At 68.4% G+C, this 56963-nt stretch carries 48 protein-coding genes, 1 tRNA gene and 1 pseudogene (2 of these 50 cut by a window edge); 37 read left to right on the top strand and 13 right to left on the bottom strand.

Going from position 1 to position 56963, the window contains the following annotated elements; all coding sequences use genetic code 11:
* From pal to ABDW31_RS20945, 10 genes are all read left to right on the top strand, one after another.
* Nucleotides 1-362: the 3' portion of a peptidoglycan-associated lipoprotein Pal gene (pal, locus tag ABDW31_RS20900; protein WP_184722462.1), read on the top strand. The gene continues 205 nt to the left of window position 1, outside the view; only the last 362 of its 567 coding nucleotides appear in the window; the start codon falls outside the window, past its left edge; its stop codon occupies nucleotides 360-362.
* Between the two features lie 77 nt (nucleotides 363-439).
* Nucleotides 440-1285: a tol-pal system protein YbgF gene (ybgF, locus tag ABDW31_RS20905; RefSeq protein ID WP_184722459.1), complete on the top strand. Its 846-nt coding sequence runs from the start codon at nucleotides 440-442 to the stop codon at nucleotides 1283-1285.
* Nucleotides 1276-2508, top strand: coding sequence for a tRNA lysidine(34) synthetase TilS (gene tilS, locus ABDW31_RS20910; RefSeq protein ID WP_184722456.1), 1233 nt, complete (start codon nucleotides 1276-1278; stop codon nucleotides 2506-2508). Before ybgF ends, tilS begins: the two co-directional genes overlap by 10 nt.
* Before the next feature lie 81 nt (nucleotides 2509-2589).
* The gene (ftsH, locus tag ABDW31_RS20915) at nucleotides 2590-4470 is read left to right on the top strand and encodes an ATP-dependent zinc metalloprotease FtsH (RefSeq protein ID WP_184722453.1); all 1881 of its coding nucleotides are present in this window, start codon (nucleotides 2590-2592) and stop codon (nucleotides 4468-4470) included.
* Between the two features lie 204 nt (nucleotides 4471-4674).
* Entirely contained in the window at nucleotides 4675-7080 is a 2406-nt protein-coding gene (locus tag ABDW31_RS20920; protein ID WP_184724192.1) for a PAS domain-containing protein, read from the top strand.
* A 10-nt stretch (nucleotides 7081-7090) separates the two neighbouring features.
* The gene (gene folP, locus ABDW31_RS20925; protein WP_184722450.1) at nucleotides 7091-7915 is read left to right on the top strand and encodes a dihydropteroate synthase; all 825 of its coding nucleotides are present in this window, start codon (nucleotides 7091-7093) and stop codon (nucleotides 7913-7915) included.
* An 80-nt stretch (nucleotides 7916-7995) separates the two neighbouring features.
* A complete protein-coding gene (locus ABDW31_RS20930; RefSeq protein ID WP_184722447.1) occupies nucleotides 7996-8352 on the top strand; it encodes a response regulator in 357 nt (118 codons plus the stop codon).
* Between the two features lie 40 nt (nucleotides 8353-8392).
* Complete coding sequence (gene thiD / locus ABDW31_RS20935) at nucleotides 8393-9208, top strand: bifunctional hydroxymethylpyrimidine kinase/phosphomethylpyrimidine kinase (RefSeq protein ID WP_184722444.1); 816 nt, start codon at nucleotides 8393-8395, stop codon at nucleotides 9206-9208.
* Nucleotides 9205-9783, top strand: coding sequence for a nucleotidyltransferase family protein (locus tag ABDW31_RS20940; RefSeq protein WP_184722440.1), 579 nt, complete (start codon nucleotides 9205-9207; stop codon nucleotides 9781-9783). The genes thiD and ABDW31_RS20940 overlap by 4 nt, the downstream gene beginning before the upstream one ends.
* Nucleotides 9784-9860: 77 nt before the next feature.
* The gene (locus tag ABDW31_RS20945; RefSeq protein WP_184722436.1) at nucleotides 9861-10682 is read left to right on the top strand and encodes a PhzF family phenazine biosynthesis protein; all 822 of its coding nucleotides are present in this window, start codon (nucleotides 9861-9863) and stop codon (nucleotides 10680-10682) included.
* 9 nt (nucleotides 10683-10691) lie between these two features.
* Here ABDW31_RS20945 and ABDW31_RS20950 read toward each other — a convergent pair whose 3' ends face one another.
* The 4 genes from ABDW31_RS20950 to ABDW31_RS20965 form a co-directional block, all read right to left on the bottom strand.
* Nucleotides 10692-11036 (bottom strand): hypothetical protein, encoded by a 345-nt coding sequence (locus ABDW31_RS20950; RefSeq protein ID WP_184722433.1) that lies wholly within the window; start codon nucleotides 11034-11036, stop codon nucleotides 10692-10694.
* Nucleotides 11037-11828: 792 nt separating this feature from the next.
* A complete protein-coding gene (locus ABDW31_RS20955; protein WP_184722431.1) occupies nucleotides 11829-13730 on the bottom strand; it encodes an ATP-binding protein in 1902 nt (633 codons plus the stop codon).
* Nucleotides 13731-13839: 109 nt separating this feature from the next.
* The gene (locus ABDW31_RS20960; protein ID WP_184722429.1) at nucleotides 13840-14304 is read right to left on the bottom strand and encodes a hypothetical protein; all 465 of its coding nucleotides are present in this window, start codon (nucleotides 14302-14304) and stop codon (nucleotides 13840-13842) included.
* Between the two features lie 39 nt (nucleotides 14305-14343).
* Nucleotides 14344-14691, bottom strand: a complete 348-nt coding sequence (locus tag ABDW31_RS20965; RefSeq protein ID WP_184722426.1) for a hypothetical protein — start codon at nucleotides 14689-14691, stop codon at nucleotides 14344-14346.
* A gap of 366 nt (nucleotides 14692-15057) precedes the next feature.
* Here ABDW31_RS20965 and ABDW31_RS20970 point away from each other — a divergent pair, with 366 nt between their 5' ends.
* From ABDW31_RS20970 to ABDW31_RS20980, 3 genes are all read left to right on the top strand, one after another.
* Nucleotides 15058-16233, top strand: a complete 1176-nt coding sequence (locus ABDW31_RS20970) for a phosphoserine transaminase (RefSeq protein WP_184722423.1) — start codon at nucleotides 15058-15060, stop codon at nucleotides 16231-16233.
* A 112-nt stretch (nucleotides 16234-16345) separates the two neighbouring features.
* On the top strand, nucleotides 16346-17926 hold the full coding sequence (gene serA, locus ABDW31_RS20975; RefSeq protein WP_184722421.1) for a phosphoglycerate dehydrogenase: 1581 nt from the start codon (nucleotides 16346-16348) through the stop codon (nucleotides 17924-17926).
* A 92-nt stretch (nucleotides 17927-18018) separates the two neighbouring features.
* Nucleotides 18019-18390, top strand: a complete 372-nt coding sequence (locus tag ABDW31_RS20980) for a VanZ family protein (RefSeq protein ID WP_184722419.1) — start codon at nucleotides 18019-18021, stop codon at nucleotides 18388-18390.
* A gap of 10 nt (nucleotides 18391-18400) precedes the next feature.
* Here ABDW31_RS20980 and ABDW31_RS20985 read toward each other — a convergent pair whose 3' ends face one another.
* Entirely contained in the window at nucleotides 18401-19453 is a 1053-nt protein-coding gene (locus ABDW31_RS20985) for a hypothetical protein (protein ID WP_184722418.1), read from the bottom strand.
* Between the two features lie 186 nt (nucleotides 19454-19639).
* On the opposite strand from ABDW31_RS20985, the gene ABDW31_RS20990 reads away from it, so the two are divergent.
* Genes ABDW31_RS20990 through ABDW31_RS21000 form a run of 3 tightly spaced genes read left to right on the top strand, consistent with a single transcriptional unit; the run spans nucleotide 19640 to nucleotide 25123 of the window.
* Nucleotides 19640-20428 (top strand): protein imuA, encoded by a 789-nt coding sequence (locus ABDW31_RS20990; RefSeq protein WP_184722416.1) that lies wholly within the window; start codon nucleotides 19640-19642, stop codon nucleotides 20426-20428.
* Nucleotides 20343-21881, top strand: coding sequence for a DNA polymerase Y family protein (locus tag ABDW31_RS20995; RefSeq protein WP_184722414.1), 1539 nt, complete (start codon nucleotides 20343-20345; stop codon nucleotides 21879-21881). Before ABDW31_RS20990 ends, ABDW31_RS20995 begins: the two co-directional genes overlap by 86 nt.
* Entirely contained in the window at nucleotides 21878-25123 is a 3246-nt protein-coding gene (locus tag ABDW31_RS21000; protein WP_184722412.1) for an error-prone DNA polymerase, read from the top strand. The genes ABDW31_RS20995 and ABDW31_RS21000 overlap by 4 nt, the downstream gene beginning before the upstream one ends.
* Before the next feature lie 6 nt (nucleotides 25124-25129).
* Here the strand turns inward: ABDW31_RS21000 and ABDW31_RS21005 are convergent, their stop codons facing one another.
* Nucleotides 25130-25513, bottom strand: coding sequence for a hypothetical protein (locus ABDW31_RS21005; protein ID WP_184722410.1), 384 nt, complete (start codon nucleotides 25511-25513; stop codon nucleotides 25130-25132).
* A gap of 159 nt (nucleotides 25514-25672) precedes the next feature.
* Here ABDW31_RS21005 and ABDW31_RS21010 point away from each other — a divergent pair, with 159 nt between their 5' ends.
* The gene (locus tag ABDW31_RS21010) at nucleotides 25673-27775 is read left to right on the top strand and encodes an acetylxylan esterase (RefSeq protein WP_184722408.1); all 2103 of its coding nucleotides are present in this window, start codon (nucleotides 25673-25675) and stop codon (nucleotides 27773-27775) included.
* A gap of 464 nt (nucleotides 27776-28239) precedes the next feature.
* Here the strand turns inward: ABDW31_RS21010 and ilvD are convergent, their stop codons facing one another.
* Nucleotides 28240-30093: a dihydroxy-acid dehydratase gene (ilvD, locus tag ABDW31_RS21015; protein WP_184722406.1), complete on the bottom strand. Its 1854-nt coding sequence runs from the start codon at nucleotides 30091-30093 to the stop codon at nucleotides 28240-28242.
* Between the two features lie 98 nt (nucleotides 30094-30191).
* On the opposite strand from ilvD, the gene ABDW31_RS21020 reads away from it, so the two are divergent.
* Nucleotides 30192-31085, top strand: coding sequence for a LysR family transcriptional regulator (locus tag ABDW31_RS21020; protein ID WP_184722404.1), 894 nt, complete (start codon nucleotides 30192-30194; stop codon nucleotides 31083-31085).
* A gap of 132 nt (nucleotides 31086-31217) precedes the next feature.
* On the opposite strand, the gene map is transcribed toward ABDW31_RS21020, so the two are convergent.
* The 4 genes from map to ABDW31_RS21040 form a co-directional block, all read right to left on the bottom strand.
* Nucleotides 31218-31964 (bottom strand): type I methionyl aminopeptidase, encoded by a 747-nt coding sequence (gene map, locus ABDW31_RS21025; RefSeq protein ID WP_184722402.1) that lies wholly within the window; start codon nucleotides 31962-31964, stop codon nucleotides 31218-31220.
* 1 nt (nucleotide 31965) lies between these two features.
* Entirely contained in the window at nucleotides 31966-33852 is a 1887-nt protein-coding gene (locus ABDW31_RS21030) for a nucleoside-diphosphate sugar epimerase/dehydratase (protein ID WP_184724189.1), read from the bottom strand.
* A 135-nt stretch (nucleotides 33853-33987) separates the two neighbouring features.
* On the bottom strand, nucleotides 33988-35199 hold the full coding sequence (gene glp, locus ABDW31_RS21035; RefSeq protein ID WP_184722400.1) for a gephyrin-like molybdotransferase Glp: 1212 nt from the start codon (nucleotides 35197-35199) through the stop codon (nucleotides 33988-33990).
* Between the two features lie 53 nt (nucleotides 35200-35252).
* A complete protein-coding gene (locus ABDW31_RS21040) occupies nucleotides 35253-36086 on the bottom strand; it encodes a ferredoxin--NADP reductase (protein ID WP_184722398.1) in 834 nt (277 codons plus the stop codon).
* Between the two features lie 369 nt (nucleotides 36087-36455).
* Here ABDW31_RS21040 and ABDW31_RS21045 point away from each other — a divergent pair, with 369 nt between their 5' ends.
* The 12 genes and pseudogenes from ABDW31_RS21045 to ABDW31_RS21100 all read left to right on the top strand — a co-directional run bounded on the left by ABDW31_RS21045 (nucleotide 36456) and on the right by ABDW31_RS21100 (nucleotide 45455).
* The gene (locus tag ABDW31_RS21045; protein WP_184722395.1) at nucleotides 36456-36860 is read left to right on the top strand and encodes a hypothetical protein; all 405 of its coding nucleotides are present in this window, start codon (nucleotides 36456-36458) and stop codon (nucleotides 36858-36860) included.
* A gap of 626 nt (nucleotides 36861-37486) precedes the next feature.
* A tRNA-Trp gene (locus ABDW31_RS21050) sits at nucleotides 37487-37562 on the top strand.
* A gap of 63 nt (nucleotides 37563-37625) precedes the next feature.
* Nucleotides 37626-37946, top strand: a complete 321-nt coding sequence (gene secE, locus ABDW31_RS21055) for a preprotein translocase subunit SecE (protein ID WP_184722392.1) — start codon at nucleotides 37626-37628, stop codon at nucleotides 37944-37946.
* Between the two features lie 9 nt (nucleotides 37947-37955).
* A complete protein-coding gene (nusG, locus tag ABDW31_RS21060) occupies nucleotides 37956-38513 on the top strand; it encodes a transcription termination/antitermination protein NusG (protein ID WP_125159090.1) in 558 nt (185 codons plus the stop codon).
* A gap of 277 nt (nucleotides 38514-38790) precedes the next feature.
* Nucleotides 38791-40278, top strand: coding sequence for an integral membrane-like protein (locus ABDW31_RS21065; protein WP_184722389.1), 1488 nt, complete (start codon nucleotides 38791-38793; stop codon nucleotides 40276-40278).
* Nucleotides 40279-40283: 5 nt separating this feature from the next.
* A pseudogene (locus ABDW31_RS21070) lies at nucleotides 40284-40450 on the top strand (hypothetical protein).
* Nucleotides 40451-40540: 90 nt separating this feature from the next.
* Nucleotides 40541-40909: a hypothetical protein gene (locus ABDW31_RS21075; protein WP_184722387.1), complete on the top strand. Its 369-nt coding sequence runs from the start codon at nucleotides 40541-40543 to the stop codon at nucleotides 40907-40909.
* A gap of 69 nt (nucleotides 40910-40978) precedes the next feature.
* Nucleotides 40979-42685 (top strand): hypothetical protein, encoded by a 1707-nt coding sequence (locus ABDW31_RS21080; RefSeq protein ID WP_184722384.1) that lies wholly within the window; start codon nucleotides 40979-40981, stop codon nucleotides 42683-42685.
* A 166-nt stretch (nucleotides 42686-42851) separates the two neighbouring features.
* Nucleotides 42852-43283, top strand: a complete 432-nt coding sequence (rplK, locus tag ABDW31_RS21085) for a 50S ribosomal protein L11 (RefSeq protein ID WP_058346464.1) — start codon at nucleotides 42852-42854, stop codon at nucleotides 43281-43283.
* Nucleotides 43284-43287: 4 nt separating this feature from the next.
* Nucleotides 43288-43974, top strand: a complete 687-nt coding sequence (gene rplA, locus ABDW31_RS21090) for a 50S ribosomal protein L1 (protein ID WP_184722381.1) — start codon at nucleotides 43288-43290, stop codon at nucleotides 43972-43974.
* Between the two features lie 117 nt (nucleotides 43975-44091).
* Complete coding sequence (locus ABDW31_RS21095; RefSeq protein WP_184722378.1) at nucleotides 44092-44262, top strand: type II toxin-antitoxin system VapB family antitoxin; 171 nt, start codon at nucleotides 44092-44094, stop codon at nucleotides 44260-44262.
* The gene (locus ABDW31_RS21100) at nucleotides 44259-45455 is read left to right on the top strand and encodes a TIGR03862 family flavoprotein (protein ID WP_184722375.1); all 1197 of its coding nucleotides are present in this window, start codon (nucleotides 44259-44261) and stop codon (nucleotides 45453-45455) included. Before ABDW31_RS21095 ends, ABDW31_RS21100 begins: the two co-directional genes overlap by 4 nt.
* Here ABDW31_RS21100 and ABDW31_RS21105 read toward each other — a convergent pair.
* On the bottom strand, nucleotides 45452-46801 hold the full coding sequence (locus ABDW31_RS21105) for an alpha/beta fold hydrolase (RefSeq protein ID WP_184722373.1): 1350 nt from the start codon (nucleotides 46799-46801) through the stop codon (nucleotides 45452-45454). The two genes, ABDW31_RS21100 and ABDW31_RS21105, sit on opposite strands and share 4 nt — an antisense overlap.
* A gap of 416 nt (nucleotides 46802-47217) precedes the next feature.
* On the opposite strand from ABDW31_RS21105, the gene rplJ reads away from it, so the two are divergent.
* Both rplJ and rplL read left to right on the top strand, forming a co-directional pair.
* Nucleotides 47218-47736 carry a 50S ribosomal protein L10 gene (rplJ, locus tag ABDW31_RS21110; RefSeq protein ID WP_184722370.1) on the top strand — a complete coding sequence of 173 codons (519 nt, stop codon included), beginning with the start codon at nucleotides 47218-47220 and terminating at the stop codon, nucleotides 47734-47736.
* A gap of 46 nt (nucleotides 47737-47782) precedes the next feature.
* Nucleotides 47783-48166, top strand: coding sequence for a 50S ribosomal protein L7/L12 (rplL, locus tag ABDW31_RS21115; RefSeq protein ID WP_184722367.1), 384 nt, complete (start codon nucleotides 47783-47785; stop codon nucleotides 48164-48166).
* 156 nt (nucleotides 48167-48322) lie between these two features.
* Here the strand turns inward: rplL and ABDW31_RS21120 are convergent, their stop codons facing one another.
* The gene (locus tag ABDW31_RS21120) at nucleotides 48323-49642 is read right to left on the bottom strand and encodes an O-antigen ligase (protein WP_184722364.1); all 1320 of its coding nucleotides are present in this window, start codon (nucleotides 49640-49642) and stop codon (nucleotides 48323-48325) included.
* A gap of 138 nt (nucleotides 49643-49780) precedes the next feature.
* Here ABDW31_RS21120 and ABDW31_RS21125 point away from each other — a divergent pair, with 138 nt between their 5' ends.
* From ABDW31_RS21125 to rpoC, 5 genes are all read left to right on the top strand, one after another.
* Nucleotides 49781-50770 carry an acyltransferase gene (locus tag ABDW31_RS21125; RefSeq protein WP_184722362.1) on the top strand — a complete coding sequence of 330 codons (990 nt, stop codon included), beginning with the start codon at nucleotides 49781-49783 and terminating at the stop codon, nucleotides 50768-50770.
* A gap of 58 nt (nucleotides 50771-50828) precedes the next feature.
* Nucleotides 50829-51851: a YCF48-related protein gene (locus tag ABDW31_RS21130; protein ID WP_184722359.1), complete on the top strand. Its 1023-nt coding sequence runs from the start codon at nucleotides 50829-50831 to the stop codon at nucleotides 51849-51851.
* 181 nt (nucleotides 51852-52032) lie between these two features.
* Nucleotides 52033-52191, top strand: a complete 159-nt coding sequence (locus ABDW31_RS21135) for a hypothetical protein (RefSeq protein ID WP_184722357.1) — start codon at nucleotides 52033-52035, stop codon at nucleotides 52189-52191.
* Nucleotides 52192-52598: 407 nt separating this feature from the next.
* The gene (gene rpoB, locus ABDW31_RS21140) at nucleotides 52599-56669 is read left to right on the top strand and encodes a DNA-directed RNA polymerase subunit beta (protein ID WP_184722354.1); all 4071 of its coding nucleotides are present in this window, start codon (nucleotides 52599-52601) and stop codon (nucleotides 56667-56669) included.
* 100 nt (nucleotides 56670-56769) lie between these two features.
* Nucleotides 56770-56963: the 5' portion of a DNA-directed RNA polymerase subunit beta' gene (rpoC, locus tag ABDW31_RS21145; protein ID WP_184722351.1), read on the top strand. It continues 3997 nt past the right edge of the window; the window shows 194 of its 4191 coding nt (coding positions 1-194); the start codon lies at nucleotides 56770-56772; its stop codon lies beyond the right edge, outside the window.

Below are 56963 nucleotides of genomic sequence, written 5' to 3' on the forward strand. Positions count from 1 at the left end.
CGGTGCAGGACTTCGTCGTCAACGTCGGCGACCGCGTCTATTTCGACACCGACGAATACTCGGTCCGCGCTGACGCCCAGCCGGTCCTGGCCGGTCAGGCCCAGTGGCTGAACCGCTATCCGGGCGTGCGCGTCCGCATCGAAGGCAATGCCGACGAACGCGGCACCCGCGAATACAACCTGGCCCTGGGCGCCCGTCGCGCCAACGCCATCCGCGACTTCCTGATCGGCCAAGGCGTCTCGGCCTCGCGCATCGAGACGATCTCGTTCGGCAAGGAACGTCCGCTGGATCCGGGCACCAACGACGAAGCCTGGGCCAAGAACCGTAACGGCCGCACGGCCATCACGGACGGCGCTCGCTAAGATCGCTTAGAACAGGGCGGCTTCTCTTCCGAGGAGCCGCCCTAGTTTTGTCTGCCTCCTACCGATAGATCACGGTCATGAAGCTCAAAACCGCTCTGCTCGCCGTCCTGTTTGCGTCGACCGCCGCCGTCGCCGTAGCCCAGACCCCGCTGCCGCCCGCCGACCCGCTGGATGACCGTTCGGCCAAGCGCGTCGAGCGCATGGAAAAGGTGGTGCGTGAGTTGCGCTCCATCGTCTTCCAGGGGCGCGACACCGGTAAGCCCGTCGTCGTGCAGCCGGCCGAGACCGACGCCCAGATCATGTCGCTGAACCAGCGCCTGTCCGATCTGGAGCAGACCCTGACCCGTCTGAACGGTCAGAACGAGACGGCCAATTTCGAGCTGACCAAGGCCAATCGCGCCGCCGCCGACCAGAAGGCTCGCGCCGATGCGCTGGAGCAGCGCCTGGTCGCGCTGGAAAACGCCTTCAACGACCTGAAGGCCCAGGCCCCCGCCGCGCCGGCCGCCGGCGGCTTCCCGCCGCCGCCCGCGCCGCCGGCCGACCCGGCCGTGGCCTTCAAGCAGGCCAAGGACCTGCTGCTGGGCGGCGACTATGGCAATGCCGAGCAGGCCTTCTCGGCCTATGTCAACAATTACCCCGACAACGCCCGCACGCCGGAAGCCCGCTACTGGCTGGGCGAGACCCTGTTCGTGCGCGAGGCCTATACCGACGCGGCCAGCGCCTATATCGGCGCGATCCGCGGCTGGCCGCAGACGACCTGGGCGCCCGACGCGACCCTGAAGCTGGCCCGCTCGATGGTGGCCCTGAAGAAGACCGCCGACGCCTGCCGCACCCTGGACGAGCTGTCGCGCCGCTATCCCAAGGCTCCGGCCAACGTGACCTCGCGCGCGGCCTCGACCCGCACCGCGGCCAAGTGCGGCTAGACGCTGTCCGAGCCGCCCTCGACCGGCGGCTCGATCCGGCCAGCCCCGCGCCCCTCGCCGTCGGCTTCTCCGGCGGTGGGGACTCGCTCTTTCTGCTGAAGACGGTCCTGGATTGGGCGCGGCCGCATGGCCGGCCGGTCCTGGCGCTGGTCGTCGATCACGGGCTGCAGGCCGACAGTCCGCGCTGGACCGCCGACGCCGTCGCCCAGGCCCAGAGGCTGGGCGCGCAGGCCCAGGCCCTGACCTGGACGGGCGACAAGCCGACCGCCGGCGTTCCCGCCGCCGCCCGCCGCGCTCGCCATGCTCTTTTGGCGGATGCGGCTCGCGCCGCTGGCGCGAGGGTCCTGGCTCTGGGCCACACCGCCAGCGACCTGGCCGAGGGCGCGGCGATGCGGTCTCAGGGCTCGACCGTCTCCGACCCCCGCCAATGGGCTCCGTCGCCGGTCTGGCCCGAAGGACGGGACGTGTTCCTGCTGCGGCCGCTGCTGACGCTGGGCCGCGAAGAGATCCGCCAGGCGCTGACAGCCGAGGGCGAGACCTGGCTGGACGACCCCGCCAATGACGACCTGCGCTACGCTCGGGCGAGAGCCCGCGCCGCCGGGGCGGATACGGTCGAGGTCCAGGCCGTGACGTCCCGCGCCGCGCCGGCCTTCGCGGTCGACGCTGCCGGCGCAATCCGCCTGACGCGGGAGGTCGCCGCCAGTCCCCTGGCCGCGGCCCTGCTGTGCGCAGCCGGGACCGAGCGGCCGCCGCGCGGCGAGCGGCTGGAGCGCCTGGTGCAGCGGATCCGATCCGGCGAGACCTTCGCCGCCACCCTGTCCGGGGCCCGCGTCGAAGCCGCCGAGGTCGTGCTGGTCTGCCGCGACGCCGGCGAGACCGCCCGCGGCGGCCTGGCGCCCCTGAGCCTAGCGCCGGGCGAAACCGGCGTCTGGGACGGTCGCTGGGAAGTCACCGCCGGGACGCGGCCGCTAGGCGTCGAGGCCTTGAAGGGCAAGGTCCCGACCCTGCCGCCCGGCCAGCGCGCAAACCTGCCCGCCATTGCCGCATCCGCCCGCCCGGCCTTGCCCCTGTTGCACGGCGAGGGAACCGAACCGCGTTGTCCCGCGCTTGACGGCCCGGAGTTTGCAGCCGATGGGGAAGGGCGTGCGCGCCTGCTCGTTCTGGATCGCTTCGAGGCCGCGATCGGCCTTCGCGATCGGGAGCGGGCGACCAACACTTCGTGACGTAATGTCACGTCCGTGGCGCAATTGCTTCCGACGCCCTATCTTGGGTGGTCGAGACCTATCGTTGGGAAGACGAGGCGTATGAACTTCAGGAACCTGGCCATCTGGCTGGTGATCATCGCGGTGCTGGCGGGCGTGTTCGTCGTCAGTCAGAACCAGCGCACCCGCAACACCGGCGAAGTCAGCTATTCGCAGCTGCTCAAGGACGTGGACGCGGGCAAGATCAAGTCCGCCGAGATCGCGGGCCAACAGGTCACCGCGACCACGGCCGACAACAAGAAGCTCACCGTCAACGCGCCGCTGAACTCGGAAGAGCTGGTCAACCGCATGGTGGCCAAGAACGCCGACGTGAAGTTCAAGAGCGGCTCGATCAGCCCTTGGGCCATCCTGATCCAGCTGCTGCCGATCCTGCTGGTCGTGGGCGTCTGGCTGTTCTTCATGCGTCAGATGCAGGGCGGCGCCAAAGGCGCCATGGGCTTCGGAAAGTCCAAGGCCCGCCTGCTGACCGAAAACAAGAACCGCATCACCTTCGAGGACGTCGCCGGCGTCGACGAGGCCAAGGAAGAACTGCAGGAAGTCGTCGACTTCCTGAAGGATCCGGCCAAGTTCCAGCGCCTGGGCGGCAAGATCCCCAAGGGCGCCCTGCTGGTCGGCCCTCCCGGCACCGGTAAGACCCTGATCGCCCGCGCCGTCGCGGGTGAGGCGGGCGTGCCGTTCTTCACCATCTCGGGTTCGGACTTCGTCGAAATGTTCGTCGGCGTCGGCGCCAGCCGCGTGCGCGACATGTTCGAGCAGGCCAAGAAGAACGCGCCCTGCATCATCTTCATCGACGAAATCGACGCCGTCGGTCGCCACCGCGGCGCCGGCCTGGGCGGCGGTAACGATGAGCGCGAGCAGACGCTGAACCAGCTGCTGGTCGAGATGGACGGCTTCGAGGCCAATGAAGGCATCATCCTGATCGCCGCCACCAACCGTCCCGACGTGCTGGACCCCGCGCTGCTGCGTCCGGGCCGCTTCGACCGCCAGGTCGTGGTGCCCAACCCGGATGTCGCCGGCCGCGAGAAGATCATCCGCGTCCACATGAAGAACGTACCGCTGGCCGCCGACGTTGACGTAAAGACCCTGGCGCGCGGCACCCCGGGCTTCTCGGGCGCCGACCTGGCCAACCTGGTCAACGAAGCCGCCCTGCTGGCCGCCCGCAAGAACCGCCGCATGGTTACCATGCACGACTTCGAAGCGGCCAAGGACAAGGTCATGATGGGCGCCGAGCGCCGCTCGATGGCCATGAGCGACGCCGAGAAGAAGCTGACCGCCTATCACGAGGGCGGCCACGCCCTGGTGGCCCTGCGCGTTCCCGTCGCCGATCCGGTCCACAAGGCCACGATCGTGCCGCGCGGCCGCGCCCTGGGCATGGTCATGCAGCTGCCGGAAGGCGACCGCTACTCGATGAGCTACGACATGATGACCTCGCGTTTGGCCATCATGATGGCCGGCCGCGTCGCCGAGGAGCTGATCTTCGGCAAGGAGAAGATCACCTCGGGCGCGTCCAGCGACATCAGCGCCGCCACCAGCCTGGCCCGCAACATGGTCACCCGCTGGGGCTTCTCGGACGAACTGGGCACCGTGGCCTATGGCGACAACCAGGACGAGGTGTTCCTGGGTCACTCGGTCGCCCGCACCCAGAACGTCTCGCCCGAGACCATGATCAAGATCGACAGCGAAGTCCGTCGCCTGGTCAAGGGCGGCGAGGACGAAGCCCGCCGCATCCTGACCACCGAACTGGATCACCTGCACTCGGTCGCCAAGGCCCTGCTGGAATACGAAACCTTGTCGGGCGACGAGATCCTGGGCGTGCTGAAGGGCGAGCTGCCCGTGCGGGACGTGGAAGAAACCAAGGAGACGGTGGTCGCCCCGTCCCTGGTGCCGCTCTCGCCCGGTTCGGGCGCCAGCGTCACGGCGTAAGACTGGAAAAGCCGGCTCGAAAGGGCCGGCTTTTTTCTTGGCCGATCGGCAACCGGGCGTTTGGTCAAACCGTTTCGGGGCCAGGGTTCGCGTAGGCGACACCCTGGGGCTCTGCTATTGGAAACCATGACCGTCGCCGACGAGCCGTTGCGCTCGCCCTCCAATTCGTCCGTGTTGCCCGCCTTCCTGATCGGTGGCGGCGAAATGGGCGCGGCGGTGGCGGCACGCGACTGGACGGGTTCGCCGCTGGGGCCGCTTGAGGCCTGGCCGCCCGGTCTGCGCATGGCCGCTTCGCTGATGCTGAACACGGCCATCCCTTCGCTGCTGATCTGGGGCCAGGGCGAGACGGTGCTCTACAACGCCCCCGGCGGTGTTTTCCTGGGCGCGGCAGGGCCGGCGGCCCTGGGCAAGGCGTTCGGCGACGTCTTCCCGGTGACCGAGGGCGCGTCCATGCTGGCCACCGCCTGGACCGGCGAAAGCATCGTGCGCGAGAGCGTCGCCTTCGTGCGGCCGAACGGCGACCCGGCCTGGTGCAACCTGATGTTTTCGCCCGTCCGTGGCGAGGGTGGCGCGGTCGAGGGGGTGCTGTGCGTCTGCAACGACATCACCGCCCGCGTCCGCCGCGAACAGGCCCATGACGCCGACCAGCAGCGCTATCGCCTGCTGTTCGAGAGCATGGACGAGGGCTTCTGCGTCATCGAGTTCTTCGACGGACCCGAAGGCCCGCTTAGCGACTACATCCACATCATGGCCAACAGCGCCTACGAGCGGCACGCCGGCATTCCCAATGTGGTCGGCCAGAAGCTGCGCGAGATGGTCGGCGAGGAAGCCGACGCCTGGGTTGCCCGCTACGGCGCGGTGCTGCGCACGGGCCAGCCGATCCGCTTCGAACAGGAGCTGGTCGCCACCGGCCGCCACCTGTCGCTGTCGTCGTTCCGCATCGAACCGCCCGAGCTGAAGCAGGTGGCCGTGCTGTTCCAGGACGTCACCGAGCGCAAGCGGGCCGAGGCCGAACTGCGCCTGCTGAACGAGACCCTGGAGGCGCGCGTCGCCCAGGCCCTGGCCGAGCGCCGCCTGCTGGCCGAGGTCGTCGAGGGCGCCACCATCTTCGTGCAGGTGGCCGACACCGACTACAACTGGCTGGCCATTAACGGCGCCTCGGCCGGTGAATTCGAGCGGATCTTCGGCGTACGGCCCCGGGTGGGCGACAACATGCTGGCGCTGCTGGCCAGCAAGCCCGAGCACCAAGCCCAGGTCCGCGGCGTCTGGGAACGGGCCATGCGGGGCGAGGCCTTTGTCGAGGTCGGCGAGTTCGGCGAGGACGGGCGCGAGCGGCGATTCTACGAGATGCGCTTCCACCCGTTGCACGACGCCGACGGCGTGCAGGTTGGGGCCTATCAGTTCGTCTACGACGTCACCGACCGCCTGGCCGAGCAGGCGCGCCTGCGCGAGACCGAAGAAGCCCTGCGCCAGGCCCAGAAGATGGAAGCCGTCGGCCAGCTGACCGGCGGCCTGGCCCACGACTTCAACAACCTGCTGGCCGGCATTTCGGGCTCGTTCGAGATAATCGGCGCGCGCCTGGCCCAGGGGCGCGGCAGCGACGTTGAGCGCTATCTGGCGGCCGGCCAGGGCGCGGCGCGGCGGGCTGCGGCCCTGACCCATCGCCTGCTGGCCTTCTCGCGCCGCCAGACCCTGGCCCCGCGGTCGGTGATCATCAACCGGCTGATGGCCGACTTCGTCGAGTTGGTGCGCCGTACGGTCGGTCCCGGCATCAAGGTCGAGATGGTCGCGGCCGCCAGCCTGTGGCCCACCCTGGTGGACGCCAACCAGCTGGAGAACGCGCTTCTCAACCTATGCATCAACGCCCGCGACGCCATGCCCAACGGCGGCCGCATCACGATCGAGACCGGCAACCGCTGGCTGGACGCGCGCACCGCCCGCGACCACGGGCTGGAGCCGGGCCAGTACGTCTCGGTCTGCGTCAGCGACACTGGCACGGGCATCGACAAGGTGACGCTGGAGCGGGTGTTCGACCCATTCTTCACCACCAAGCCGATCGGCCAGGGCACGGGCCTGGGCCTGTCGATGGTCTACGGCTTCGCCCGCCAGTCGAACGGCCACGTGCGGATCTATTCCGAGGTGGGTGAGGGGACCATGGTCTGCCTCTACCTCCCGCGCGCCCTGGGCGAGGAAGAGGCCGCGCCGGTCGAGCACACCGCGCCCGTCGCGCCGGTCCAGGGCGGCCAGACCGTGCTGGTGGTCGACGACGAGCCGACGGTGCGGATGCTGGTCGTCGACGCCCTGGCCGAGCTGGGTTATGCCTGTCTGGAGGCCCCGGACGGCGCTGCCGGCCTGCGCATCCTGCAGACCAACGACACGATCGACCTGCTGATCACCGATGTCGGCCTGCCCGGCGGGCTGAACGGCCGTCAGGTCGCCGACGGCGCGCGCGCCCTGCGGCCTGAACTGAAGGTGCTGTTCATCACCGGCTACGCCGAGAACGCGGTGCTGAACCACGGCCATATCGAGCACGGCATGGAGGTGCTGACCAAGCCCTTCGCGGTCGGCGACCTGGCCGCGCGGGTCGACCGGATGCTGCGCGAGGCGTAAAACGCCGGGCATGAGCAAGCTCTCCCATCCCCCCTTTGTCCGCCCAAAGGTCATGGGGATCGTCAACGTTACGCCCGACAGCTTCTCCGACGGCGGCAAGCACTTCGACCCCGCCGCCGGGATCGAGCACGCCCGCCGCCTGATCGCCCAGGGCGCCGATATCCTGGACATCGGCGGCGAGAGCACCCGGCCGGGCGCGGCCCCGGTGTCGGAGTTCGACGAGATCCTGCGCGTGGTCCCGGTGATCGAGGCGATCCGCAAGGCCAGCGACATCCCGATCTCGATCGACACCCTCAAGCCCGGGGTAGCAAAGGCCGCCGTCGCCGCCGGGGCAACGATCTGGAACGACGTCGCCGCCCTGCGCCATTCGCCCAATGGCCCGGAGATCGCGGCCGAGCTGGGCTGCGAGGTCGTGCTGATGCACATGCTGGGCGAGCCGGGGACCATGCAGGACGACCCGCGCTATGACGACGTGGTCGCCGAGGTCGAGGCCTTCCTGCTGGCCCGCGCCTTCACCGCCATGGCCGCCGGGGTGGCCAAGGACCGGATCTGGCTGGATCCGGGCATCGGCTTCGGCAAGACCGTCGCCCACAACCTCGCCCTGCTGAAGGCCCTGCCTCGTTTTGTCGCCCTGGGCTATCCGGTCCTGCTGGGGGCGAGCCGCAAGCGCTTCATCGCCGGGATCGACCCCTCCGCGGGAGAGGCCACCGATCGCCTGGGCGGCTCTATTGCGGCCCATCTGCACGGCGCGGCGGCCGGTGTAGCGGCGGTGCGGGTTCATGACGTGCGCGAGATGGCGCAGGCCCTAGACGTCCAGTCTTCGATTCTGGGTTGAACTGAGAATCGGTCTCGCTTGTCGCCGATGGAATCACTTGTCCTAATATCAGGGGACGGCTTTTCGAAAGCTGGTGAACAATGCGACCACGACACGCCCTGATCATCGAAGACGAAATTCTGATCGCCATGGAAATCGAGGAACTCCTGAAAGAGCAGGGGTTCACGACGGTGGCCATCGCCGAAAGCCCGCTGGAGGCTCTGGACTGTGCGCTGAAGCGAAAACCGGATCTGATCACCGCCGATTACCGGATCGTGGGCGGCACCGGCGTCGAGGCGGTCTCGATGATCATGGCGCACCTGGGTCCGATCCCGGTCGTCTACGTCACCGGCCACGTCAAGGCGCTGGGCGACCAGGACAAGGACATGGTGGTCCAGAAGCCGATCCTGCCACGCGCCCTGGCAGGGGCCTGGCAGCACGCGCTGCAGGCGGCTTAAGAGGCTCCCCAACCCTCCGATTCCCGCCTAAACACCGGGGATGTCCAAAGCTCAGCTCATCGCGCCCTTGGGCCGCGTCCTCGTCATCGCCGGATCCGATTCCGGCGGCGGCGCGGGGATCCAGGCCGACATCAAGACCATCACCGCCCTGGGCGGTTACGCCGCCACCGCCGTCACGGCGATTACGGTGCAGAACACCCTGGGCGTCACGGGCGTCCATGCCATTCCGCTGGACGTGATCGCCGCCCAGGCCCGCGTGGTTCTGGATGATATCGGCGCCGACGCCATCAAGACCGGCATGCTGGGCGACGCTGGCGTGGTCGAGACTGTCGCCGCCGCCATCGATCATGCGAAAGGCGTTCCGGCCGTCGTCGACCCGGTGATGATCGCCAAGGGCGGGGCGTCCCTGCTGGCCGAGGCCGCCATCGGCGCGGTCAAGAGCCTGATGGTCCCGCGCGCGGCCCTGCTGACCCCCAACGCCCCCGAAGCCGCCGCCCTGACCGGTCTCATGATCGAGACCACCGACGACCTGCGCCGCGCCGGCGAGGCCCTGCTGGCCACGGGCGCGAAGGCCGTGCTGATGAAGGGCGGCCACGTCCCAGGCGACCGCGTCGTCGACGTGCTGATGACCGGCGTCGGCGAGACCACCTTCGAGGGCGAGCGGATCGAGACCCGCCACACCCACGGCACCGGCTGCACGCTGGCCAGCGCCTGCGCCACGGGCCTGGCCCAAGGCCTGTCCCTGGAAGAGGCCGTCGCCCGCGCCTGGAACTATGTCCACGAGGCCATGCTGCGCGCGCCGGGCTTCGGCGCCGGCCACGGTCCGCTGGACCACGGCTGGACCCTGCGCCCATGACCCTTGAAGCCCAGCTGGAAGAGATCGTCCGCGCCACGCCGACCACTTGGGAGGTGCTTCGCACCGTCCGCGACCTGGACCTGCCCGACTGGATGATCTTCTCGGGCGCGGTCTATCAGCCGGTCTGGAACCACCTGACCGGGCGGCCGCTGGACTACGGCATTAAGGACTACGACGTCGCCTATCACGACGACAGCGACACCTCTTACGAAGCCGAGGACGTGGTCATCCAGCGCGTCGCCGCCGCCTTCCAGCCGCCGCTGCGCGAGCTGGTCGAGGTGCGCAACCAGGCCCGCGTCCACCTGTGGTTCGAGAAGAAGTTCGGCGCCGACGAGCCCTATCCGCCGCTGGAGGACAGCGCCGCGGCCCTGAAGCGCTTCGTCGCTACCGCCTTCTGCGTCGGCGTGCGGCTGGAGAAGGACGACAGCTTGCGCATCTGGGCCCCGTTCGGCCTGGAGGATCTGTTCGCCAAGCGCCTGCGGCCCAACCCCCTGCGGGTCAAGGGCGCGGGCGGTTGGGAGCGCACCACCGGCTCGGCCAAGGCCCGCTGGCCCGAGATCAGCATCGAAGGCTGATTGTAATCAGGACAATATAGGCTTTGCGTCGGCCGCGACCGGCGCATACCAGCGGTGTCCAGCTTGGGAGATCGCTTATGCGCCAGTGGACCGTCGACGCTTTCGCCAGCGGCCCGTTCAAGGGCAATCCGGCCTGCGTGGTCGAACCGTTCGACGCCTGGCCGTCCGACGCCTGGATGCAGGCCCTGGCCGCCGAGAACAACCAGGCCGAAACCGCCTATCTGCTCAAGACCGCCGACCCGGCCCGCTTTGGCCTGCGCTGGTTCACCCCGGCGCTGGAGGCCAAGCTGTGCGGCCACGCCACCCTGGCGGCGGCGCATGTGCTGTTCGAGGAACTGGGGTCTGACGTCCCGCTGCTGACCTTCGACACCCTGTCCGGCCCCCTGACCGTCAAGCGGGCGGGCGAGGGGCTGGAGATGGACTTCCCGGCCGACCCGCCGCGCCGGATCGAGACGCCGGCGGGCTTGGCCCAGGCGCTGGGCGTGCAGCCGGTCGAGGTCTGGGCCGGGGCCTATCTGATCGCGGTGCTGGAGAACGAGGCGGCGGTGCGGGCGGCGACGCCGGACCTGCTGGCCCTGAAGGGCGTCGGTCACGAGGCCGGCGAAGGCCCCGGCCAGACGGTCGTGGCGGCCCTGGCCGATGCGGGCAAACCCTATGCCGTGGTCAGCCGCTTCTTCGCGCCGGGCTTCGGCATCCCTGAGGACCCGACCACAGGCTCGGCCCACTGCCTGCTGATGCCGCTGTTCGGCGACAAGCTCTCCGCCCAGCAGCTGAAGTTTCACCAGGCCTTTCCCGGCCGCGGCGGGGACCTGGAATGCGAAAGCCGCGGCGCGCGCATTCTGTTGCGCGGCCGCGGCGTGACGGTTGTGGAGAGCCGGCTCCGGGTGGAGCGGGCCTAGCCTGGACGGTTACCAGCGGCCCGGGCCACGGTCGCGGCCATAGCCGTAGTCGCGGTCATGACGCTCGTAGCGGATCTGGGCGCTGATGCGGTCGAAGCGACGATCGAGGTCGGCGCGTTCCCAACCGCTCAGGCCGCCGCGACGATAGCGGTTCTCCAGGCGAGCGGTTTCCCGCAGGTCGCCACGCAGACGCTGGGCCTCATGACGGGTCAGCGAGCCGTTGCGCACGCCCATGTCGATGCGGCGCTCCAGCATGTCCTGGCGCTGGTTGATCGACTGCGCCGAGGCGACGGCGGGCAGAGCGGTGGCCGCCAGGGCCGAGACCGCAACGATCGGGATCAGGATCTTCTTCATCGGTTCGGTTCCTTTCGAATTCCGCGTCGCTCTTCGAGGTGAAGGGGGAAGCGACGTTGAAGACAGAGAAACACGTCCAGCCTGAAGCGGTTCTGAGCCGCTCGTTATGTTGCGTTCATGTTGTGAGGGGGGGCAGAGAGGGATCATGAGGGCCGCTTTCGAGCCGTTGCGGACCTTAGATGCTCCCCCGCGATGCGGGGGAGCTGTCGCGGAGCGACTGAGGGGGCTAATACGGCCTTCGCCCAGCTGGCCCCCTCCGGCCCTCTGGGCCACCTCCCCCGCATCGCGGGGGAGGATCTTGGGAACGTCCGAGATCCACCCCTTGCTGACGTTCTGAGGGGCGGCTTCAGGCCGTGATTTCCAGGATCCGGTTATCGACGCGCCGGTGATTTCCGTACCCGACCCGTGGCGGACATCGCGAAGGTCTGCCATCGTGCCCAGTATGGACAGGGCTGTAACGCCGCTCACCACCACCTGCGCCGTCGTAGCTTTAGCTTCCGCAGCTAGCCAGGTTGCGTACTGGCAGGGATGGCCGGGGTTTCGCGCTGATCGGGGGCTCCTGATCGTCGCGGCGCTAATCCTCGTCTGGCTTTTGCTCAGCCTTGTGGCCGGCAGGCGCTATGGCAGGCGCGCGGTCTGGCTGCTGGCAACGGCTCCAGTTGCCCTGATGGGCCTAGGTCTCATCCCGGTCGTGATGGTGTCGTGCAGCATCCTCGGTCGATGCTTGTAAGCACCTAGGTCCACAACCCACCCATTGCAGACTTTGCGGCAGTCTGCCGCCGTCAGCCGAGCCTAGGCTGCGTGGGCCATCCGCGCGGCGGCCATGGCTGCTTCGATGGCCGCGTAGAGCTTGGTGACCTCGACGGGCTTGGCCACGTGGCCCTCCATGCCGGCGGCCAGGTAGTCCTCGATCTGGTGGGCCAGGGCGTTGGCGGTGACGGCCACGATCGGGGTGCGGGGGCGGCCGGTCTCGGCTTCCTGGGCGCGGATGGCGCGGGCGGCCTCGACGCCGTCCATGCCGGGCATGTGGATGTCCATCAGCACGATGTCGAAGGTCGCCGCCTTCCAGGCCTGAACGCAGGCTGCGCCGTCCGCGACCAGCACCAGCTCGGCGTCCAGCGGGGCCAGCACGGCCTCGATGACCTTCTGGTTGGTCGGGTTGTCGTCGGCCGCCAGCACCCGCAGGCGCGTGGCGTTCAGGGGCGGGGCAGAGGTTTCCTGCGGACCGGCGAAGGTCTGGGCGTCGTCGATATAGTGGACGTCGCCCGGCGTCTCCTCGCGCGGCAGGCCGACCAGTACCGTGAAGGTCGAGCCGCGGCCCTCGCGGCTCTGCACCTTGATCGAGCCGTTCATCAGGGCGGCCACCTCGCGGCAGATCGACAGGCCAAGGCCCGAGCCGCCAAACCGGCGGGTGGTCGAGCTGTCGGCCTGGACGAACTTGTCGAACAGGCTGGGCAGGATGTCGGCCGGGATGCCGATGCCGGTGTCGGCCACGTCGATGCGCAGGCCCGAACCGTCCTCGGCCGAGGCGAAGCGGACCGCGACCGCGCCTTCGAGGGTGAACTTCAGGGCGTTGGAGATCAGGTTGCCCAGGATCTGGCGCAGGCGATCGACGTCGCCGCGCCACAGGCCCTGCGCTTCGGATACGACCGCCACCTCGAAGGCCAGGCCCTTGTCGCGGGCCTGCGGGCCATAGGTGTCGCGGATGGTCTGGGCCAGCTGGGCGATGTCGAAGGGGCGGTCCTGGATCTCCAGACGGCCGGCCTCGATCTTGGACAGGTCCAGCACGTCGTTCAGCACGCCCAGCAGCATGGCGCCGGACTCGCGGATCACCGCCAGCCGCTCGCGCTGTGGCGCGCTGAGGTCGTCCATGGCCATGATCTCGGCCATGGCCAGCACTCCGTTCAGGGGGGTGCGGATCTCGTGGCTCATATTGGCCAGGAAGTGGGACTTCAGGACGTTGGCGGCGTTGGCCTCATCGCGCGCCTTGACCAGTTCGGCCATGGCGCCGCGCAGGTCCTGGTCGTTGGTCTCCAGGCGGCCGACCAGGTGGTTGAAGCTCTCGGTCAGGCTGTGGAACACGTCGTCGTCGCCGGCGGCCTGCTCCACGGGCTGGAAGCGGCCGCCCACGGCGGTCTCGTGCATGGCGGTCGACAGGCGCTCCATCGGGCGGGCCATGCGGCGGGCCAGGCTGTTGGCCAACAGGATGGCCAGGCCGGCCGAGCCGAAGAACAGCGCCCCGGTCAGGGCCAGGTCGCGGGCCAGGATCTGGCTGATCGCCGGCGGGGCGGTGGTGATGGTCAGGTGGCCGATGGTCTCCGCGCCCAGGCGGATCGGGCGGGTCAGGACGCCACCGCCCTCGGCGTGGTCGTCGCCTAGCTCGGCGACCGTGTGGCCGCGCTGATCGGTGATGCGCACGGCCAGGACGTCGCGGGCCCGAGCGGCCGATTCCAGGGTGCGGTACAGCGCGACCGGATTGTGGTCGGCCAGGGGCGCGACGGCGCTGGAGGCGACCATCTCGACCAGGATCTCGTGATTGGAGCGCGCCTCCTGCCGGGCCACGCTCCACTGTTGCAGCATGAAGCAGACGCAGGCGGCGATCAGGGCGACGACCGTCGTCAGCAGGGCGACCTGCGCGATCCGCCCTTGGAGCGGTGCGTGCGTCGGCGCGGCCTGGTTTCGACTGTGAGTCATGGCGTCCAGAAGCGCGTCCAGCGACGCGCCCGAAGAAAAGTCTTCGCTAGACTAGCGGCATGTTCCTAACGTTTTGCTTCTAGCGATTGCAGCATAGGACGGCTGGACTCTAGTCCTGCTCTTGGCGGCGCTCGCGGCGGCGGTTGAGGATCGCCTGACCGGTGGCGATGGCCAGCAGGGTGACGGTCGCCAGGGTCATGATGTTGAGCAGACGGTAATAGACGGCCGGCGCCAGCGCGCTGTCAGGGCCCAGGAAGTAGGCCGAGATCATCAGCTCGGCGCCCTGGACGATGAAGGCGAAGCCTAGCCAGCGGCTGTTGTGCTTCAGCGCCGCCCACAGGAACACCAGGCCCAGGGTCATGCTGATCGCCACGTCCAGAACGGGAGCGACCTGCTGCACGGCCAGACCCATGCGTCGCGAGACGACCATGGCGATGACCTGAAGGAAGAGGGTGCCCAGCAGGGCGACGCCGGCCATTCGCTCGGCGGTGCGCCCTAGCCAGATCGCCGTGCCGCCGACGATCACCGTCAGCGGCAACAGCAGCAGAGCGATAATGTTGGCAGGAACTCCCATCGGCGCCCTCATAGGGCGCCGATGGTAAATCCCAAGTAATCAGCCAACTTGGGTCATCGGGACGACTTCGGCGCTGCCGGTGGGGGCGCTGAGGTCGTCTTCCTTCCAGACGCCGGTGTCGGTGACCGGAATCGCGAAGCGATCGCGCAGGGCGTCCAGCTTCAGGTGACCCGCGGCGATGTCCTTCTGGGCGGCGCCGACGGCGGCTTGAGCGCCGTGGATGTGGTTCATCACGCTCTGGGCCACGGTGGCCGAGATGTTCAGCTCGCGACGCAGCTGGACCAGATCGCCTTCAAGGCTGCCGGCCAGCAGTTTCACGTCTTCGAGAGCCGCTTCAAGCCGGTGCAGCTTGGTTTGCGCAGCGGAAGCCAAAAACACGTTTTCCATGGGAAGGTCCCCGACCCGGTTAACAACGTATTAACCTTAACAGAATGTAAAATCGTGTCGCTACCGGAAACGGGTTCTTGCGCCCTTATGTCGCAAATTTAATATTGCGCGCCAAGCGTGTACTTCCGTTAGGTTTGCAACCTGTGAAATACTCTGTTTTGGAATTCGCTTCGTAGGCGAAGATCGATCTATGCCTCGATCCACTTGTGGGTCCCATTTTCGGCAAGCTTGTGCCGCCAGGGGCGGGGTTGGGCGGCGATCGCGACAAATCTCTCCTTGCAATCGGCCGCGAAACGAGGTTCTTCGCCGGCGGGCCACATCCCCCCAACGGGATGCAGTCCATCTGTAAGGATGGGAGACATCGCTATGACTACGACCCTCGCCAAGCCGGCAATCCGTCCGGCTCGCCCCGAGTTCTCTTCTGGCCCCTGCGCCAAGCGCCCCGGCTGGACCCCCGAAAATCTGCAGAACGCCGTCCTCGGCCGCTCGCACCGTTCGAAGCTGGGCAAGGCGCGTCTGAAGGCCGCCATCGACCAGACGCGCGAAGTGCTGGAAGTGCCCGCGGACTTCCTGATCGGCATCGTCGCCGGTTCGGACACCGGCGCCGTCGAGATGGCCCTGTGGTCGATGCTGGGCGCGCGCCCGGTGCAGCTGATGGCCTTCGAGTCGTTCGGCAAGGACTGGGTCACGGACGTCACCAAGCAACTGAAGCTGCCTGACGTGGAAGTGCTGAGCGCCCCGTACGGCCAGCTGCCCGACACCACCAAGGTCGATCCGGCCAAGGATCTGGTCTTCACCTGGAACGGCACGACCTCGGGCGTGCGCGTGCCGAACGCCGACTTCATCTCGGCCGACCGTGAAGGCATCACCATCTGCGACGCCACCAGCGCCGCCTTCGCCCAGGACCTGGACTGGGCCAAGCTCGATGTCGTGACCTTCTCCTGGCAGAAGGCGCTGGGCGGCGAGGGCGCGCACGGGATCCTGATCCTGTCGCCGCGCGCCGTGGCCCGCCTGGAAAGCTACACGCCGGCCTGGCCGATGCCGAAGCTGTTCCGCATGACCAAGAACGGCAAGATCGCCGCCGACATCTTCGAAGGCGCGACGATCAACACCCCGTCGATGCTGTGCGTGGAAGATGCTCTGGACGCCCTGAAGTGGGGCGCCTCGATCGGCGGCCTGCAGGGCATGCAGGCCCGCGCCGACCAGAACCTGGCCGTGCTGGCCGACTGGGTCGCCAAGACCGAGTGGGTCGACTTCCTGGCCGCGACGCCGGAGATCCGCTCCAACACCTCGGTGTGCCTGAAGGTCGTCGATCCCAAGATCGCGGCGCTTTCGGACGACGCCCAGGCCGACTTCGCCAAGAAGCTGGCCAGCCTGCTCGAGAAGGAGGGCGCGGCCCTCGACATCGGCGGCTATCGCGACGCCCCGGCCGGCCTGCGCATCTGGTGCGGCGCCACCGTCGAGGCTTCGGACCTCGAGGCCCTGACGCCCTGGCTCGACTGGGCCTTCGCCACCGTCTCGGCCGAACTGGCCACCGCGTAAATCTGCGTCCGCCCTCCCCCTCGCGGGGAGGGTCTAGGCGGCCGACGCCGCCACTCCACGCCCCCATTGCGCCTTTCCGAAGCCGGAAGGCCCGAGAAATCAGAGAGCTCCCATGACCGCTCCCCGCGTCCTCATCGCCGACAAGCTGAGCCCCGCCGCCGTCGACATCTTCAAGAACCGCGGCGTCGACTTCGACATCAAGGTCGGTCTGTCGAAGGACGAACTGATCGCCGTGATCGGCGACTATGACGGCGTCGCCATCCGCTCGGGCGCCAAGCTCGACAAGGACGTTATCGCCGCCGCCCACAAGCTGCGCGTCATCGCCCGCGCCGGCATCGGCGTCGACAATGTCGACATCCCGGCCGCCACGGCCAAGGGCATCGTCGTGATGAACACGCCCTTCGGCAACTCGATCACCACGGCCGAGCACGCCATCGCCATGATGTTCGCCCTGGCCCGTCAAATCCCCGCCGCCGACGCCTCGACCCAGGCCGGCAAGTGGGAAAAGAACCGCTTCATGGGCGTGGAGCTGTATGCCAAGACCCTGGGCCTGATCGGCGCCGGCAACATCGGCGGCATCGTCGCTGATCGCGCTCTGGGCCTGAAGATGAAGGTCGTCGCCTACGACCCCTTCCTGTCGCCGGAACGCGCCGTCGAGATCGGCGTCGAGAAGGTCGAGCTGGAAGAGCTGCTGGCCCGCGCCGACGTCATCACCCTGCACACCCCGCTGACCGACAAGACCCGCAACATCCTGTCGGCCGAGAACCTGGCCAAGACCAAGAAGGGCGTGCTGATCGTCAACTGCGCTCGCGGCGGCCTGGTCGATGAAGCCGCCCTGCGCACCCTGCTGGACGACGGCCATGTCGGCGGCGCGGCCTTCGACGTGTTCGTCACCGAGCCGGCCAAGGAAAACCCGCTGTTCGGTTCGGACAAGGTCGTGGCCACCCCGCACCTGGGCGCCAGCACCAGCGAAGCGCAAGAGAACGTGGCCCTGCAGGTCGCCGAGCAGGTCAGCGACTACCTGCTGACCGGCGCGGTCACCAACGCCCTGAACAGCCCGTCGATCACCGCCGAAGAAGCCCCCAAGCTGAAGCCGTTCGTGGCCCTGGCCGAGAAGATCGGCGCCCTGGCCGGCCAGATGGTCGACTTCGGCATCAAGGCCATCGACATCGCCTTCGAGGGCGAGGCCTCCAAGCTGAACGTCAAGCCGATGACCTCGGCCGCCCTGGCCGGCGTGCTGAAGCCGATGCTGGCCGAGATCAACATGGTTTCGGCCCCGGCCGTGGCCAAGGATCGCGGCATCACCGTCTCGGAAAGCCGCCAGGAAGTCAGCCCCACCTATGACAGCCTGATGCGCGTGACCATCACCACCGAGAAGGGCAAGCGCGCCTTCGCCGGCACGGTGATCGCCGGCGCCCCGCGCATCGTCGAGGTCAAGGGCATGGAGCTGGACGCGGGCTTCTCGCCGGCCATGCTGTACATCAACAACCTGGACAAGCCGGGCTTCATCGGCGCCCTGGGCATGCTGCTGGGCGAGGCGGGCGTCAACATCGCCACCTTCAACCTGGGCCGCCTGTCGGCCGACGAGGACGCGATCGCCCTGGTCGGCGTCGACCAGGCCCCGACCGCCGAGCTGCTGGGCAAGATCCAGGCCCTGCCGCACGTGAAAGAAGCGCGCGCGCTGACGTTCTGAGGATAGCGGCGTCTTCGCCTGGAAGACGCCGTCATCCGATGTCTTTAGAGGGGGAGCTCCAGTGGAGCTCCCCCTTCTCGTATCAGGAAGCCATGTCCCTGCTCATTCCCCGCAAGATCCGCTGGTCGGGCCTGATGGTATTCATCGCCGCCACGATCTTCACCCTGTACGCGGCGGTCGCGCCCGGCGACGACACCGCCGGCCTGATCCCGTGGGACAAGGCCAAGCACTTCATCGTCTTCTACGGCCTGACCTTCCTGGCCACGATGGCCCTGCCTAAGAGCCGGCCATGGAAGATCGGCGCTGTGCTGCTGGCGTTCGGGATCGCCATCGAGATCATCCAGGGGCTGCCGATCGTCGGCCGCGACTGCGACGTGTTCGACGTGGTCGCCGATGGGCTGGGCATCGGTTTCTTCTTCGGCCCGATCATCGTCACCCGCTGGATGAACGCGGACGAGGCCTAGGGCCCCCGGCTTAGGGGCGGTTGAAGAACTGGCCGTACATGCCGATCACCGCGTCGCGGGTCGGGCCCAGATAGTCGCCGTTCATCGGGTTGAAGGCGATCGCCCCGCGCCAGTGCATCTGGAACTCGAAGCGGTCGGTCTGGGCGCCCCATTCCCCCTCGGCTTCCATGGTCAGGAACTCGACCAGCGGGATCTTCGGGGCCAGGATCAGGTCGGGGCCGACATTGTCCAGCACCCAGCGGTGATGGATGAAGCCGCGATAGGGGCTCTCGGGCCGCAGGGATTCCAGGTAGCGCGACGGTACGCAGACATAGCCGGCGTCGGCGATGCGCGGCAGCATCTCCAGCGCCATGGCCGGATAGGCCAGGTCTTCCAGGGTGTGAGAGCAGATCGCGTAGGAGAAGCGGCCGTGCTTGGCCACATGGCGCAGCACCTCGTCCCAGCTGCGGCTGTCGTTGAAATTACCGCGGAAGTGCAGGGGCGCGACGGCGCAGTCGCCCATGTCGAAGGTGGCGTTCAGCACCTCGCCCGACCACGGATTCGCCGCGGCGCCCACGTCGATGACGCTGAAGTCCGGGTTCTTGGCCTTCTGGTCTCGCAGATAGTCCATCAGCGGGCCGTGGCCGTGCAGCGGGCCATAGCGATAGTTCTGGGTCGGGCGGCGCACGGCGCGCTCGAACAGGAACGTCTGGCTCTGGACGTCGGTGACCTGGGCGGTGCGGAAGCCCATCGCCGCCAGCTGGGCCAGCACCGGCTCGGCGCGGGCCGCATCGGCCAGCGGGATCTGGATGAGGATATAGTCGGCCTGGCGCAGCACGGCCTGGCCGCCGCTCAGGATGTCGAGCGCCGAGCCCTGGGCGTCGATCCGGACGAAGTCGAAGCGATGGCCGGCGAAAGCGTCGTCCAGTCCAGCCGCCTGATCGGGCGCGATCAGGGTGGGGACGCAATCGGGGAAGGTTTGCAGCAGGCCTTGGGTGGCGGCGCCCGCATCGGGGCCGACATCGAGCAGGGTGCGGGGCGAATAACCCTGGAAGCGCAAGCCTTCTAGGACGTCGGGGTTCATGGCTTCCTCGATGCAGGGCCCGGAGAATCAGGGCGTGCGGCAGTCTCGCACAATTGGCCCAGCTCGCCAGAACGTAGGTCTGCAAAGGCGCGATCGATCGAGGGCTGTACTGGCTTCGACGCCACCGGCCCCGACTCCTCCAGCCTTGACTCTCCCGGCGCGCAGGATCAGAACAAAATAAGAACAATGGAGTTGGGAATGGCCGGATCGCGCGAGGCGCGTCTTGCGGCCCTGAGAGGCCGGATCGCCGCGATCGAAGCGGGGACTCGGACTCCGACTCCGGTCCTGCCGTTCGGCGATCCGGCCATCGACGGCTGCTTTCCGGGCGGTGGTCTGCCGCTGGGCGGCTGGCACGAGGTGACGGGCGCGGGGCTGGAGGACGAGACCTGCGCGGCCCCGGCGGCCTTCGTCGGCCTGCTGCTGCGACCGCTGGTCAAGACCGGAGCCATCGTCTGGGTTGCCCGACGCAGCGACCTCTTCGCGCCAGGCCTGTTCGGTCTGGGCTTCCCGGCCGAGCGGCTGATCCAGGTCCGCACCCGCGACGAGGCCGAGACCCTGTCGGTGCTGGAGGACGCCCTGTCGACGCAAGGGGTCGCCGCGGCCGTCGGCGAGGCCGAGGCCCCGGACCTGACCGCCGGCCGCCGCCTGCAGCTGGCCTGCGAGCGGCGGGGCGGTTTCGGGGTAGTGCTGCACCGAAGACCTTATGGCGGGGCCCGGCGGCAGGCGGCGTCCAGCTCGGCCTCGTTCAGCCGCTGGCGGATCGGACCGGCCCCCGCGCCGCCCCCGGCCGACGATATCGGTCTGGGCCTGCCGCGCTGGCGGGTCGAACTGGAACGCTGCCGGGGCGGACGCGCCGGCGGCTGGATCTTGGAACAACAGGAGGCCGGCCATGGCCCGCATCCTTTCCGTCTGGTGTCCCAACTGGCCGATCACGACATGGCGCCGGCGGAACCCGGGCTACGTAAAACCGGCTGACGCTGGCCCCCCCTTCGCCCTCCTCGTCTCCGAGGCCGGAACCCGCCGCCTGGCCGCCGTCGACGACACGGCCCGAGCCTTGGGCCTGCATCCCGACCAGAAGGCCGCCGACGCCCTGGCCCTGGTCCCGACCCTGGTGACCTTCGACCACGACCCGGCCGCCGACCGGGCGGCGCTGGAGGGCTTGAGCGACTGGCTGGTCCGCTTCTCGCCGGCTGTGGCCATCGACGGGACCGACGGCCTGTTCCTGGACATCACCGGGACCGACCACCTGTGGGGCGGGGAGGGCGAGATGCTGGTCGACCTGGTGGCGCGGCTGGCGCGCTGGGGCGTGCCGGCGCGGGCGGCGATCGCCGACACCGCCGGCGCGGCCTGGGCCCTGGCGCGCTTCGGCGACGACCTGGCCATCGCTGCGCCCGGCGAGCAACGCGCGGCGATCGAGAATCTGCCTGTCGCCGCTTTGCGCCTGGAGGACGCCGCCGAGGCCCAGCTGCCGCGCCTGGGGCTGCACCATGTCGGCCAGCTGCTGACCCTGCCGCGCGCCCAGCTGGCCAAGCGCTTCGGCCTGGCCGCGACCCTGCGTCTGGACCAGGCCCTGGGCATGGCCGCCGAGGCCCTGACCTTCCGCCGCCCGGCCAATCCCTGGTCCGACCGGGTGGCCTTCTTCGAGCCGATCAGCGCGCTCGAGGACCTGGCCCGCGTGGCCGGCGACGCCCTGGCCTTGATCTGCGCGCGGCTGGAGGCCGAGGGACGCGGCGCCAAGCGGTTCGAGGTCGTGTTCCACCGCCTGGACGGCAAGGCCTTTCCGGTGCGCGCCGGCCTGGCCCGGATCGGCCGCGACGCCCGGCGGCTGACCAAGCTGATCGTCCCCAAGCTGGACAAGGTCGATCCGGGCTTCGGCGTCGAGGTCGTCACCGTCCACGCCTACGCCGTCGAGCCCCTAGCCGCCGCCCAGGACCGCCTGGACGCCGAGACGGGTGCGACCCTGGACGAGACCCTGGCCCCGCTGATCGATCGCCTGGTCAACCGCCTGGGCGAGAACCGCGTCTGGCGCGCCGATCCGCATGAGAGCCATGTCCCCGAACGCGCGGTGGTCCGCAACGCCCCACTGGACCCGCCGGCCGCCGCCCAGTGGGATCCCGACCGCCCGCGTCCGGTGCGGCTGTTCAAGCGTCCCGAGGCGATCACCGCCCTGGCCAAGGTCCCCGACGACCCGCCGGTGCAGTTCACCTGGCGCGGCCGCTCGCACCGCATCCGCCGCGCCGAAGGTCCTGAACGCATCGGCCAGGAATGGTGGCGCGCCGGCGTGGGCGAAACCGACACCGGCCCGGGCAAGATCCGCGACTACTACCGGGTCGAGGACGACGCGGGCGGACGGTTCTGGATCTATCGGCAGGGCTTCTACGACGGTGATGAAGCGCCGAAGTGGTGGATCCATGGGCTGTTCGGATGAGCCACGCCTATGCCGAACTCCAGGCCACGACCAACTTCTCGTTCCTGCGCGGGGCCTCGCACGCGCAGGAGCTGGCGATCGCGGCCGAAGCGCTGGGGCTGTCGGCCATCGGGATCACCGACCGTAACAGCCTGGCCGGGGTCGTGCGCGGCTGGACGGCGGCCAAGAAGCGCAACGTCCGGGTGCTGACCGGCTGCCGGCTGGACTTCATGGACGGTACGCCCAGCCTGCTCTGCTACCCCACCGACCGGGAAGCCTTCGGCCGCCTGACCCGCCTGCTGACCGTGGGCCAGCGCCGCGCGAAGAAGGGCGAGTGCCACCTGTCGTGGCAGGACTTTCTGGACCATTCCGACGGCCAGCTGGGCTTGATCGTGCCGCCGACGGTGCTGGACGAAGCCTTCGAGCGCGACCTGGCCCGCATGGCCGGCGACCTGCGCGGCCGGGCCTGGCTGACGGCCAGCCGGGGCTATGCCGCTCGCGACCTCAAGCGCCTGTCGCGGCTGGATGAGCTGGGCCGCACGGCGGGGGCGCCGATCGTGGCGACCAACGACGTGCTCTATCACGGCCCCGAGCGGCGGCCGCTGCAGGACGTCATCACCTGCGTGCGCGAGCACTGTACGATCCAGGAGGCCGGCTTCCACCTGGAGGCTAATGCCGAGCGCCACATCAAGTCGCCGCCCGAAATGGCCCGCCTGTTCGAACGCTGGCCGCGCGCGGTGGAGCGGAGCGTGGAGATCGTCGAGCGGATCGGTTTCGACCTCTCCCAGCTGAACGAGGAATATCCCGACGAGCCCGTGCCGCCGGGCAAGACGGCGATGCAGCACCTGACCGACCTGACCTGGTCCGGGGCGGCGTGGCGCTATCCGCAAGGCGTGCCCGACAAGGTGGCCGCCCAGCTCAAGGAAGAGCTGCGGCTGATCGCCAAGATGGACTATCCCAACTACTTCATCACGGTGCACGACATCGTCCGCGAGGCCCGCAGCATGGGCATCCTGTGCCAAGGGCGCGGCTCGGCGGCCAATTCCTCGGTCTGCTACTGCCTGGGCGTGACGGCGATCGACCCGACCGAGCACCGCCTGTTGTTCACCCGCTTTATCTCCGAGAACCGGGATGAGCCGCCCGACATCGACGTCGACTTCGAGCATGAGCGGCGAGAGCTGGTGATGCAGTATGTCTATGAGCGCTATGGCCGGGAATACGCCGCCATCTGCGGCACGGTGATCCACTACCGCCCGCGCAGCGCCATCCGCGATGTCGGCAAGGCCCTGGGTCTGACCGAGGACGTCACCGCCCTTCTGGCCAATACGGTGTGGGGCAGCTGGGGCTCGGGCCTGCCGGAAGAACACCTGCGCAATGCCGGCCTGGACCCGACGGCGCCGGAGATCGCTCGCGCGGTGGGGCTGGCCACCGAACTGATGGGCTTCCCGCGGCACCTGTCGCAGCACGTCGGCGGCTTCGTCCTGACCAAGCGGCGGCTGGACGAGACCGTGCCGATCGGCAATGCGGCCATGAACGACCGCACCTTCATCGAATGGGACAAGGACGACATCGACAGCCTGAAGCTGATGAAGGTCGACATCCTGGCCCTGGGGATGCTGAGCGCCATCCAGCGGGCCATGACCATGCTGCGCGACGACCACGGCCAAGCGCATATCCGGGACCTAGCCGACATCCCCAAGGAGCTGCCCGGCGTCTACGACATGTTGTGCAAGGCCGACAGCATCGGCGTCTTCCAGGTCGAGAGCCGGGCGCAGATGTCCATGCTGCCCAGGCTGAAGCCTCGGGTGTTCTATGACCTGGTCATCGAGGTGGCGATCGTGCGGCCAGGGCCGATCCAGGGCGACATGGTCCATCCCTATCTTCGGCGGCGGCAAGGGCTGGAGGAGCCCGAATGGCCTGAGCCGTCGCCCGAGCACGGCGACAAGGACGAACTCAAGGGCATCCTGGGCGACACCTTGGGCGTGCCCCTGTTCCAGGAACAGGCGATGAGCCTGGCCATCACGGCCGCCAAGTTCACGCCTGAAGAGTCCGATGGTCTGCGAAAGGCCATGGCGACGTTCCGCGACCTCGGCGATCCGGCCGAATACCGCGAGAAGTTCGTCGAGGGCATGGCTTCGCGCGGCTATCAGCGCGACTTCGCCGAGCGGTGCTTCAAGCAGATCGAGGGCTTCGGCCACTACGGCTTTCCAGAGAGCCACGCGGCGTCGTTCGCCAAGCTGGTCTACGTCTCGGCCTGGATCAAATGGGCCTGGCCGGACGTGTTCTGCGCGGCGCTGATCAACTCCCAGCCCATGGGTTTCTACCAGCCGGCCCAACTGGTGCGCGACGCGCGCGAGCACGGGGTCCAGGTGCTGCCGCCCGACATCCTGACCAGCGACTGGGACTGCAGCCTGGAGCCGCTGACGGCCGGCTTCCGCGCGCCGCGCATCCGCGACGACAAGATCGCCTGCCAGGAGACCCGGCCGCACTGGAAAGCCGTCCGCCTGGGCTTCCGCCAGATCAAGGGGCTGAAGAAGGCCGACATGGCGGTGTTGGTCTTCGCCCGTCAGGAAGGCGCCCGCACGCCCGCCGAGTTCGCCCAGGGCGGCGTGCCGCAGCGGGCCCTGGAGCTGTTGGCCGAGGCCGACGCCTTTGCTTCGATCGGCCTCTCCCGCCGCGAGGCGCTGTGGGCGGTGAAGGGGCTGAAGGGCGAGCACAAGGCCCCGGTCCAGGCGCCGCTGCTGGCCGGACTGCCGCTGTTCGAGGACAAGGTCGCCCTGCCGGCCATGGGCGCGCCGCAGCAGGTGGCCGAGGACTATCGCACCACCAGCCTGTCGTTGAAGGCTCACCCTGTCGGCTTCTACCGGCCGATGCTGACCCGGCGCGGGGTGATCACGGCCGAGCAGCTGATGGACGTGAAGGACGGCCGCAAGGTGTCGGTGGCGGGCCTGGTCCTGATCCGCCAGCGGCCGGGCACGGCCAAGGGCGTGGTGTTCGTGACCCTGGAGGACGAGACGGGCGTGGCCAATGCGGTGGTCTGGAAGGACCGTTTCGACGCCGACCGCAGCGTGGTGATGACCGCCTCGTTCCTGGTCGTGCACGGCCGGGTGCAGAAGGCCGAGGGCGTCATCCACGTGGTGGCCGAGGGCTTCACCGACCTGTCGGCGCACCTGTCGACCCTGCGCGACGAGCCGGGCGCGCCGGCGCCGCGCGTGCGCCAGAAGGTGTCCGGCCGCCTGCTGCGCAGCCGCGACTTCCACTGAGAAGGCTTAGAACGGCAGGACTCTATCCTGGGGCGGGCACAGCCGCGCCGGTGTCGTATGGGACGCGATCTTCGTCACCAGGCCCCTGTCGTCGAGTGCGATGATGGACCGATGGGGGCACGGATCGATCCATCGGACTGGCAGGACGCAGCGCGTCTGGGTCCCGTCAGGCGCGAAGCATTTCGGATCGCCATCGCAGCGGCCGAATGCGTCGGCGGCGTAGCACTGGACCTGATTGGGAAAACGGGCGCCGCATTCGGCTGCGAAGCCAAGAAGGTCGCGGCACGATCGGGCGGGGACTCGGGGAGCCGGGACGATCTGGCCCTCGACCGGCAGGGGCGGGGTCGCCGTGACCGCCAGCAGAAACGCCATCGCCGCCATCGCGCCCATCGTGTCGCTCCCCTTCGCGTAACTGAAGGTTGCATGGCCAATGCGGCGGGAAAAGGCCCGTCGGACGGTCCGCCAGGCCTTCCCCTGGCGGCGCAGGCGGCTAACCTGACCGTGGCGGCGACCGGGCGACAACGATCCGCGCGCTGGCCGGGAGGAGACATGAAGCTTGCCCCTGTGAGCGCCGCGCGTATGGCGGCCCTGATGGTCTTGGTCGCGGCGACGCCCGCCGCCGCCCAATCTCCCGAGACCGGCCGCGCCGAACTGACCCGCTATCTGGACGGCCTGGCGCGCGGTCACCTGAAGGCCCGCGCGGCCGAGGTCGCCGGGCTGAAGACGGCGGCGCAGGCAGACGCCCGCAAGGCTCGCAACCGCGCCAAGCTTCTGGACCTGATCGGCGGCCTGCCGCCGGCCGCGCCGCTGTCGTCGGTCAAGACCTGGGGCGTGGTCGAGGAGGACGGCTTCCGGCTGGAGAAGATCACCTACGACAGCACGCCCGGCTATCCCGTCACCGCCCATGTCTATGTGCCGACGGGCCAGGGGAAGGGAGCGTTCCCGGCCATCATCGCCTCGCCTGGCCATAGCCCCGACGGCAAGCTCAGCAACCGCGACTTCGCCGCCAACCTGGCGCGGGCCGGCATCGTGGTGCTGGCCTATGACATCGTCTCCGAGGGCGAGCGGCTGCAACACTACGATCCGGATCTCGCCGCCTCCAAGGTGGGCCGGCCGACCGGAGAGCACAGCCTGGCCGCCTGGCAGGTGGCTCCGACCGGCGACCACGTCTCGCGTTACTTCATCCAGGACGCCGTGCGCGGGCTGGACTATCTGGCCGCGCGACCGGACGTCGATCCCCAGCGGCTGGGGGCGTTCGGCTGCTCGGGCGGCGGCACGCTGACGGCGTTCCTGTCGGCGCTGGACGACCGGGTCAAGGCGACGGCCACGGCCTGCTATGTCAACGACTTCGACCACCTGCTGGCCACTGTCGGACCGCAGGATGGCGAGCAGTCGATCCCTGGCTTCATCGCCGCGGGTCTCGACTTGCCCGACCTGATCGAGATGGCCGCGCCGCGTCCCTATGCGGTGGTCTCGACGACCGAGGACATGTTCCCCCTGGCCGGGGCGGGCGCGGCCTTCGAGGAGGCCAAGCGCGTCTATCGCCTGTATGGCGCGCAGGACAAGATCACCTGGATCCAGGGCCCGGGCGGCCACGGCGCGCTGGCCCCGATCGCCCCGGACATCGTCGCCTTCTTCACCCGCTGGCTGAAGGACGAGCCGGCCAAGCGGCCGTTCACCCCGCCGCCGCGCCTGGCGCCCGAGCGGCTGCTGGTGACGCCAACCGGCCAGGTCTCGACCGCGATCGGCGGCGAGACGATCCAGAGTTTGAGCGCGGCTCGGGCCAAGCAGGTCGCGGCGCAGCGTCCGACGGTGGCCTCAGCCGCCGACCTTGCGGCCCTGCGCCGGCGGCTGGCGGCCGACATCCGTGCAGTGACCTTCGCCAAGGCCAAGCCGGGCGGCCCCGCGCCCCAGGTCCAGGTCGGGGCGGACGGACGCTTCCGCCTGCCGGTCGCCGAGGGCCAGGCGGTCGACGCGATCCTGAACACCCCCGAGGGCGGCGGCCGCAAGCCGGCGGTGCTGCTGCTGACCCGTCAGCCTGAGACGGTGAAGGCCGAGGCCGCGCGGCTGGCCAAGGCCGGCCACGTGGTGCTGACCCTGGTTGCGCGCGGGGCGGGCGGCACGGAGGAGATCAAGGCCGCGGTGGTGGGCGACTGGAACCTGCTGGCGACCCGCGCCCTGCTGGTCAACCGCACGCCGCTGGGCCTTCGCCTGGACGATGCGGTCACGGCCATGGACTGGCTGGCGGCCCGTTCCGACGTCGATGCCAAGGCGATCACCGTCTATGGCGTCGGGCCCCTGGCGCCGGTGGCCCTACACCTGGGGGCGGTGGATGAGCGCGCCGCGGCGATCTATGCCGAGGGCGGGCTGACCGCCTTCCGCATGGCCGTGGAACAGCCGATCCAGCGCGAGCTGCCCGAGGTGCTGCCGCCCGGCGTGCTGCGCCGCTACGAGCTGGCCGACCTGGCCCTGGCGGCGTTCCCGCGGCCGGTGACCTTCGTCAACCCGGCCGACGCGGTGGGGACGCCTCTGAAGCAGGCCGCCTTCGACCAGGAACTGGCCTTCGTCCGCGCCGCCGACCAGGCGCTGGGCCAGCCCGACCGGGTGCGGTGGACCTGGCGCGCGGCCCGCGGGCCGCTGCCTCTGCCCTGACACCGCTTCGGCTCATGTTTGAACTATACCGTCCAACGACAGGCTTCCTAGCGGCAAGCGAGAAGAATACGCGATGAGCAGGGCGGTTCGACCGACCACGAGAGCAGACCTCGAGCGCCTGTCGGATACGGGGCTGCGAGCCTACATCGTCGACACGAAGGGCCGTGTCGATGCGATGACGAAAGCGACGCTGCGAAAGGTCTATGCAACCAGCTGCGCATCGCCGAAACGGTGATGGCCGAGCGGAAAAACGCCTGAGGCTTCCACTCAATCCCTCTCTCATAGAGAGAGGGAGGGACCCGCGCCGTAGGCGTGGGAGGGTGAGAGGTTACACCGCTAGCCGGTGAAAACTCTGACCCTGTGATTGTCTAGTCAGTACCTTGTCCGGAAAGGGTGAAACCTCTCACCCTCCCATGCTGCGCATGGGCCCCTCTCTCTATGAGAGAGGGGCTTCGGCAGTAGCCCTACTTCCGCTCCACCTGGCTGACGTCGCGGACCGCGCCCTTGGCGGCGTTGGTGGTCATGGCGGCGTAGGCGCGCAGGGCGGGGGAAACCTCGCGCTTGCGGTCCAGGGGCTTCCACGCGTCCTTGCCGCGGGCCTCTTGCGCGGCTCGGCGTTCGGCCAGGACGGCGTCGGAGACTTCCAGGGTGATGCCGCGGTTGGGGATGTCGATCAGGATGCTGTCGCCGGTCTCCACGAGGGCGATCAGGCCGCCTTCGCCGGCTTCGGGCGAGACGTGGCCGATCGACAGGCCCGAGGTGCCGCCCGAGAAGCGGCCGTCGGTGATCAGGGCGCAGGCCGCGCCCAGGCCCTTCGATTTCAGATAGGTGGTCGGGTACAGCATCTCCTGCATGCCCGGGCCGCCCTTGGGGCCTTCGTAGCGGATGACCACGACCTCGCCGGCCTTGACCTGGCCGCCCAAGATGCCGCTGACGGCGGTCTCCTGGCTCTCATAGACGCGGGCCGTGCCCTGGAAGGTCAGGATCGACTCGTCGACCCCAGCGGTCTTCACGATGCAGCCCTCGGGGGCCAGATTGCCGAACAGCACGGCCAGGCCGCCGTCCTTGGAGAACGGGTGCTCGACCGAGCGGATGACGCCCTTCTCGCGGTCCAGGTCCAGGTTCTCCCAGCGGGCGGCCTGGCTGAAGGCGACCTGGGTCGGCTTGCCGCCCGGCGCGGCGCGGAAGAACTCGTGGGCGGTGGCGCTGTTGGTGCGGCCGATGTCCCAGCGGGCCAGGGCCTCGGCCATGGTCGCGGCGTGGACGGTGGGCTGGCTGGTGTCGATCAGACCGCCCTTCTCCAGTTCGCCCAGAATGGCCATGACGCCGCCGGCGCGGTGGACGTCCTCCATGTGCACGTCGGCCTTGGCCGGCGCGACCTTCGAGAGACACGGCACTTTCCGCGACAGGCGGTCGATATCGGCCATGCCGAAGTCGACCCCGCCCTCGCTGGCGGCGGCCAAGAGGTGCAGCACGGTGTTGGTCGAGCCGCCCATGGCGATGTCCAGGCTCATGGCGTTCTCGAACGCGGCCCGGGTGGCGATACCGCGCGGCAAGGCGGTGGCGTCCTCCTGGACGTACCAGCGCTCGCACAGATCAACGACCAGGCGGCCGGCTTCCTTGAACAGGGCTTCGCGGTCGGCGTGGGTGGCCAGGACCGAGCCGTTGCCGGGCAGGGACAGGCCCAGGGCTTCGGTCAGGCAGTTCATCGAGTTGGCGGTGAACATGCCCGAGCACGAGCCGCAGGTCGGGCAGGCGGCCTTCTCGATCGCGGTGACTTCCTCGTCGGTGTACTTGTCGTCGGCGGCCACGACCATGGCGTCGACCAGGTCCAGCGCCCGGATCGCGCCCTTCACCTGCACCTTGCCGGCCTCCATCGGACCGCCCGAGACGAAGACCACGGGGATGTTGAGGCGCATGGCGGCCATCAGCATGCCGGGGGTGATCTTGTCGCAGTTGGAGATGCAGACGATGGCGTCGGCGCAGTGCGCGTTGACCATGTACTCGACGCTGTCGGCGATCAGCTCGCGGCTGGGCAGCGAGTACAGCATGCCGCCGTGACCCATCGCGATGCCGTCGTCGACGGCGATGGTGTTGAACTCCTTGGCCACGCCGCCGGCGGCCTCGATCTCGCGGGCGACCAGCTGGCCCAGGTCCTTCAGGTGCACGTGGCCCGGGACGAACTGGGTGAAGCTGTTGGCCACGGCGATGATCGGCTTGCCGAAGTCCTCGTCCTTCATGCCGGTGGCGCGCCAGAGGCCGCGGGCGCCGGCCATGTTGCGGCCGTGGGTGGAGGTGCGCGAGCGATAGGGAGGCATGTCGGTCAATCTCAATGTCGGCTGTGGGGTCTTTTACGCCGGGCTGTGTCGATCGAAAAATATATTAGTGCGCGCCAATTAGGTCGTAGAACGACAGAATGGACGTTCGTCAGTTCCGCCACTTCGCCGCCGTCGCCCAGACCCTGCACTTCGGCCGGGCCGCCGAGCGGCTGCGCATGACCCAGCCGCCGCTCAGCCAGTCGATCCAGGCGCTGGAGAAGGAGCTGGGCGCGCCCTTGTTCGTGCGCACCAAGCGCAGCGTGCGCCTGACCCCGCTGGGCGAGCAGTGGCTGCCGCAGGTGCTGGACGCCCTGGCCGCCGTCGACGCCTTGCCCGACACGGCGCGTCGGCTGCGCGATGGCCAGACTGGCTACCTGACCCTGTCGTTCGTCAGCACAGCCGACTACAGCGTGCTGCCCGATCTGGTCCGCCGCTATGCCGAGGCCTTTCCGGGGGTGGAGATCCGCCTGGTCGAGGCGACCAGCGACTTGCAGATCCCTGCCTTGGTCGCCGGCGAGCGCCACGCCGGCATCGTCATCCCGCCGCCGGATCGTGAGCTGCCGGCGCCGTTGGTCTATCGCCGGCTGGTCTCCGAGCCCTTGGTCGCCGCCGCCCCGGCCGCGTGGATCGACGACGGTCGGCTGCCGTTGCGGGGTGGGGTGCTGGCGCCAGAGGCCCTGCTGGACGCGCCACTGGTGCTGTTTCCCCGCAATGTGGCGCCAGCCTTCCACGACCTGGTGACCGGCTATTTCGAGGCCCTCGGCCGCCCGGCCCGGATCGTCCAGGAGGCGATCCAGATGCAGACCATCATCAGCCTGGTCTCGGCGGGGTTGGGGGTAGCGCTGGTCCCGGCGAGCTTGCGTAACCTGGCGCGGGCTGGGGTGGCCTATGTGGATCTCGAGGACGCACCGGTGCTGGAGACGGGCTTGGCCTGGCGACGGGACGACGAGGCGCCGACGTTGCAGGGGTTGTTGGGGTTGGTTGAAGGATAGCGCCCCCTCCGTCGCGCTTCGCGCGCCACCTCCCCCGTTTCACGGGTGAGGAGGAAGCGGCTCTCATCCTGCCCCGCTTGCGGGGGAGGTGGCGCGGCGCCGATAGGCGACGTGACGGAGGGGGCGCTTTCCCTAGACCAGCGTCAGCACCAGCGGGCCGTTCCGGGTCGCCACCAGGGTGTGCTCGTACTGCACGGTGGGCTGCTTGCCCAGCGGGCGCAGGGTCCAGCCGTCGTTCAGTTCCTCGACGTGGTTCGCGCCCAGCGACAGGAAGGGCTCGATGGTGAAGACCAGGCCCTCGGGGATGGTGCGGCGGTCGCGGGGTTCGTGCCAGGTCGGGATCTCGCGCGGCTCGTCGTGCAGCGACAGGCCGACGCCGTGGCTGGCCAGGTTGCGGACCAGGCTGTAGCCGTGCTGGTCGGCGAAGCGCTCGATCGAGCGGCCGACCTCGTTCAGCTTGCCGCCCGGACGCACTGACCGGATGCCGGCCCACATCGCCCGCCGGCCGTCGCGGCACAGTTTTTCGATGCGCTTGGTCGTGGGCGGCACGGAGAAGCTGGCGCCGGTGTCGCCGAAATAGCCGTCCAGCTCGGCCGAGACGTCGATATTGATCAGGTCGCCGGCCTTGACGACCGTGTCGCCCGGAATGCCGTGGGCGCAGTCCGGACCCACCGAGATGCAGGTCGCGCCCGGGAAGTTGTAGGTCAGTTCCGGCGCCGAGCGCGCGCCCTCGGCCTCCAGCAGCGCGCGGCCGATATCGTCCAGCTCGCGGGTCGTCATGCCCGGCTCCAGCGCCTTGCCCATGGCCTCCAGGGTGCGGGCCACCAGGTTGCCGACGGTGCGCAGCTTCTCCAGCTGGTCCTCGTTCTCGATGGTCATTCTACGACGCCCGGATCTTCACGACCTTGGACGGGCCGGTCTGGCGCAGGTCCTCGACCAGGTCGAACAGGGCGGCGCGGACGGCGGCCTCGTCGCCGTCGCCGGCCAGGGCGTCCAGGGTCTCCAGGCGGTCGTCGGCGATCTTCGGGGCCGGCGACATGCGCACCGCTTCCATGATGCCGGGGGCCTTGGCGCGGACCACCTCGTTCACATCGACCAACGTCTCGGTCAGCTTCTCGCCGGGACGCAGGCCGGTGATCTTGATCTCGATGTCGCGACCGGGCGTCAGGCCCTGCAGCTCGATCATCCGCTTGGCCAGGTCGATGATCTTGACCGGCTCGCCCATCTCCAGGGTCAGCACGCCGGCCTCGTCGGCGTCGGTAGCGATCATCGACAGGGCCACGGCGCGCAGCACCAGCTGCACCGCCTCGGGGATGGTCATGAAGTAGCGCTCGACATCGGCGTCGGTCAGGGTGACCGGGCCGCCGCGGGCGATCTGCTGCTGGAAGATCGGCACGACCGAGCCGGCCGAGCCCAGGACGTTGCCGAAGCGCACGATGCTGACGCGCATGTCGCCGCCGCCGCCATACTGGCGGGCCACGGCCTCGGCCACGCGCTTGGCCGCGCCCATGACGCTGGTCGGGGCCACGGCCTTGTCGGTCGAGATCAGGGCCAGGTGCGCCGCGCCGCAGGCCTTGGCGGCCATGGCGACGTTGCGGGTGCCGATGACATTGGTGCGCACGCCCTCGCAGGGGTGGTTCTCGACCAGGGTGACGTGCTTCAGCGCCGCGGCGTGGAAGACGATGTCGGGCTTGAAGTCGGCGAAGACGCGGGTGACGCGCGGGGCGTCGCGCACGTCGCACAGGATCTCGCGGCGGGGCAGGGCCGGGTGGCGCTCGGCGATCTCGCGGTCGATGTGGAAGAGGTTGAATTCCGAGGCGTCGACCATGGTCAGCTGGGCGCAGCCGCTGGCGGCGATCTGGCGGCACAGCTCCGAGCCGATGCTGCCGCCGGCCCCGGTGACCAGCACCCGGCGGCCCGCGACCAGGGCGCGGACGGGCTCGGGATCCAGGCGTACAGGCGGACGGCTCAGCAGCTCCTCAATGCTGATCTCGCGCAGGGTCGGGGCGGCGGCCGCCGCGCCCATCTCGACCACGCCGTGGCGGCGCAGCAGGCGAACGCCCTCGGCCTTCAGCCGGCCCAGGCGCTCGGCGCCGAAGGTGCTCATGGCGCTGTCGGTCAGGAACAGGATCGCAGACGGCGACAGGCCGCTGTCGCGCAGCCGGCCCAGCACGCCGTCCACCTGGGCGATCGAGCCCAGTACGCAGACGCCGCGCAGCTCGTCGCCGGTCTCGCGGTCCTCGGGCGAGACGACGCCGATGGGCGAATAGCGCTCGCCCAGGCCGGCGGGGGCGCGCAGGAAGGCTTCGGCTTCGCTGGTCGAGCCGACGATCAGCAGGCGCGGCAGGGTGGGCAGCATCGAGGCGGGACCCAGGCGCAGCACCGAGTCCAACAGCATCCGCTCATGCACGCTGCGGCGGAAGATGCGCAGGGCCGACAGCAGGGTGGCCTGGATCAGGGCGGCGCCGGCCACGGTCCGCAGGCCGCCGTCGATGCCGGGGTGCAGGAAGCGGGTCAGCACCATGAAGGTCGCCGCGGTCATCACCGCCGAACGGAACAGGCGCAGGTGGTCGCTGGCCGACACGAAGCGCCAGGGCGCGCGCTCGACCCGGAACAGCAGTTCGACGATCAGCGCCGACAGGGCGTACATCCCCGCCTGCAGCAGGCTGTCGGGCGTGAACGGCATGTCGATGACGAGGTAGCGTCCGGCCAGCAGGGCCAGGCAGGCCAGAAGGACGTGCGTCGCGATCTTGCCGACATGTCCGATCAAGGGAACCTCTTGCGCCTGTGGGCCGGGCCAAACCTGGGAGGCGGTCGGGACCGGGGTAGAGTCAAAACTGTACCTAGCACGGCAAATCGTCGCAGTTGAAGCTTGAGGGCCGAAGTTTTGTACGCAGCGTCCTCAGATACGGCGTAGCGGCAGGACCTCCACGACCTCTCCAGTCCCGGTCGCGGGGGTCTCCACGGAACGTCGAACCAGAGCATCCGCCCGTGCGAAGACGCCGACCAGCGAGGAATCCTGATCGGGGAAAGTCGTGGCGACGGCTCGCCCGTCAGCGTCGACCGTCAGGGTCGCGCGCATCCAGTGTTCGCGCGGACCGCCGGCGGGCAGGGGATGGCTCAGCACGGCCGGAACCAGCCGGACCTCGCGGTCGCCGCCGGACAGCGCCGCCAGCAGCGGCCGCAGGAACAGCTCGGCGCAGACCAGGGCCGAGGCCGGATTGCCGGGCAGGCCCAGCACGCGGCGGTCGTCCCCTAGCGTTCCGAACCAGGTCGGCTTGCCGGGGCGCACAGCGACGGTCTCGACGGCGAGCGCTAGCCCCAGGGTCTTCAGGGCCGGCTTGACCAGGTCGTGGTCGCCGACCGAGGCCCCGCCGATGGTGACGATCAGGTCGGCGTCGATGGGCTGCACTGCCGCGGCGATGGCGGCGGCGTCATCGGCCGCGGCGGTCAGGCGGAAGGCGTCACCGCCCCAAGCCTGGATCAGGGCGGCCAGGGCGAAGGAGCCGCTCTCGAAGATCTGGTCGGGACGGGGCGCTGCTCCAGGCGGCACCAGCTCGTCGCCGGTGGCCAGGATCGCCACGCGCGGTCGGCGGGCGACCGGGACCTCCGCCAAGCCGGCCGAGGCGACCAGGGTCAGGCGCCAGGGGTCGATGACGACGCCGGCTTCGAGCAACAGGTCGCCGGCCTGGAAGTCGCCGCCGGCGGCGCGGATGTTGGCGCGTGGCGCATCGCCGGCCTCGAACCGGACCGCGTCGCCGTCGCGGACGGCCTCCTCCTGCAGGATGACCAGATCGGCGCCGGCCGGGATCGGGGCGCCGGTGAAGATGCGGATGGCCTGGTCGGGCTGGACCGCCTGCGGATAGGCCTTGCCCGCCGCGCTCTCGCCGGCGACCGCAAACGCCTTACCCGGCGCGTAGTCCGCCCGCCGGATCGCCCAGCCGTCCATGGCCGAAGCGTCGAACGGCGGCTGGGCGCGGTTGGCGATGATCGGGGCGGCCAGGACGCGGCCGATGGCGTCGGTCAGCGGGACGCTTTCAACGCCGAGTCGATCCGCGCCGCGCAGGATCCGGGCGCGGGCCTCTTCGACGGTGAGGTTCTTGAGGGACGTCATGGGTCTATCCCTGCAAAACCCTCTCTCATAGGAGAGAGGGACTTTGCTCTGCATCACCCCACGAACGCCCGCTCGATCACGAAGTCGCCGGGTTCGGCGTTGGAGCCTTCCTTCAGGCCGTGGGCCTCGAGAAGGTGGGCGGTGTCCTTGATCATGGCCATCGAGCCGCACAGCATGGCGCGGTCGTGCTCGGGATCGAACTTGACGCTGTCCAGGCCCAGGTCGGCGAACAGCTTGCCGCTCTCGATCAGGTCGGTGAAGCGGCCCTGGCGCTCGAACGGCTCGCGGGTCACGGTCGGGTAATACACCAGCTGGGCCTTGGCCTCGTCGCCGACCAGCGGGTCCTCGTGGATCTCGCTGGTGAACAGGTCGCGATAGGCCAGCTCCTGCACTTCGCGCACGCCGTGGGCGACGATCACCTGCTCGAAGCGGGCATAGGCGTCGGGGTCGCGGGCGACCGACAGCCAGGGCGCCAGGCCCGTGCCGGTGCCGAACAGGAACAGGCGCTTGCCGGGGCGCACCGCGTCCAGCACCAGGGTGCCGGTGGGCTTCTTGCCCAGCAGGATGTCGTCGCCTTCCTGGATCTGCTGCAGGCGCGAGGTCAGCGGACCGTCCGGCACCTTGATCGAGAAGAACTCCAGTTCCTCGGCGAAGTGCGGCGAGCCGATCGAATAGGCGCGCAGCACCGGCTTCTTCTCGCCCAGTTCCTCGCGCGGCGGCAGGCCGATCATCACGAACTCGCCCGAGCGGAAGCGGAAGCTGGCGGGGCGGGTGATGGCGAAGCTGAACAGGCGGTCGGTCCAGTGCTTCACCCACAGCACCTTCTCGGTGAAGTACGGGGCTTCCTTGACAGGAGCGGCGGTGGGGGCGATCGCGGTGGCCGTCATCTGAACTCTTGAATATCTGGCGCGCACGGCGCGGGGAGGGCGGTCGCCGCCGCGGCCCTGGGGCGACGCGCGTCTCATGCGAGTTGGGTCCCGCGGAGTCAACGCCGGTTGTCTAAAGCCGACTTCGGAAAATCTCCGCCGCATGGCCTGGTGCGCCATGGTCTAGCTGCGGGATCGAGATTGCGCGGAAACGCGGCGTTGGCAGTGGTCGAGCCTGGCTGACGCGGGGGTGGTGAAATGATTTTTCCGTTTTCGTCAAAATCCGCGAACCAGTTTTTCGATCTTGTCAAAAATGTGATTGCCGACCTTTGAAACCAGGAGCAGACTTCCTCTCGCTTCGTTCGCGGAGCCAACGATACGGAGGAACGTATGCGGGTAAGGTTCATAGGGGCCGCCGCGGCGGCCGGTCTGTTAGCGTTTGGTTTGGCTGGTTGCAGTGACGGCGGCGCGAAGACGAAAGTCGCGCAGGCCAATCAGGTTGTTGTCGAAGGTACGCCCGTCACGGCGTCCGGGTGTGTAAGGCCCGTCGAGAACACCTCCTGCCTCGTCATGAAAGGGCGGGGCGGCGGATATTATGACATCAGCACGGCCAGTCCGGCCCCTGATCTGAGCAAGGGCGTGGCGGTTTCGCTGCGTGGCACGGATCGCGGCAAGAACACTGAATGCGGCCGTCAGCTGACGGACGTGAAGTGGTCCTATCTGGGCATCCAGTGCGGCGCGCCGCCGGCGGCTTCCGCCTCGGCCGATGGCAAAGACGCCAAGAAGGCCGGCTAAGCCGACCTTCTTAGAAAGAGATACGTCAGCCCTCGCCGGAGCCCGGATCGGTCCGGGTTTTCGGCGAACGGGTGCTGTCGTCCGCGCCGACGGGTTCGGTCGCAGGGCGAGGCGGACCGTCCTGGCGCGTGGGGCGCTGGTTCTCGTTCTCGACCTCCCGATTCGACGGGCGGCCGCCTGACGTCGCTTGCGACGTCGCGCTGGGAACCGAGGGAGAGTCAGTGTGTGGCTTGGGGGAGCTGACGTCAGACATGAAACGATAACGCCGTGAGGCGGTGGTGCGATCCCGCATCGTCGGCTTTCTCGCTATTCCCAAGCTCCGCTCGTCCCCGCGAAGGCGGGGATCCAAGCGGCGTTGAGGATTCGCGCGGCCTGCGCTCCATCTTGAGACTCAGCTTGGGTCCCCGCCTTCGCGGGGATGAGCGGTGATAGGGGCGTCAAAGCCCTATTTTACTGAGCCAGGCCGACCAAATCCCGCAAACCTTCGCACGCCGCTTGCCGCGCCGGTGCGACCCTGCTAAATGGCGCGGCTCTGGCGACAGGACATGGCGCGCCGAGGCTTCACGGCCTATCGGCGCTCTAGCTGTCACCGGATGTCCGTCGGCCCGAAAGGGTAGTCGGTCTGCAGGAGTGTAGCTCAGCTGGTAGAGCGTCGGTCTCCAAAACCGAAAGTCGTGGGTTCGAGTCCCCCCACTCCTGCCACTATATAAGTTTCCGACGGGTCGTTGCGGCCCGTTCTTTTTGGAAGTCGTGAGCCCCAAGAGCATGGCCAGGAAACCGGGATCCAGCCCGTCCGCGATCAAGAACCGCGCCGCCAAGACGGCTGCGGCGATGGCGCCCGCCGGGGCTGGCGCGACGACCGCCGCCGCTCCCGCAGCGCCGAAGAAGAAGACCAACCCGGTCCAGTTCTTCCGTGAAGTCCGCGCCGAGGCCCGCAAGATCACCTGGACCACCCGCAAGGAGACCTGGATCACCTCGGTGATGGTCTTCATCATGGTGGTGGTCGCGTCGCTGTTCTTCATGGCCGTCGATGGCGGCCTGGGCTTTGCCGTGAATCAGCTTCTGAAGCTGGCGACCGCGGCATAGGATAGAGCCATGAGCACCGAAACCGCCTCGAACCCGAACCACAAGTGGTACATCGTCCACGCCTACTCGAACTTCGAGAAGAAGGTGGCCGAGAGCATCCGCGAGCAGGCCAAGAACCAGGGCCTGGAGGAGAACTTCTCCGAGATCCTGGTGCCGACCGAAGACGTCGTCGAGATCCGCCGCGGCCGTAAGGTCAATGCCGAGCGCAAGTTCTTCCCGGGCTACGTCCTGGTGAAGATGAACCTCTCGGACGAAGCCTACCACCTGATCAAGAACACCCCGAAGGTCACGGGCTTCCTGGGCAGCGGCTCCAAGCCGATGCCGGTCTCCGAAAAGGAAGTCCAGCGCATTGTCGGCGCCATCGAAGAAGGCGTCGAGAAGCCCAAGACCGTCGTCCTGTACGAAGTCGGCGAGAATGTCCGCGTCATCGACGGCCCGTTCGCCAGCTTCAACGGCTCGGTCGAGCAGGTCGACGAGGAAAAGGCCCGCCTGCGCGTCACCGTGTCGATCTTCGGCCGCGCCACGCCGGTCGAGCTGGAATACGCCCAAGTCGAAAAGATCTCCTGATCCTTCAGGCCTGATCGAAAGTTCGAAAGCCCCGCGCCCGCAAGGCGCGGGGCTTTTGCTTTGTGGGCTAGGCAAGCGCCCCCTCCGTCGCGCTTCGCGCGCCACCTCCCCCGTTTCACGGGGGAGGAGGAAGCGGCTCCTATCCTGCCCCGCTTGCGGGGGAGGTGGCGCGGCGCCGATAGGCGACGTGACGGAGGGGGCGCTGTCGCCTGGCGTCAGGCGAGAATTCTTAAGGTCATCGCCGCAAGGTGCAGGCGGGGACGAAGAGGGCGGCGCCTTGCGGGGACTGACACAGCCGATCGGGACGCAGGGTGAGCTGGGCCTGTTGGCGCTGGCCGCGGTGGTGCTGTGCGCGCCGGGCTTCCTGTGGGGGCCGGGCGAGTCGCACTCGTGGCTCTATAATGTGCTGTGGACCCGCCAGATCGCCGAGGGCTTCGCGCGCGGCGAGCTCTATCCGCGCTGGTTCCCGGAAAGCTTCTCAGGGCTGGGCAGTCCCACCTTCTATTTCTACGCGCCGTTCGCCCACTGGATCGCCGGCGGACTGGAGTTTCTGGGCCTGTCGACCCAGCGCGCCGTGCAACTGCTGTCGTTCGGCCTGCTGTTGGGCTCGGGCCTGGCGATGTACGCTTGGCTGCGGCTGCGGGGGACCCTGCCGCTGCTGGGCGCGATCCTCTACATGGCCGCCCCCTACCACCTGGCCGATCTCTATGTGCGCGGCGCCCTGGCCGAGGCGGCGGGGTTCGTCTGGCTGCCGCTGATCGCGCTGGGGATCGAGCTTCTGCCGCGCCGCAAGGGCGTCGTGGTGCTGGCGCTGGCGTTCGCGGGCCTCGTCTTGTCGCACCTGCCGACGGCGCTGCTGGCCTGCGTCTTTCTGATCGCGCCGCTGGCGGTCTGGCGGGCGGTGAAGACGCCGTCGATCATTGCGCCCGGGATCGCGGCGGCCGTGCTGGGGGCGGGCTTGAGCGCGATCTACTGGCTGCCGGCCATGACCCTGCAGGGCCACATCTCCACCGACCTGCTGTGGAGCCCCTATTACCAGCCGGCCAGCTGGTTCGTGTGGCGGCTGTCGCTGCTGAACCTGGCGCTATTCGCCGGGGCGGCCCTGGGCTGGATGCTGTTGGCGGTCCCGGCGCGCAGCGTCTGGTCGTGTGTCACCCTGGTCGCGGCCCTGGCGGCCCTGGGCCTGATCCCGTTCGTCTGGGACCTGCCGCTGCTGGCCAAGGCGCAGTTTCCCTGGCGGCTGCTGGTGGTCGTCGAGTTCGCCGCCATCACCGCCATCATGGCTCATCCGCCCAAGGGGCTGGCGCTGTCGGCGGGCCGCCTCGTGCTGGTCGTGCCGGTCGCCATGATGATCGCCCAGGCCGCCGTGGCCCTGCGCGCCCAGCCGGACCTCGCCACGGTGCTGGCGATCCGCAACGAGGCCCCGGAATATCTGCCGAACGGCCTGCCCGCGGCGGGGGTCTCGGGCACGCAGCGGACCGCCGACGTCTCGGCCTATGACCGTCTGCCCCGGGGCGACCAGATCACGGTGACGGCTTCGGGGCCGGTTACGCTGGGGCGGGCGGCCTTTCCGATCTGGCGCGTGACCCGCGACGGCCAGGAGATCCCTTCGCGCGGCTCGCTGATCACCTTCGACGCCCAGCCCGGCCTCTACCGGGTCGAGCGCCGCGTGCTGTGGCAGGAGCGCTGGGGCGGGGCGGCGAGCGGGGGCGCGGCGCTGGTGCTGCTGGTGCTTCTGGGGCTGGGACTGCGTCGCCGACGGTGAAAGTTATCCACAGGGTTGGGGTGGAGCGCCCCCTCCGTCACGACGCGTATCCGCGTCGCGCCACCTCCCCCGTTTCACGGGTGAGGAGGACCAGCTTCATCCTCCCCCGCGCGCGGGGGAGGTGGCCCGGAGGGCCGGAGGGGGCGCTATTTCCGTGCCTATCCCCGCCTAGAAACACACGTTTCTCAGTGCCGACAGTCGCTTAGGCGAAAGCGCAGGTTTCTTATCCCCGCCTCCGTGCGCGGCCTCATGCTTGTCGTCCATGAGCCAGACCCAAGCCCCCACCGCCGCCGCCCCGTCCCCCTCCGACTGGTGCGCGCAGATGCAAGCCAAGATCATGGCCGTCCTCGACGCGGCCTGGGACCTGGCGGAACACAGCACCGATCCGGCCGTGATCGCTCTGGCCCGCGAGAAGGCCAAGGCCTGTGGGCAGATGGCCGCCACGGTCCGCAAGGTGGCGACGATGGTCCCGGTCCCGAAGGCGGCGAAATCCGAGCATCCGCTGGATGTCATCGAGGACTTCGTCGGCCGCCTGGACAAGGCGACGAAGGCCCCAGAGCCCCCATCCAATCCGCCCGCCGCCCAGGCCGTGGCCATGCGCGCGGCGCTGCGGAAACTGGGCCGACGCTGACGCAAGCTCGACGCCCGCCGCGACGCGGGCGATAGTCGCCGCCCAGAACAGGCGAGGGGGATCGACACCATGCGGGAACGGATGCTGGCCGCGACGACGGCCCTGGCGCTGCTGGCCCCGCTCGCGGTCGCCGACGCCACCACGCCGATGGCCATGCTCAGCGCGCTGCAGATTTGCGGGCGGGTCGACGCCGTGGGCGACGTGCAGCCGACCGCCAACATGGTGATGGTCGACGGCTTCGGGACCGGCGGCTTCAAGGTCGACACCAAGAATGCCGACGCCCAGGCCTGGTTCGATCACGGCGTGCGCCTGCGCTGGGCGTTCGAGCATTCCGAATCCGTGCGGGCCTTTCGCAAGGCGCGGCAGCTGGATCCTGAATGCGGGATGTGCGCCTGGGGCGAGGCCTGGGCGATCGGGCCCAATCTGAACGGCGGCGGCAATGACGCGGCCTCGATCGCCACCGGCCTGCGCGTGGCGCGCGAGGCCAAGGCCCTGGCGTCCGACGCCAGCCCCATGCAGCGCCAGCTGATCGACGCCCTGATCCAGCGCTATTCCGGTCCAGAGAAGGCGCGCGGCAAACGCTTCGCCGAGGCCATGGATCGCATCGCCACGGCCCATCCCGACGATGTGGGCGTCTCCAACATCACCGCCGACGCCTGGATGCTGCAGAGCCGGGGCGCGTGGTGGAAGGACGGCAAGGCGGCGGCCCCCGGCGTGACCCGGGCCATGGACCTCCTGGAGCACGCCCTGTCCGTTCAGAAGGACGACCCGGGGGCCATCCACCTCTATATCCACCTGACCGAATGGTCGGACGATCCGCACCGGGCCCTGGCCTATGGCGAGCGGCTGGCCAAGCTGGCGCCGGGCGCCAGCCACCTGGTGCACATGCCCTCGCACACCTTCTACCGGGTGGGCCGCTATCGCGACGCCATGCTGTCCAATGTCGAGGCCGTGGCGCTGGACCGGCGTTACGAGCGCCTGGCCCAGCCGCCGGGCGGGATCAAGGCCATGCGCCTGCACGCCCATAACATCCACTTCGGCATGGGCGGGGCGCTGATGGCTGGCGGGGCCAAGGACGGCCTGGCCTTGGCCGACTGGTACATGCAGACCTATCCGTTCCTGGCCGCTGCGCCCGCGGCCGAAGACGAGAAGTCGGTGGTCTATCGCCAGGTCCAGGCGGCCAACGCCTATGCGCTGTACGGCCGCTTCGGCTCGGCCGAGCAGGTGGCGGGGCTGGCCGAGCCCGACGCCGGCCGGCCGCTGATGCGGGTGGGCTGGCGCTACGCCCGCGGCGAGGAAGCCGCTCGCCGGGGCGACGCGGCCGCCGTGCGCGCCGAGGCCAAGGCCATTGGCGGCCTGATCGCCGACAACAAGTTCTCCGGCGAGATGCTGCCGCGCCAGAAGGACGTGGCCAACCTGTTCCAGAAGGTGCTGGAAGGCCGCGCCGCCATGCTGGACGGCGACTTCGCCGGCGCCCGCGCCGCCTATGGCGAGGCCGCGACGATCCAGGCCAAGCACCCCGAAGGCGGCGACCCGCCGATGATCTGGTATCCCACCCGCCGCAGCCTGGCCGCGGCCATGCTGGCCGAGGGCGACGCCGCCGGGGCCAAGGCCAAGATCGAGGCCCTGCTGACGGACTGGCCCAGCGATCCCTACAGCTACTATGTGCTGTCCAAGGCCGAGGCGGCCCTGGGCAATGCGGCGGCGGCGCAAGAGGCCAGCGCCAAGTCGCAGGTCGAATGGATCGGCGGCGCGATGAGCCTGAACGCGGCCTAGCAAGCCTTTGACTCTCCGGGGGCGGCCTGCTACACGCCGCGCCTCGCTCCAGGATCTCGGTTCTGGGGCGCGTTCGTCGTTACGTCCCCTTTTCTAGGGTTCGGCGCGAAATCAAATCCGTGGGAGGGCCGCCAAGCCCGGACCACGGCTCACAAGTGAGGATACTATGGCTAAGAAGATCCTGGGCTACATCAAGCTCCAGGTGAAGGCTGGCTCGGCCACGCCTTCGCCCCCGATCGGTCCGGCGCTGGGTCAGCGCGGCGTGAACATCATGGGCTTCTGTAAGGAGTTCAACGCGCGCACCGAGAACGTCGAAAAGGGCACGCCCCTGCCGACCGTGATCACTGTCTACCAAGACAAGTCGTTCACCTTCATCACCAAGACGCCGCCGGCGACGCACTACCTGAAGCAGATCACCGGTCTGAAGTCAGGCGCGAAGCTGACCGGTCGTGAGACCGTCGGTGAAGTCACGCGCACGCAGCTGCGCGAGATCGCCGAAAAGAAGATGAAGGACCTGAACGCCAACGACATCGAGGCTGCGGCCAAGATCATCGAAGGCTCCGCCAAGGCCATGGGCCTGAAGATCGTGGAGGCCTAATCACATGGCTAAGCAACCCAAGCGCATCCAAGCCTGGACCGGCGACCGCGACGCGACCCACACGGTCGAAGCCGCCATCGCCCTGGTGAAGGCCAACGCCAAGGCCAAGTTCGACGAGTCGATCGAAATCTCGGTCAACCTGGGCGTCGACCCGCGTCACGCCGACCAACAGGTCCGTGGCGTCGTGAACCTGCCCTCGGGCACCGGCCGTGACGTCCGCGTCGCCGTCTTCGCCAAGGACGCCAAGGCGGCCGAAGCGACCGCGGCGGGCGCCGAGCACGTCGGCGCCGAAGACCTGTACGAAAAGATCGCCGGCGGCTTCATGGACTTCGACCGCGTCATCGCGTCGCCGGACATGATGGCTCTGGTTGGTCGCCTCGGTAAGGTGCTGGGCCCGCGCGGCCTGATGCCGAACCCGAAGGTCGGCACCGTGACCCCGAACGTCGGTCAAGCCGTGAAGGACGCCAAGGGCGGCGCCGTCGAGTTCCGCGTCGAGAAGGCTGGTATCGTCCACGCCGGCATCGGCAAGGCCTCGTTCACCGACGAAGCTCTGATCATCAACGTCAAGGCGCTGGTCGAAGCTCTGAACCGCTCGAAGCCTTCGGGCGCCAAGGGCGTCTACGTGAAGCGCATTGGTCTGTCGTCGACGATGGGCCCGGGCTTCAAGGTGGACGTCGCCTCGGTCGGCTAATCGCCTTCGAGACGTGAGTTACCTGGACGGGCGCTGGAGCAATCCAGCGCCCGTCTTGCGTTTGGGTTGGAAGGTTCCGATGCTAGCCTGTGCCCTTATTCGGCGGGGAGCTTGGTCTTGTCGTTACACATCGCCAATCCCGAGGCTTGCGAGCTTGTGAAGCATCTTTCCCAGGCTTTGGGCGTCAGCATGAGCCAAGCGATAAAGATCGCTGCAAAGGAAGCTCTGGCCAGGCGTGAAGACGCCGATGAGCTTGATGTCCTCCCAGCTGAATCGACAGCTGAATGATCGAGCAGAACGTGGACGTCGCCGTGATCGGCGGCGGGCCGGCCGGACTTATGGCGGCTGAGACCGTCGCGGGTGCGGGGCGGTCGGTGGCCGTGTTCGAGAAGATGCCGACCTTCGGGCGCAAGTTCCTGATGGCCGGGCGCGGCGGGCTGAACCTGACCCATTCGGAGGACTTCGAGCGGTTCGCGCAGCGCTATGGCGCGCGGGCCGATGTCCTGCGACCGATGCTGGAGGCGTTCGCGCCGGCCGACCTGGTCGCCTGGGCCGAGGGGCTGGGCCAGCCGACCTTCGTCGGCGCCAGCGGCCGGGTGTTTCCCAAGGCGATGAAGGCCTCGCCGCTGCTGCGGGCCTGGCTGGCGCGGCTGGAGGGGCAGGGCGTCGCCCTTCGCACCCGGGCCGAATGGACCGGCTGGACGCCCGACGGCGGGCTGCTGATCAACGGCGATGAGGTCGTGCGGGCCAAGGCGGTGATCCTGGCCCTGGGCGGGGCGTCGTGGGCCAAGCTGGGCTCGGACGCGGCCTGGGTCCCGGCGCTGGAGGGGCAGGGCGCCGACGTCGCGCCGTTCCGCGCCGCCAACTGCGGTTTCGACGTCGCCTGGAGCGATCTGTTCCGCGACCGCTTCGCCGGCGAGCCGCTGAAGAACGTCGCCCTCAAGCACGGCGAGGCGGTCGCGCGCGGCGACGCCATGGTCGCCGGGTACGGGCTGGAGGGCGGGGCGGTCTATGCGCTGGCGGCCTCCCTGCGCGACGCGATCGAGGCTGACGGCCGAGCGGTGCTGGAGATCGATCTGCGCCCCGACATTCCGGCCGAGACCCTGGAACGGCGCCTGCTGTCGCCGCGCGGCGGCCAGAGCCTGGCCAATTTCCTGCGCAAGGCCGTCAAGCTGTCGCCGGTCGAGGTTAATCTGCTGCGCGAGGCCCACGGCCTGGACCTGCCGACCGAGTCGGCGGCCCTGGCGGCGGCGATCAAGGCCGCGCCGATCGCGCTGACCGCCGTCCAGCCGCTGGAGCGGGCGATCTCGGCGGCCGGCGGCGTGCGGTTCGAAGGCTTGGACGGGCTGGCGCTGCGCGATCGTCCGAACGTGATCTTGGCCGGCGAGATGCTGGACTGGGAGGCCCCCACCGGCGGCTACCTGCTGCAGGCCTGTTTCGCGACGGGCGTGGCGGCGGGGCGGGCGGCGCTGGGGCGCTAACGCATCGCCGCCCGGATCTTCGCCGCCATGGCCTCCAGGTCCTTGGGATCGGCGACCGCGTTCTCGACCAGATAGGCCGGCTTGCCGGCCACGCGCGGGATCACGTGCATGTGCAGGTGCGGCACACTCTGGCCGACGCCGTTGTTCTGCAGGACCAGGAAGCCCTCCAGCCCCAGGGCATCCACCTCTGCGCGGCCCACCTTCTGGACCACGGCCATGACCTTGGCGAGGTCGGCGGGGTCCATGTCCAGGATGTTGCGGGCCTGGGACGTCTTCGAAATCACCAGCACGTGGCCGGGCTCCATTGGCGCGCGGTCCATGAAGGCCAGCACGTCCTTGTCCTCATAGACCTTGTAGGCCGGAGCCTCGCCGCGAATGATCCGGGCGAAGATGTTGCCGGGGTCATAGGCGGCGGTCAGCGGCAGGGGCGGGCGCGGCGCGCTCCTGGGATTGAACTGGCCCAGCCAGCGGATGACTTCGCTCTCCAGGGCGATGCGGGCGTCCGAGAAGCTGTGGTCGGTGGGCAGGTAGGTTTCGGTGACGGCGCTGGCGCCGGCGGCGCGGGCGGCCTTCACGACCTCGCGGTTGGATGGGCCCAGGGCCAGCTCGGCGCCGATCACCAGGGCCGGGCGCTGACCCAGTTTCGCCACCAGGGGCGCCAGGCGCAGCTGGTCGCCGTCGCGCTCGAGCTCGGCGACCAGGCCCTCGGGCGTGGCGACCAGCGGCGGAGTGTCGGGGCGCAGGCGGTCGACGGCGGCCTTGCGGGTGGCGGCGTCGACGATGGTCGCCTTGCGCGCGCCGATGTCGGCGGCGTCGATCAGCACGGCTCCGGCCACGCGGGGATCAGCAGCCGCGGCGCTGGCGGTCATGAAGCCGCCCAGGCTGTGGCCGGCCACGACGATGCGGGCGGTGTCCACACGGTACTTGGCGGCGTTGGTCGGGTCGGCCAGGAAGGCGACGGCCGCCGCGGCGTCGGCGCGGGCGTTGGCGTACGAGAACTTGCCCTCGCTGCCCCACGAGCCGCGATAGTTGATCCGCATGGCGTTCCAGCCGGCCCGGCGCACGGCCTGCAGCAGGTCGATATTGGTCTCGTTGCCGGGGAAGCCGTGCAGGAACAGCAGCGTCGGATGCGGTCCCGCGCCGGCGGCGGTGTAGAGGATCGCATTGACCTTCGAGCCCTGGATGTCGACCTGGAAGGCGGCCATGTCGGCCGGGTGGTCCTTGTCGCGGGGATTGTCGGCGACCACGGCGCGCGGCGTCGGGGCGACCTTGGGCTCGGCCAGGGCGGGGCCGGCCAGGGCTGTCAGGAGCAGGGCGCAGGCGCCGGCGATGAGCTTGCGAGTCATGAGGTTCCCCGTTCCCGATCCTAGTCGCCGCCGATAAACCCAGAAAGTCGCGACCTGGGAAATAGCGCGATGGCATAAACCCTCGCGGTTGCGGACCGACCCCTGTTGATATCCTGCGCCACATCGTCTATACGGCGCGCCTTCATCGATGGACTCCGGTCCGTTGACGAACCTGTTTGAGAACTACGGGGCGTGGGGTCACCAACGCCATAATTGAGGAAGGGCCCTTCCTCGCCGTCGGGAGACAGGGATAGAGACGCCGACGCTCTCCTGCTTCAGGACTTCTGTTCGAAGCAGACACGCGGCCGACTTTCCTTGGAACAGGCATATGCGACTCGCACGCGGGAGCAATTCCGCATGGGACCGCATCTGGCTGCCGGAATGGTCCGGCTGCTGTAATTGAGTAGGAGACCGCAATGGACCGCGCTCAAAAGCAGGAATCGATCGAGTCGCTGAAAAGCGTCTTCGCCGATGCCGGCGCTGTCGTCGTGACCCACTACATGGGTCTGACCGTTGCGGAAATGACCGACCTTCGTCTTCGCCTCCGCAAGGAAGGCGCCGCGATCAAGGTTGTGAAGAACACCCTGGCCCTCAAGGCTCTGGACGGCTCGCTCGGTGAGAAGGGCGACACGCTCTTCACCGGTCCGGTCGCCATCGCCTACGGCCCGGACGCCGTCACGGCCGCGAAGATCGCGGTGCAGTTCGCCAAAGAAAACGACAAGCTCAAGATTGTCGGTGGCGTTCTGGACCAGACCAACGTGCTCGACGAAGCCGGCGTGCGTGCTCTGGCGACCCTGCCGTCGCTGGACGAACTGCGTGGCAAGCTTATCGGCCTCATCCAGGCTCCGGCGACCAAGATCGCTGGCGTCCTGCAGGCCCCGGCTGCCCAGCTGGCTCGCGTTTTCAACGCCTACGCGACCAAAGACGCCGCGTAACGGTCATCCCCGCATATCTATCCCAATCTCTCTAAGGAACTGACACATGTCGAAGCTCGAAAAGCTGGTCGAAGAACTGTCCACCCTGTCGGTGCTGGAAGCCGCTGAACTGTCGAAGCTGCTGGAAGAAAAGTGGGGCGTTTCGGCCGCTGCTCCGGTCGCCGTCGCCGCCGCTGGTGGCGCTGCCGCCGCTCCGGCCGAAGCTGCTGAAGAGCAAACCGAGTTCACCGTTGTCCTGGTCGACGGCGGCGACAAGAAGATCAACGTGATTAAGGAAGTCCGCGGCGTCCGTCCGGACCTCGGCCTGAAGGAAGCCAAGGACCTGGTCGAAGGCGCTCCGCAGAACGTCGTCGAGAACGTCTCGAAGCAACAAGCCGACGAGATCTCGAAGAAGCTCACGGAAGCCGGCGCCAAGATCCAAATCAAGTAATTCGCTCCCAGCGTCAGCTGGGATCGAGTTCCTTTTGGAACTGCCGACGCGGCCTCGGAGGGAAACTTCCGGGGCCGTTTTCTTTTGGCCGGGTGATCGCAAAAGACGACAGGAATCCGCCTTCTTAGGCGCAAGGCCTAGGAAGGCCATTTGCCCTTAGGCCTGCAGGTCTTCGCGCTCAGACCGCCAGGGCATGGCCAGCTTGGTCACGGTCATCGAGAAGATCACCCAGCCCAGGTCGTTCTGGATCAGGGCGTCGGCCTCGGTCAGGCTGTGCAGGGTGAAGATGGTCAGGAACGGCAGGAAGAAGAAGGCCGGCGCCGTCGGCAGCCGGGTGAGGCCCTTCAGCCACGCCCCGCCCAGCAGGGCCAGCCAGGCAGCCAGACCGAAATAGCCAAGCTCGATCCAGACTCCCAGGACGGTGTTGTGGGCCGAGAAGATCGTGAAGCCCTGGTTCTTGGAGATCCAGGCGACGGGGCCGCGTCCGGACTGGTCGTCCCACACCGCGCCATAGCCGTAGCCTGTCCACGGTTTCAGGTCGATCTGCCGCTGCACGGCGTCCCAGATCAGGGTGCGGCCGGTGAAGGTGGCGTCACGGCCGATCAGCTTGAAGACCAGGTCCGGGGCCAGGGTGAGGAGCGCGGCGATTAGGGCGATGCTGCTGACCGCGCCGAACACCGCCAGGGTGCCGATCGCGGGATTGCGCCGGCACAGGCCGATGACCGGCACAAAGCACAGGCCGGCCATGCAGGAGAGCAGGGCGGTCTTGGACGTCGACAGCACGATCAGCGCCAGGGCCCCGGCCGCGAAGCCCAGCCACAACTTTCGCCGCTGCGGATTGGCGATGGCGCAGGCCACCAAGGTCGGGGTACCCAGAGACATGGCGTAGCCCAGCTGGTTCTTGCCCCCATAGACGCCGCGCCAGGCGCCGGGGAAGTCGGCGGACATCACGCCATAGGCCGGCAGCACGATGCCGAGGAAAAACGAGCACCCCACCACGACGGCGAAGGTGGTCCCCAGCACCTCCAGGGTCTTGGGCCATTCGAAGCGCTCGGCCAGCAACACGCCGGCCATGGTCGTCATCACGATGGCGATCAGGCGGCGCTGGGTCACGCCCGGCTGCAGGCTCCAGAACATCGAGCATATGGCCACGGCCAACAGGGCGCACAGAAGCCAGGAGCGGGCCAGGGTCTTGGCGAAGCGCCAGGGCCGCAGGCAGATGATCGCCAGCACGGCCAGATAGACCGGGAAGAACACCAGGCGCAGCACGGCCGACTGGCTGTTGGTGGCGCTGGACGAGACGTCGATGCCGCCGGTGCCGGGACCCATGAACAGCAGCAGGTAGAACTGGCTGAAGATCAGCGTCGCGAAGACGCAGGTCCAGAACGGGATGTCGATCTGCGGCCGCGCACCGGCAACGGCCGGGGTCCACGCCTGCGGCGCCTCTTCGGCATAGAGGCCGTAGGGCGTCGACATTCAGCGCTCTCTCCCACCTTGAGGACTACAGCGGGTTGTTAACCGCAAGATGTTAATTCCGGCTGAAATCTGGGGTTTTCGATAGTGCAGAGCTCGCAAGCTGCCGACCCGCTCGGCCCTCAAACAAGGATTGGGGCGTTGGATGGCGTCCGCGCCATCAGCATCCTGTTGGTGCTGGCCGGACACCTGCTGCCGCTCAGCTTCAGGGGCGTCGACGGCAACTCCGTGGCGGCCACGGCGGGCATGGCGCTGTTCTTCGTGCTGTCGGGCTATTTCGTCACGCGCATCCTGGAACAGGGCGTGACGACCCGGGACTTCCTGATCCGCCGCATGCTGCGGATCGTGCCGCTGGCCTATCTGTTCGCCATCGCGGTCTTCGTGATCTTCAAGCCCGACCTGACGGCGCTGCGCAACACGCTGCTGTTCACCCTGAACTACACCCAGGGCCCCTATGTCTGGCAGACGGGCCATCTTTGGTCGCTGTGCGTCGAGATGCAGTTCTATCTGGCCATGGCCGCGCTGTACCTGGCGCTGGGCGCGCGGGCCAAGTGGGCGATCCTGATCGCCCCGCCCTGCGTCACCGTGCTGCGGGTGCTGTCGGGCGACGGCTGGAGCACCTTCACCCACCTGCGCTGTGACGAACTGCTGGTCGGGGGCGTGCTGTATCTGGCCACGACCGGGGCCTATGGCGACCTGTCGCGGATCTGGCGCCGTCTGGGACCGGCGCTGCCGATCCTGGCCATCGTGTTCCTGATCACCTGCAGCCCCGACGTGCCGGTGGCCCCGCTGCTGCGCGCCTGGCCGGCGGCGTTGGTGGTTGGCGCCGTGCTCAGCCTGCGGTCGGGCTGGATCCTGGCGATCCTGGAGTCCGCGCCGATGGCCTATATCGCCAAGGTCTCGTACGCGGTCTATGTCGTCCACCTGGCCTGCGCCAGCGGCCCGCTGGCGGGCGGCGACAAGGTGCTGCTCTACACCGTGAAGCGGCCGATCTCGTTCGCCCTGACCTTCCTGATCGCCCACATCTCGACCACCTATTACGAGGCGTTCTGGAACCGTCTGGCCCACCGGATGACGCAGCGCCGCCCTGCGCCGGCGCCCGTGGCCCAGGCCGCGCCGGAAGCCGCGTAGCGGGTTGCGCCGACGCTGATTTGGCGGCCTGATGGCCCGGTTTCGCCGGAGCCCCATCGTGAATCGCAGAGCCCTCATCGCCGGCGTCGCCGCCACGGCCGCCATGCCGAGCCTGGCCGCGGCCGATGGCCTGGGCGGCATCCGCATCCCGGCCTCGACCTGTGACAGCGAACTGCGCGGCCTGTCGCCGACCGGCGGCAAGTCCTACTGGGCCTCGGGCTCCAAGGGCTGGCTGGTGCGCGGCAAGGACGAGCGCCAGGACGCCATGCGCATCGTCGGGGCCGAGGCCCTGGACTTCCGCGGCCTGCACGCCTTCAGCGACAGCCATGTGCTGGCCATGAGCGCCGGGCCGGGCGACGCCTCGCAGCTGTGGCGTACGCGCGACGGCGGCAAAAAGTGGGTCCAGGTCACGACCAACCAGGACCCGGACGGCTTCTGGGATTCGATCGCCTTTGTCGACAGCCGACGCGGCTTCATCCTGGGCGATCCGACGCAGAGCCGCTTCACGGTGCTCTATACCGCCGACGGCGGCGACACTTGGAACCGGCTTAAGCCCGAGGGCGTGCCGCCGGCCGACGACGGGGAGAGCGCCTTCGCCGCCAGCAATGGCTGCGTGGCCATCGGCCGGCATGGGCAGGTGGCGTTCTGCACCGGCGGGGCGGGCAAGGCGCGGGTCTATCTGTCGCGCGGCGGCGGCGGGGTGTTCGTGGCGCTGGACACGCCGATCCCGGCCGACAGCCGCTCCAAGGGCGCCTTCGCCTGCGCCTTCGCCAAGGACGGTACGCTGTGGGTCTGCGGCGGCGACTACAAGAACCCGACGGCCGAGGGCGTGAACCTGGCCCGGCTGGCGCCGGGCCGCATCACCTTCGAGGCCGTGCCCGCGCCGGCCGGCTATCTCTCGGGCCTGGACGTCCACGGCGACACGGTGATGGCCACGGGGCTGGCAGGCACGATCGTCAGCCGCAAGGGTGCGCCGTTCCAGCGGGTCTCGCCCGCGCCGATGAACACCGTCCGGCTGACGGGCAAGACGTCGGGCGTGCTGTGTGGGCCGAAGGGAACGATCGGGCTGTGGAAGGCCTGAGAATAACCCTCATCGTCATCCCGCGCTTTATGCGCGGGACCCATTTGTCCGCCGCAAGTGAAGTGCAGGCTCACGCTCTCCCCCGGAAGCTGAACCATGGGTCCCGCGCATAAAGCGCGGGATGACGGGGGAGGGGGAGAGAAAACCCGGAACCCTCCCGCCCAAGCTACGTTTCCCCCACATGCTCAAGCTCGCCGGTGTCCTGCTCGTCCTGATGATCCTGTTCGGGGTCCTGGGTTTCGTGGTCGATGTGGCCGGCGCGTTGACCAAGGTGGCGTTCTTCGTCTGCCTGATCGCGTTCGGCGGCTCCCTGGCGATGAAGGCGTTGAAGAAGGGGTAAGGCGTAAAAGCCCGCTCATCCCCGCGAAAGCGGGGACCCAAGCCGACTCTCGGCTTGGTCGGTCTACAGAGGGCCGCCTGCACGCGCCGCCTGGGTCCCCGCTTTCGCGGGGATGAGCGGTGTGCAGGTTGATCACACTTTCCCCCTTCCCATCCTTATCCACATCCCCTATATCCCCGCGTTCACGAAGACATTCGGCGGAGCGCGTCTGCGCGTCCGTATTACGCCCCGAGGCGCGATCAGCCGCCCTCCGATCCGCGCGAAGGGGCGCCCTCAAGCTTCCGGTCCCGGTCGCTTGATAGGGGAATTCCAGCGTCCGCAGCTCCCTGAACAGGCGAGCGGCGAGGGTGGACGCCGAGGCAATTCGAATTCACGCGCGGATTCCGTCCGCGCCGCAGGGAAAAAACATGGCGCAATCCTTCACCGGCAAGAAGCGTATCCGGAAGTCGTTCGGACGCATCCCCGAGGCTGTGCAGATGCCGAACCTCATCGAGGTTCAGCGCTCCTCCTACGAACAGTTCCTGCAGCGCGAGGTCCGTCCGGGCCAGCGCCGCGACGAGGGCGTGGAAGCGGTCTTCAAGTCGGTGTTCCCGATCAAGGACTTCAACGAACGCGCCGTCCTGGAATACGTTTCGTACGAGTTCGAAGAGCCCAAGTACGACGTTGAAGAGTGCATTCAGCGCGACATGACCTTCGCCGCGCCGCTGAAGGTCAAGCTGCGCCTGATCGTGTTCGAGACGGAAGAAGAAACCGGCGCCCGCTCGGTCAAGGACATCAAGGAGCAGGACGTCTACATGGGCGATATCCCGCTCATGACGGACAAGGGCACCTTCATCGTCAACGGCACCGAGCGCGTCATCGTCTCGCAGATGCACCGTTCGCCGGGCGTGTTCTTCGACCACGACAAGGGCAAGACCCACGCCTCGGGCAAGCTGCTGTTCGCCGCCCGCGTGATCCCGTACCGCGGCTCGTGGCTGGACTTCGAGTTCGACGCCAAGGACATCGTCTACGTCCGCATCGACCGTCGCCGTAAGCTGCCGGCCACGACCTTCCTCTATGCCCTGGGCATGGACGGCGAAGAGATCCTGACCACGTTCTACGACGTCGTTCCGTTCGAGAAGCGTTCGGGCGGCTGGGCCACCCCGTACAAGCCCGAGCGCTGGCGCGGCGTGAAGCCGGAGTTCCCCCTGGTCGACGCCGACACGGGTGAGGAAGTCGCTCCGGCCGGCACCAAGATCACCGCTCGCCAGGCCAAGAAGTTCGCCGACGGCGGTCTGAAGACCCTGCTGCTGGCGCCTGAGGCCCTGACCGGCCGCTATCTGGCCCGCGACGCCGTCAACTTCGAAACCGGCGAGATCTACTCGGAAGCCGGCGACGAGCTGGACGTTCCGGCGATCCAGGCCCTGGCCGACCAAGGCTTCGACACGATCGACGTGCTGGACATCGACCACGTCACGGTCGGCGCCTACATGCGCAACACCCTGCGCGTGGACAAGAACGCCGTCCGTGAAGACGCGCTGTTCGACATCTACCGCGTGATGCGTCCGGGCGAGCCGCCGACGGTGGAAGCCGCCGAAGCGATGTTCAAGTCGCTGTTCTTCGACGCCGAGCGCTACGACCTGTCGTCGGTGGGCCGCGTGAAGATGAACATGCGCCTGGAGCAGGACGTGTCGGACGAAGTCCGCACCCTGCGCAAGGAAGACGTCCTGGCCGTGCTGAAGGTCCTGGTGGGCCTGCGCGACGGTCGCGGCGAAATCGACGACATCGACAACCTGGGCAACCGTCGCGTTCGCTCGGTCGGTGAGCTGCTGGAAAACCAGTACCGCGTCGGCCTGCTGCGCATGGAACGCGCCATCAAGGAACGCATGTCGTCGGTCGACATCGACACCGTGATGCCGCACGACCTGATCAACGCCAAGCCGGCCGCCGCCGCCGTCCGCGAATTCTTCGGCTCCTCGCAGCTGTCGCAGTTCATGGACCAGACGAACCCGCTGTCGGAAATCACCCACAAGCGTCGTCTCTCGGCGCTTGGCCCGGGCGGTCTGACCCGTGAGCGCGCCGGCTTCGAAGTCCGCGACGTTCACCCGACGCACTACGGCCGCATCTGCCCGATTGAAACGCCGGAAGGCCCGAACATCGGTCTGATCAACTCGCTGGCCACGCACGCTCGCGTGAACAAGTACGGCTTCATCGAGAGCCCGTACCGTCGCGTGAAGGACGGCAAGCCGCAGGACGAAGTCGTCTACATGTCGGCGATGGAGGAATCCAAGCACGTCATCGCCCAGTCGAACATCGACGTGACCGGTGGCGAGATCGTCGAAGACCTGGTTCCGGGCCGCATCAACGGCGAACCGACCCTCCTGCAAAAGGAGACGGTGGACCTGATGGACGTGTCGCCGCGCCAAGTCGTGTCGGTCGCCGCGGCCCTGATCCCGTTCCTCGAAAACGATGACGCCAATCGCGCGCTCATGGGTTCGAACATGCAACGTCAGGCCGTGCCGCTGGTGCAGTCGGACGCCCCTCTGGTCGGCACCGGCATGGAAGCCGTCGTCGCCCGTGACTCGGGCGCCGTCGTCATCGCCAAGCGCACGGGCGTGGTCGAGCAGATCGACGGTACGCGTATCGTCATCCGCGCCACCGAAGAGACCGACGCGGCCCGCTCGGGCGTCGACATCTACCGGATGTCGAAGTTCCAGCGTTCGAACCAGTCGACCTGCATCAACCAGCGCCCGCTGGTGAAGGTGGGCGACCGCATCAGCGCCGGCGACATCATCGCCGACGGTCCGTCGACCGAGCTGGGCGAACTGGCCCTGGGCCGCAACGCGCTCGTCGCGTTCATGCCCTGGAACGGCTACAACTTCGAAGACTCCATCCTGATCTCCGAACGCATCGTCCGTGACGACGTCTTCACCTCGATCCACATCGAGGAATTCGAAGTCATGGCCCGCGACACGAAGCTGGGTCCGGAAGAAATCACCCGCGACATCCCGAACGTCGGCGAGGAAGCCCTGCGCAACCTCGACGAAGCCGGCATCGTGGCGATCGGCGCCGAAGTCCAGCCGGGCGACATCCTGGTCGGCAAGGTCACGCCGAAGGGCGAAAGCCCGATGACGCCGGAAGAAAAGCTGCTGCGCGCCATCTTCGGTGAAAAGGCCTCGGACGTCCGCGACACCAGCCTGCGCCTGCCCCCGGGCGTCGCCGGCACGATCGTCGACGTGCGCGTGTTCAACCGCCACGGCGTCGACAAGGACGAACGTGCGCTGGCCATCGAACGCGCCGAGATCGACCGTCTGGGCAAGGACCGCGACGATGAGTTCGCGATCCTGAACCGCAACATCTCGGGCCGTCTGCGCGAGCTGCTGGTCGGCAAGGTCGCTCTGTCGGGTCCCAAGGGCCTGCAGCGCGGCGAGATCACCTCGGAAGGCCTGGCTCAGGTCGCTTCGGGTCTGTGGTGGCAGATCGCGCTCGAAGACGAGAAGGCGATGGGCGAACTGGAAAGCCTGCGCCGCCTGTTCGACGAGAACCGCAAGCGCCTCGACCGTCGTTTCGAAGACAAGGTCGACAAGCTGCAGCGCGGCGACGAACTGCCCCCGGGCGTGATGAAGATGGTCAAGGTCTTCGTGGCCGTGAAGCGCAAGCTTCAGCCGGGCGACAAGATGGCCGGCCGTCACGGCAACAAGGGCGTCATCTCGCGCATCCTGCCGATCGAGGACATGCCGTTCCTCGCCGACGGTACGCACGTCGACGTCGTTCTGAACCCGCTGGGCGTGCCCTCGCGCATGAACGTCGGTCAGATCTTCGAAACCCACCTGGGCTGGGCCTGCGCCAATCTCGGCAAGCAGATCACCAACCTGATGGAAGACTGGCAGGCTGGCGGTCAGAAGCAGGCTCTCATCGAGCGCCTGCAAGAGATCTACGGCCCGGACGAAGTCCTGCCGGAAACCGAAGAAGAGCTGGTCGAGCTGGCCAAGAACCTGGGCAAGGGCGTTCCCATCGCCACCCCCGTGTTCGACGGCGCGCGCATGGACGACATCGAGAACCACCTCGAGATGGCCGGCGTGAACCGTTCGGGTCAGTCGGTGCTGTTCGACGGCCTGACCGGCGAGCAGTTCAAGCGTCCGGTCACGGTCGGCTACATCTACATGCTGAAGCTGCACCACCTGGTCGACGACAAGATCCACGCCCGTTCGATCGGTCCGTACTCGCTCGTCACGCAACAGCCGCTGGGTGGTAAGGCCCAGTTCGGCGGTCAGCGCTTCGGGGAAATGGAAGTGTGGGCTCTGGAAGCCTACGGCGCGGCCTACACCCTGCAGGAAATGCTGACGGTGAAGTCCGACGACGTGGCTGGCCGGACCAAGGTTTACGAGTCGATCGTCCGCGGCGACGACACGTTCGAAGCCGGTATCCCGGAAAGCTTCAACGTGCTGGTCAAGGAAATGCGCTCGCTCGGCCTGAACGTCGAGCTGGAGAACAGCTGATCCGGATCTCCCTCCCTGGCCTGATGGCCGGGGAGGGGCCTCCCATCAGCCCACTCTCCAACTTTGAATTTTCGCGGGTATCCCCGCAGAAGGAACCAAGATGAACCAGGAAGTCCTGAACATCTTCAATCCGGTCCAGGCCGCTCCGACCTTCGACCAGATCCGCATCTCGCTGGCTTCGCCGGAAAAGATCCGCTCGTGGTCGTTCGGCGAGATCAAGAAGCCGGAAACCATCAACTACCGCACGTTCAAGCCCGAGCGTGACGGCCTGTTCTGCGCCCGTATCTTTGGCCC

The organism is Caulobacter sp., from assembly GCF_039596335.1.
In the GTDB taxonomy this organism is placed as follows: Bacteria; Pseudomonadota; Alphaproteobacteria; order Caulobacterales; family Caulobacteraceae; genus Caulobacter.

Excerpts from the sequence above, each read along its gene's own strand:
- ABDW31_RS21005 (WP_184722410.1), bottom strand. The coding sequence starts at position 25,513 with ATGGGCGCGATGGCGGCGATGGCGTTTCTGCTGGCGGTCACGGCGACC.
- ABDW31_RS21080 (WP_184722384.1), top strand. The coding sequence starts at position 40,979 with ATGCGGGAACGGATGCTGGCCGCGACGACGGCCCTGGCGCTGCTGGCC.
- serA (WP_184722421.1), top strand. The coding sequence starts at position 16,346 with ATGACCGCTCCCCGCGTCCTCATCGCCGACAAGCTGAGCCCCGCCGCC.
- ABDW31_RS21040 (WP_184722398.1), bottom strand. The coding sequence starts at position 36,086 with ATGACGGCCACCGCGATCGCCCCCACCGCCGCTCCTGTCAAGGAAGCC.
- ABDW31_RS20955 (WP_184722431.1), bottom strand. The coding sequence starts at position 13,730 with ATGACTCACAGTCGAAACCAGGCCGCGCCGACGCACGCACCGCTCCAA.
- ABDW31_RS20960 (WP_184722429.1), bottom strand. The coding sequence starts at position 14,304 with ATGGGAGTTCCTGCCAACATTATCGCTCTGCTGCTGTTGCCGCTGACG.
- ilvD (WP_184722406.1), bottom strand. The coding sequence starts at position 30,093 with ATGCCTCCCTATCGCTCGCGCACCTCCACCCACGGCCGCAACATGGCC.
- ABDW31_RS20970 (WP_184722423.1), top strand. The coding sequence starts at position 15,058 with ATGACTACGACCCTCGCCAAGCCGGCAATCCGTCCGGCTCGCCCCGAG.
- ftsH (WP_184722453.1), top strand. The coding sequence starts at position 2,590 with ATGAACTTCAGGAACCTGGCCATCTGGCTGGTGATCATCGCGGTGCTG.
- nusG (WP_125159090.1), top strand. The coding sequence starts at position 37,956 with ATGAGCACCGAAACCGCCTCGAACCCGAACCACAAGTGGTACATCGTC.
- ABDW31_RS21020 (WP_184722404.1), top strand. The coding sequence starts at position 30,192 with ATGGACGTTCGTCAGTTCCGCCACTTCGCCGCCGTCGCCCAGACCCTG.
- rpoB (WP_184722354.1), top strand. The coding sequence starts at position 52,599 with ATGGCGCAATCCTTCACCGGCAAGAAGCGTATCCGGAAGTCGTTCGGA.
- ABDW31_RS20930 (WP_184722447.1), top strand. The coding sequence starts at position 7,996 with ATGCGACCACGACACGCCCTGATCATCGAAGACGAAATTCTGATCGCC.
- ABDW31_RS21045 (WP_184722395.1), top strand. The coding sequence starts at position 36,456 with ATGCGGGTAAGGTTCATAGGGGCCGCCGCGGCGGCCGGTCTGTTAGCG.
- ABDW31_RS20920 (WP_184724192.1), top strand. The coding sequence starts at position 4,675 with ATGGGCGCGGCGGTGGCGGCACGCGACTGGACGGGTTCGCCGCTGGGG.
- ABDW31_RS20985 (WP_184722418.1), bottom strand. The coding sequence starts at position 19,453 with ATGAACCCCGACGTCCTAGAAGGCTTGCGCTTCCAGGGTTATTCGCCC.
- ABDW31_RS21010 (WP_184722408.1), top strand. The coding sequence starts at position 25,673 with ATGAAGCTTGCCCCTGTGAGCGCCGCGCGTATGGCGGCCCTGATGGTC.
- thiD (WP_184722444.1), top strand. The coding sequence starts at position 8,393 with ATGTCCAAAGCTCAGCTCATCGCGCCCTTGGGCCGCGTCCTCGTCATC.
- rplL (WP_184722367.1), top strand. The coding sequence starts at position 47,783 with ATGTCGAAGCTCGAAAAGCTGGTCGAAGAACTGTCCACCCTGTCGGTG.
- ABDW31_RS20980 (WP_184722419.1), top strand. The coding sequence starts at position 18,019 with ATGTCCCTGCTCATTCCCCGCAAGATCCGCTGGTCGGGCCTGATGGTA.
- ABDW31_RS21000 (WP_184722412.1), top strand. The coding sequence starts at position 21,878 with ATGAGCCACGCCTATGCCGAACTCCAGGCCACGACCAACTTCTCGTTC.
- rplK (WP_058346464.1), top strand. The coding sequence starts at position 42,852 with ATGGCTAAGAAGATCCTGGGCTACATCAAGCTCCAGGTGAAGGCTGGC.
- ABDW31_RS20965 (WP_184722426.1), bottom strand. The coding sequence starts at position 14,691 with ATGGAAAACGTGTTTTTGGCTTCCGCTGCGCAAACCAAGCTGCACCGG.
- ABDW31_RS21100 (WP_184722375.1), top strand. The coding sequence starts at position 44,259 with ATGATCGAGCAGAACGTGGACGTCGCCGTGATCGGCGGCGGGCCGGCC.
- ABDW31_RS20995 (WP_184722414.1), top strand. The coding sequence starts at position 20,343 with ATGGCCCGCATCCTTTCCGTCTGGTGTCCCAACTGGCCGATCACGACA.
- ABDW31_RS21135 (WP_184722357.1), top strand. The coding sequence starts at position 52,033 with ATGCTCAAGCTCGCCGGTGTCCTGCTCGTCCTGATGATCCTGTTCGGG.
- folP (WP_184722450.1), top strand. The coding sequence starts at position 7,091 with ATGAGCAAGCTCTCCCATCCCCCCTTTGTCCGCCCAAAGGTCATGGGG.
- ABDW31_RS21075 (WP_184722387.1), top strand. The coding sequence starts at position 40,541 with ATGAGCCAGACCCAAGCCCCCACCGCCGCCGCCCCGTCCCCCTCCGAC.
- ABDW31_RS21105 (WP_184722373.1), bottom strand. The coding sequence starts at position 46,801 with ATGACTCGCAAGCTCATCGCCGGCGCCTGCGCCCTGCTCCTGACAGCC.
- ABDW31_RS20950 (WP_184722433.1), bottom strand. The coding sequence starts at position 11,036 with ATGAAGAAGATCCTGATCCCGATCGTTGCGGTCTCGGCCCTGGCGGCC.
- glp (WP_184722400.1), bottom strand. The coding sequence starts at position 35,199 with ATGACGTCCCTCAAGAACCTCACCGTCGAAGAGGCCCGCGCCCGGATC.
- ABDW31_RS21120 (WP_184722364.1), bottom strand. The coding sequence starts at position 49,642 with ATGTCGACGCCCTACGGCCTCTATGCCGAAGAGGCGCCGCAGGCGTGG.
- ybgF (WP_184722459.1), top strand. The coding sequence starts at position 440 with ATGAAGCTCAAAACCGCTCTGCTCGCCGTCCTGTTTGCGTCGACCGCC.
- secE (WP_184722392.1), top strand. The coding sequence starts at position 37,626 with ATGGCCAGGAAACCGGGATCCAGCCCGTCCGCGATCAAGAACCGCGCC.
- rplA (WP_184722381.1), top strand. The coding sequence starts at position 43,288 with ATGGCTAAGCAACCCAAGCGCATCCAAGCCTGGACCGGCGACCGCGAC.
- ABDW31_RS20945 (WP_184722436.1), top strand. The coding sequence starts at position 9,861 with ATGCGCCAGTGGACCGTCGACGCTTTCGCCAGCGGCCCGTTCAAGGGC.
- rplJ (WP_184722370.1), top strand. The coding sequence starts at position 47,218 with ATGGACCGCGCTCAAAAGCAGGAATCGATCGAGTCGCTGAAAAGCGTC.
- map (WP_184722402.1), bottom strand. The coding sequence starts at position 31,964 with ATGACCATCGAGAACGAGGACCAGCTGGAGAAGCTGCGCACCGTCGGC.
- ABDW31_RS20940 (WP_184722440.1), top strand. The coding sequence starts at position 9,205 with ATGACCCTTGAAGCCCAGCTGGAAGAGATCGTCCGCGCCACGCCGACC.
- ABDW31_RS20990 (WP_184722416.1), top strand. The coding sequence starts at position 19,640 with ATGGAGTTGGGAATGGCCGGATCGCGCGAGGCGCGTCTTGCGGCCCTG.